Origin of the sequence: Oliverpabstia intestinalis (genome assembly GCF_009696065.1) — a bacterium.
Lineage (GTDB): Bacteria > Bacillota > Clostridia > Lachnospirales > Lachnospiraceae > Oliverpabstia > Oliverpabstia intestinalis.
Genome location: NZ_VUMS01000024.1, coordinates 1 through 40730, shown reverse-complemented (window position 1 = coordinate 40730; position 40730 = coordinate 1). Strand labels below are relative to the sequence as shown.

Genomic DNA, 40730 nt, shown 5'->3' with positions numbered 1-40730 from the left:
CACCTGGGAAAAACATATCTAATTTCAACGAATCATTCATTATCATATACCGCCTTTATTTGATACCAACATTTTATCACAGAAATAATTTCATTGGAAGCAAAAAACGGGCAATTGCGGAAGAACCCAAGCTTGCCGGACAGGTGGCTCATTGGAGCACAGATTATTCAGATTCCGGAATAACAGTTAACCCAACCTCTTCCCTAACCTCCCGAATAAGAGCTTCTTTCTGATCTTCATCCTTGTGAATCCCTCCACCTGGAAATTTGTAATATTTTTCCTTCTCACTGTAAACAAGTGCAATTTTGTTATCATCTTTGAGAATAATTCCTCTTACAGATGGTCTGCTAAATACGCTATCGCAATTTTCATAATTTTGTAAATCTATTTCCAATAGTTGTCTCATCAATGCACCTCGCGTAAATTCCGATTTGACAGTCTCTTGAACAAGCCTACCATATGGGTTATTCTACCACATATTCACCCTTAATCCACTAGAAATATTCACTATTCATTTACCATACATCTGAACTATCTTCAACATCTACCCATGCCTGCATCCCACCCGCTAGCATATTCTATAGGATTGTCAATAGCAAGTGCATTTAAGAATGGTGAATGGTTTCGTGTAGCTGGCGAACTTACCCCGGATGACTACAGAGAAGCAAGACAGTTTATGTTAGATGCGTATCCATCACTGCAGGAGACTTTATTGTAAAAAAGGATGCACAGGCAGTTATTCCGAATGATGGGAAACAGACTCTGACCAAGGGCGCACGAGGTTCGGTGAACCTCGGTTTTGCGCTGACCGGAGCAGGAGCGGAAACCCTGGTGCCGTTAGGAATAGCAATATTCGTTGGAAATAAATTTTTCTGTAATCATTTGTGTGGACGTGGCCAGTTTTTTAGTAAGCTTGGTGGAGATTTAAAATGCTCAAGAAATAAACCAATCCTGCGATGGATGAGTTCAAAATGGTTCCGATATGGCTTTTTGATATTTTTCCTTACAATGTTTGGGAATATGGTATTTCAGACGTATTTAGTTTGTGCCGGAGCATCCCCCTTGCGTGAAGCCATCAAACTATTCCGGACCTTCCGCGTTCCATAGGGATGGACATACATTGCAGGAACAGTAGCTGATTCATAAAAGGCATATGTCAAAAATATTATTGACATATGCCTTTTATAGGACTATTATATAAGAAAAGCGAGAAAGGAGCAGCTTATGCCGAGACCAGTAAAATGCAGAAAAGTCTGTCATTTCCCTCAAATTTTAGAATTTCTTCCGGCAGATGATACTGAGAAAAACACACCCATTATTCTGACAGTAGATGAGTACGAGACAATTCGTCTTTTGGACAAAAAAGGTTACAGTCAGGAGCAGTGTGCAGCATCTATGCAGATCGCAAGAACAACGGTTCAACGAATTTACGAGATTGCCAGGAAGAAAATAGCAGATGCACTCATTGATGGACATCCACTTAGAATCGAGGGTGGAGATTTCAGAATTTGTGACGGTCAGAGCAGCAACTGTAGCTTTGGAGGCTGTTACAAACAGGAAATTTACAAAAAATATGCAGCAGAAAAAGGAGAAGGTATCATGAGAATAGCAGTAACATATGAAAATGGACAGATTTTCCAGCACTTTGGACACACAGAGACATTTAAGATTTACGATGTAGAGGAAGGAAAAGTAGTACATTCAGAAGTAGTAGATACCAATGGAAGCGGACATGGCGCATTGGAAGGAGTTCTTAATGCATTGAACGCAGATGTTTTGATCTGTGGTGGAATCGGAGGCGGTGCACAGACAGCGTTAGCGGCAGCCGGTATTGAGCTTTTCGGAGGAGTTTCCGGAGATGCGGATAAAGCAGTAAAAGCTTTTATCAATGAAACACTGGATTATAATCCGGATGTTAAGTGTTCTCACCATGAGCATAACCACGGGGAAGGACATACATGTGGCGAGCATGGATGTGGAAGCCATAGCTGTCATTAAGAAGAATGAGCTTCCGTCGGAAGCGTAAGCCTCTAATAACAGCCTTTGCGTGTCATGGAACGCAGTCCACACCGGAGTCATCTGAGATTTTCGCAAAAAGTAATTATGCTCAGAAAATATAATTAGTGTGAATATGAAGAACAGTCTGACTTTATAGAAATATTTTCCAGAAAGTCAGACTGTTCTTCCGTTACTGTTTACTGATAATATCCCGCAAGGCGTTTTTCGCGAGCGAAGGTCACAGAAAACCCAGACATACCACGCAAATTTATGCGATTAGCATAAATTCTGTGATATAATACAAAAATATAATGTTTTCACAGTATAAAACAGAGGAGTGGACAAGCATGCAAAAAATACTGATCGTAGAAGATGATACCAATATCAATAATTTGCTTCAGGAGGCATTATCCAAAGAAGGCTATTCCTGTGAACAGGCTTTTTCAGGAACCGAAGCAAAACTGCTCTTAAATATGCAGGAGCATGGTTATGAACTGGTGTTGCTGGATCTGATGCTGCCCGGAATCTCAGGAGAAGCGGTTCTGGAGGAAATACGAAAAAAGGGAAATCTTCCGGTTATTGTTCTGACTGCAAAAGACAGTCTGGATGAAAAGGTAGAGGTTTTGACCAGCGGAGCTGATGATTATATAACAAAACCATTTGAAATCAGAGAAGTGCTGGCAAGAGTTCAGGTGCAGCTTCGCCATAAGGAAGAAAAAGAAGCAGGAAGAGAGCATAATCTTTCATTTAAAAATATGATATTAAACAGAGATACATTTCAGGTCAGAATTGATGGTAGGATACTTTCGAAGATCACAAAACAGGAGTTCGCAATTTTAGAATTACTGCTCAGAAATCCAAAACAGGTTTTTAGCAAAGAGGATATTTTCGAATATGCCTGGGATGAGCCTTATATGGGTGAGACGAAGACCTTGGATGTGCATATCAGCAATATCCGCAAGAAAATCAAACAAGTGACTTCAGACGAGTACATCGAGACAGTATGGGGAATCGGTTATCGTCTTCATGCATAATCTTTACTCTTTTTTTAATGTTTATTTGCGTTTGATTAGGATTCCTCTTTTATTATAAATGCAGATAAGAAAAGGAGATGAAAAAATTGAGTGAGATGTTATTGGAAACAAGAGGATTGACGAAGCAGTATGGTCACCATAAGGCTGTGGACAGTGTCAGTATGCATATTAAAAAGGGCGCTATTTATGGATTTATAGGACGGAATGGAGCGGGGAAGACAACCTGCCTGAAGATGATCAGTGGACTTTCCAAACCGACCAGTGGAGAAATCGAAATCTTTGGATACAAAGGAAAGGATTTGCAAAAAGTCCGCTCACGGGTGGGATGTCTGATTGAAGCGCCCGGGTTGTATGGAAATATGACCGCATATGAAAATCTGAATATCAAATGCAAGCTGTTGGGAATAAAGAAAGCAGATTATGTGGAAGAGATATTGAAAACAGTAGGTCTGGAGCAGGTGGGAAGAAAAAAGACAAAACACTTTTCACTTGGAATGAAACAGCGTCTGGGAATCGGCCTTGCCTTAGTTGGAGAACCGGACTTATTAGTTCTTGATGAGCCAATCAATGGGCTGGATCCACAGGGGATTGCAGAGGTTCGCGATACGATTCAGAGGCTTCAGAAAGAGAGAAATATGACGATTTGTATTTCCAGTCATATTCTGGAAGAATTATCGAAGATTGCTACTGATTATGGAATCATTCACAATGGAAGCTTATTGCAGGAACTTACAAGAGATGAATTAATGAGAAAATGTAGTGAACGGATGGAATTGACACTGGATGATCCGAAGCGGGCGATTCCGGTTTTGGATGCCATGGGATTTACGAGTTATCAGGTAACAGATAAAGAGCATATTCACATTTTTGAACGTCTGAGTGAAAGTGCATCATTGAATATGGAGCTTGCGAAGGCCGGAATTCCGGTAAAAGGGATTTCTATAACCAGTGAAGAACTGGAAGCTTATTTCCTGAATCTGACAGGAGGTGCCAGCCATGCTTAATATGATAAAAATGGATTTGTACCGGATGTTTCGGACAAAGAGTATGTATATAGTCTGGATCGTGCTGGCTGTGGCAGTATTGTTTACAACCTTTCTGTGTAAAACAGATTATGATTCATTGAACAAAGAGGATGCTGCGCAGCAGGAGCAGTTTACTGAGCCAACAGCAGAGAATATTAATGTGGGAATGATGGTGACATTGCCTACAGAACCTGGAGAAAAAGTTACAGTATACGACATTTTTTATGCAAATTCTCAGGGAAAATTTTACGCATTGTTTTTGGTGATTTTTGCTGTTCTGTTTTCAACAGCAGATATAGGAAGTGGTTATATAAAAAATATTGGCGGTCAGGTTCAAAAAAGAGGAGCTTTGATCTTCTCCAGATCCATTGCCCTGGCAGTTTTTATGGCACTGACAATGACAGGGGCATTTATACTGCAGGCAGTGGCGAACTATATTGTTTTCGGAGACTTGGAGTGGGGCGATCCAAAGGCCGCCTGCTCTTATTTCCTGACTGAGCTGGTACTTCATTATGCGCTCGTATTGATCTGTATGGCGATTGCGATTGTTTTGAAAAATAATGTGATCAGCATGGTTATTTCCATTTGTCTGACAATGAACGTAATGAGTATTGTATACGGATTAGTAAACAGCGCAGTTCGGAAAATGGGAATTCATAATTTCCAGATGTATAAGTATACGATCACTGGGAAAATATCACTTCTTCCTATGAATCCAGGTGGAAATGATTGTTTTTTGGCACTTGGCGTGGCATGTGTATTCATTATTATAATGATATCTGTAAGCAGTGTTGTTTTTCAAAAGAGGGATATTTAACAGATGTATATCATAATTGGGATACTGGCAGGAATTATTATTTTACAATCAATTATTATGTGGAAATATCAGCGGCAGGTGAAAGACATCTGCCGCCAGTTGGCGTTCCTTATGAAACATGACAGTAATATGTTGATTCATCGTGAGTTTGGTCTGGGAGGAATCGGAATGCTTTCAGACAGGCTGAATGACCTTCTGGAATTGCGTAGGAAAGAGAAACAGTACTATCAGGAGAAAGAAACTCTGATTGCTGATACTTATACGAATCTTTCTCATGATATCCGGACACCACTGACATCTCTGGACGGGTATTTCCAGCTTATGGAAGCATGTGAAAATGTCGAAGAGCAGAGACGTTATCTGAATATTATTCATGAAAGAATACACAGTCTGAATGAAATGCTGGAAGAACTTTTCATGTTCACAAAGTTAAAAAATGAATCCTATCGTCTGGAACTGACATCCTGTTGTATCAACCGGATTCTGAAAGAAACTGTTTTTTCGTATTATGATGAGTGGGTGAGAAGAGAGATCCAGCCGGACATTCAGATTACGGAAGAACAGTTGTATATAGATGGAAATAAACAGGGGCTGAGCCGGATTATTCAGAATGTAATAAAAAATGGTCTGGATCATGGAGAAAAGAAAATACGCATTGTGTTAAAACGAGAGCAGAACCAGGCGGTATTGCGAATCAGTAATCAGGTGATAGCTTCAGAAAAGATTGATATAGAACATGTATTTGATAGATTTTACAAAGCGGATGCAGCAAGAAGTAAAACATCTACCGGACTGGGGTTATCTATTGCAAGAGAATTTGTCAGACGTATGAATGGAGAGATTGGTGCAAAGATAGAGGAAAATGAGTTTATCGTTGAGATGAGTTTTAACTTGTGAAAACTAAGGAATCACGGTGTGCAGAATGGTGTGCTCAATGATATGAGAGGACGGATAATCGGGTTGCATAAAAAAGATTTTCTTTAAAGGAGCTATCAGAAACAAAAAACGTTGTATTTCTTGAATTCACTGGGATTCAAGAGATGCAACGTTTTTTTGTTTCAAAATATAGTATTCTTTTAGTTGCCCGGAATGGAATGATTTTCAGCACATGCTGTGTCGGCTGCGGCGTGCAGGAGAAGTGAAAGAAATTCCGGCGGATCTGAGACTTACAAAGGTAAGAGATCTATTCATTTCCCGGAATCATAGTTTACATATCTGATAGGACACCTATCGCAAAGCATACTTCAGAATGGAGGAAGCATTGATGGTTTGTTCCAGATGGGAGCAGTAAAGCTCAATTTGTTGTTTATGGTTGTCAGTATTGTTCTGGGAATTCTCTTAATTAAAAAGAAAACAACAACAATGGCTTATATTCTGGCTATAATAGAATTGGTATATGTACTTCTGGCAATTACATCAGGTGGATCAGTAGGCATTGGTGCTATATCCTTTTTACTCTCTTTAGTTGGTGCGATCCGGATCGATAAAAAATGGAAACTTTATCAGGAAATCTCTGTTGGAAACAATCAGGGAAATTCTGCTGGAAACAGCACAGACGGAAGAACGCAGAATAATGCATATGCGCAATATCATACATCCCAGGCTGCTAATAACGAAACTTACTGGCAGAAGAAGCCGGAAGAGGATCATGGTTTTGTTTCGGCCGGCGCATCGAAAAATTTGAAAGAAGCACTGAATATTTATAAAAAAGAGAAAAGCTGGTCTGCAGAAAATGATATGATAGAGGCTTTGAAGATCAGTAAAGTATGGGTTCCCTATATCAGCGAGAAGAACCAGATGGATATTCTGAAAAATGGAGAAAGATATTATCTTCCTGTGTTTACAAGTGCAGCGGAAATGAAAGAGTATGGGAAGAAATTTTATCAAAGAGAAGTATACATTTCTGATGCGATTAATATGGCAAAAGAATCACGATATGTATTAACTGGTCTGGTTATCAATGCGTTTACTGATTCTGTTATATTGAACTGGGATCAGCTCGGCACAGGAATTCCTAACGCCGATGATGGGGAAGAAAAAACCATGTATAAGAGATAGCAATTCTGACGTAATAAGCTGCGTTGAATTTTATAGCTGTTGATGTATAATAAGAATATAGAGACAAAAATGCTGAAAGCCTGTATTTTATGTGGGCTTTCAGCATTTCTTTTATCAGATGATTAGGGTTTGAATCTAAAACATATATGGAGCTGAAAACATATATCCTTGAGCCAGGAAAAAAAATTTAACATATCGCCAGATTCTATGGGAAAATTATCTTCCGAAATATAAATGGAGTTTTTATGACTATTATTTTATAATATGAAAAATAGAAATGCATTTTAAAAGAAGCTCAGCTGAGTATGTTTGATATGTGACGGCGGGATTACAGGAGCTACTTTTTGAAATGATAAAATAGGTTGGAAAATGAATAAATTCTTGGATTGAAAAGGAGATGAGGGATGGAAGTGTATACATTTGAACAATAATTGAAGGAACCATATGCGTTGGATTTTCACCAAATGCAGCGGATTCACGGAGAATTGTCAAAGGAGATTGGAGAGGATCCGGAAGCTGTGGAATTGTATGAAGAACTGATCGATGCAGCAACCAGATATGCGGCGGTTCGTGCAAAGTGGCTTCGGATGTCGAAAGAAGAAAAAATAGATACGGATTCCTTAAGAACTTCACATCATGATTCCGTGATTATCCATTTGAATATGCTTGCAAGATATCTTAAAATGCAGGGGAAAAAGGCGGTATGGAGAGAACAGCTTGGTGATGTTGAGGAAAATGGCTACATACGAAAAGGGATCGGTGACTTTGCGTGTTATCTTGTGTTCGTAAATAGTATTTGCGCGAGATAATGAAAATGAACCATGGAAAGATAGGAGTATCCAATAGGTTTCATGTGATACCGGGATATTTTTTCGCCCCACTGTCTTCGACCAATCGGCTGGTATACTGGGAATGCTTTTGTGAGATTCCTGTCGTTGTACGGTATGTGATCCTGGCGATATCAGGAACAGGTGTATTATGATATATCCAGGTATTGCGGCTCTTTTCAATGCTGTTACTTCTGGTGAGAAAAGCAGAGAAAGATGGGATCTGGAAATTCGGGGAGAAAACGCCGGTTGTGACGGTTTATCGGTTTGAAATTTATGGATTTTAAGTTCTGAACATTAGGCCTCAGATGCCTGATGTTCAGGACTTTTTTGTCCGAAAATATATAAAAACAGAATAAAAATCGCTTTGAATTTGTCAGTTTTTTGCTATATGATAGTATTATCAGAAAAATACGAAGAAATAAGGGGAGAGAAAAGAAAAATGACACAAAAGCAAAATACGTTAACAAAAACAGGCATTGTCGCGCTTCTTGCGTGTGTATGTTGTATCTTATGGGGAAGCGCGATTCCGGTGATTAAAACGGGGTATCGGCTGATGGAGGTGGATGCGGCGGATACGGCGAGTCAGATTGTATTTGCCGGGGTTCGGTTTACGCTGGCAGGACTGCTGGTTCTGATTTTTGCTTCGATCAGAGAGAAAAAAGTTCTGATTCCGGATCGGACGATTCTGAAATACGCGGTTCCGGTGTGTCTGGCACAGACGGTGGGACAGTATTTCTTCTTTTACATCGGTGTTGCCCACACTTCCGGCGTAAAAGGGGGCATTATCACCGGACTTGGCAACTTTATTGCGATCCTGATGGCCTGTCTGATCGTTCGAAACGAACGGATGACCGGAAGAAAAATGGCGGGCTGCGTGCTTGGATTTGCCGGTGTGGTTGTGATCAATCTGATGGGAAAGTCCCTGGATATGGGATTCACGCTTACCGGTGAAGGATTTATCCTGATCTCGCAGGTCGCTTATGGAATCTCCACGATCCTGATTAATATCTATTCGAAAAAAGTATCCCCGGTGGTGCTCAGCGGAACACAGTTTACCATGGGAGGCGTCGTTCTGACACTGATCGGCATCGGAATGGGCGGACACCTTGGAAATATTACCGCAGTAGGTGTCGTGATCATCTTCTATCTGGCAATGGTTTCGGCAGTTGCTTACACGCTGTGGTCGGTACTGCTTGCCTGGAACGATGTCTCAAAAGTGGCGATTTTCGGATTTGTCAATCCATTATGCAGTGTGATCCTGTCAGCATTGATCCTTGGTGAGGTGAAACAGGCATTTAATACCGGTAGCTTAGTGGCACTGCTTCTGGTGTGTGCCGGGATTTATATTGTTAACTGCAAAGCAAAACAAAAGAATTAAAAATATTTTGGAAAAATCAGAAAAATATAAAACCAAATAGCCGATTCATGCATCTATAAAATATAAAGTATACAGAATCGATATGTGTATAAAGCAAAACAGATTAGCAGATTACTAAATAAAACAATTCTATTCATATAAAAAACTCCGAAAAAAGGAAAGACATAATAATATGGAAGACAATCAGATTACAGATAACGATAAAGAAGATGATAAACAAGACCGCATAGAACTGGTTCAGAGAGCTGTGGAAGGCGATAAAGAAGCATTTACAAACTTATATATGCTTACATATTCAGAAGTATATCATATCGTAAAAGTATTTATACATAATGAAGATACCGCACAGGATATTGTACAGGAAACCTACTATAAAAGCCTGCGAAAGATCAAACAGCTGAAAGAACCGGATAAGTTTCCGGTGTGGATCAAAAAGATAGCGGTTAATACGGCAAAAGCACATTTGCGGAAAGTGGACTGGGTTTTATTCTCGGAGGCAGACGGTGAAGGGGGAAAAAGCATCGCCGAACTGCAGGACGAAAGACTGGAACATATACCGGAGATTGTAGTGGATCAGGCAGAGACGAAAAAAATGATAGACCAGATTCTGGGAGAACTGGATGAAAAGCAGAGAATGGTTGTGGGAATGTTTTACTATGAGCAGATGTCGGTCAACGAGATCGCAGAAGCTTTAAACTGCAGCGTAAATACTGTAAAGAGCCGTCTGAATTATGCGAGAAAAAAGATCGGAAAAGAGATCGCCGAACTGGAGAAAAAGGGAGTTATCCTGCGGACAGCTGCACCGATTCCGATTCTCATGTATCTGTTTCAGAAACTTCGGGGAGTTCAGGAACAGATACCGAAGGCGAAGTTCCTGGTGAAAGCGGGGATAGAAAAAGCAATTGTCACAGGAATTGCAGCAGCAGCGATCTGCATGGGAATCGGGATAGGTGCTGCGAAAATTCCGGACAGGCATCAGCAGGTGCAGGAGGCATACGAGGAGCCTGTTTACGAATACCATGTTTTTTGTAATACCTGCGGAGCAGATGTAACGACAAATGCACAGGAACACGAAGCGATACACAATGCCGGATTCAGCAGCAGGAAGATCCAGACCGGAAGTATTCACCATGATGCGGTGACGCAGCAGGTGTGGGTGGATGAACCTGCATACGATGAAGTGATGACGAGAGGGTATGTCTGCTCGGTATGTGGTGCAGCCAAATAGTGAGGAAGAAGTAGATATGAAAAAGAAAAGACGAAAAAAAATAATATGCATGGCGGTATTGGCACTTATGATCGTGCTGCTGCCTGTCATGTCACAGGCGGGAACGTGGAAAAAGAACAGTACCGGCTGGTGGTGGCAGGAAGATAATGGAAGCTGGCCGGCGAATCAGTGGAAATACATTCACGGAACCTGGTATGCATTTGACGGGAATGGCTATATGCGAACCGGATGGTACTGGGATGGACGTTCCTGGTATTATCTGACCGGAAGCGGAGCGATGGCGGAAGGCTGGGCATCCGTCGGAGGAACCTGGTACTATCTACAGCCGGGAAGCGGAGCGATGCTGACTGGATGGGTAAAAGATGGAACTACCTGGTATTATATGAACAGCAGTGGAGCGATGTTGACCGGCTGGCAGCTGATCAATGGTTCCTGGTACTATCTGTATGGAAATGGAAAGATGGCAGAAAATACCTGGATTGGTTCATGTTATGTCAATCCATCCGGTGCATGGATACCGGATGCTGTTCAGAGTCAGTGGATCCGTTCCGGTGACCGTTGGTGGTATCGACACAGCGATGGAAGCTATACGGTAAATGGTTGGGAGACCATTAATCAGAAAAAATATCATTTTGACAAAAACGGCTGGATGCAGACCGGCTGGCAGAAAATCAACGAAAGCTGGTACTATCTGGGACCGGTAGGCGACGGAGCAATGAGAAAAAATCAGTGGGTGGATGACAGTTATCTCGGTTCCGATGGAAAGATGATGACTGCCTGCTGGGTGGATGATTATTATGTAGGAATATCCGGAAAAATAACAAAAAATCAGTGGGTGCAGGACTATTATGCAGGAGCGGACGGAAAAAAACTGAAAAATCAGTGGATCGATGATTCTTATGTCGGCGGGGATGGGAAAAAAGTAACCAGCCAGTGGATCGGAGAGTCCTATGTCGACGAGGATGGAGTGCTTGTTCGAAATCAGTGGGTCGGAGATTCCTTTGTCGGAAAAAACGGAACGAAATTGAAAAACACCTGGATTGATGACCGTTATCTGGATTCGGATGGAAACTGGGACAGAACGAAACCGGTACGGGTTCCGCTGGAAACGATTCGTTTGCAGACAACAGGTCAGCCATTGAAGCCGGGAGAAGAAGAGGAGATAGACTGGCAGTATTATCCGGAAAATACGACAGATGATCTGACTGCAAAGTGGACATCTTCGGATGAATCGATTGCAACAGTCAAGGATGGGAAAGTTACGGCGCATAAAGCGGGAGTAGTAAAAATCGCATTGAAAGTTTCCGACGTTTCACGGTCGGTGGAAATGCTTGTGTTACCGGAAGATGCTTCATCCATATCGGTAGAAATCAAGTATCCCACATCGGATGCTGATTATCTCAAATATGGGGAAGCAGCAGAAGTATCTGTCCATATGCAGCCGGGAAATTATGATATTACCAATCTTATCAGAATGTCTGTCGATGATGAAAATATCCTTATGCTCAATTCTCCGGTAGGTATTCTGTGGGCAACGGATATAGGAGAGACCACGCTTCATATAACGATACGGGATATCGAGTTAAGTCGGAAGATAACGGTAGTATCGGCAGATAAAGACCTAGAAGAGCTTTATTTTGATCAGACAACGTTATATATGGAAAAGAACGAGACAACACACCTTCGGTTAACATCAAAACCTGTGGAGTATGCAAATTATCAGTATGCTAACGGTTATGGAATAAGATGGGGAAGCAGCGATGAAAGTGTGGTGACAGCGGATCGTTTTGGCATTGTCGCACAAAAACCGGGAAGAGCAACCGTATATGCAGAGATTCTTGGTAAACGGGCAGAATGTGAAGTGATCGTAACCGGTGAGGAAGATGTCGTGGAATACTCTTATGACACAGAATATGCCAAATATCTTTTTGATGAAGTCAACAAAATGAGAACAGCAAATGGGGTAGAACCATTTGTGTGGAATGAAGAAGATGCGGTCTATGCTTCTAAGGTCAAAGTGGGAATGCATGTGCAACCTGATTTTGACATTTACGGAATTATAGGTGTAGATGAAAATGAGGAAACACAGGATGTTCAGCTGGTGTACGGAGATGATAAGGACTTTACGAAAGAAGCAGCCTTGGATGCTCTGATACAAAATTCATCCTGTATGATACAACTGATGAAAAAGACCGATCAGCCACTGACAGCAGGCTGTGCGGTTCTGGTGTTGAAGGTAGATGGAAAAATAGAAAAACGCGGACTTATATTTACAATCGGACCATCAGAAAGTGAACTAGCAAACTATTCTCAGCAGGAAAGAGAAGAATATTGGGCAAACTGGATGGAGATTTCCGTTGATGATATGAAAAAATATCTGCATTAACCGTTTATAAACCAAGAGGATTTATAATAAATACTTCGAAGGAGAAAGAATATGAAGAACAAAACAATCAAAAAAGCCTTGGCGATCGGGATGTCTGTGCTGATGCTCGCGTCAACATTTACGCCGGTCAGCGTACAGGCAGCCGGTGGCTGGAAACAGAACAAAACCGGCTGGTGGTGGGAGGAGGATAACGGAAGTTATCCGACCAACAGCTGGAAAAATATCGGCGGAACCTGGTACTATTTTGACGGAAACGGTTATATGGTAACCGGATGGTTAAAACTTTCCAGTGGTTGGTATTATCTGACGGAAAGCGGAGCAATGGCCACCGGCTGGGTGCAGGTAGGAAGCACCTGGTATTACATGAATGAAAGTGGAGTCATGCAGGCAGATACCTGGATCGGTGACAATTATGTGGATGGAAGCGGAGCCTGGATCCCCGGAAAAGCAAAAACGCAGACCGGCTGGGTGAAAAGCGGGAATCGTTGGTGGTACAGCCATGCCGATGGAAGCTATACAACCAATGACTGGGAAGTGATCAACGGAAGCTGGTATTACTTCGATGGATCCGGCTGGATGGTGACGGGCTGGTTAAAACGCCCGAGTGGTTGGTATTATCTGACGGGAAGCGGAGCAATGGCCACCGGCTGGGTGCAGGTAGGAAGCACCTGGTATTACATGAATGAAAGTGGAGTCATGCAGGCAAATACCTGGATCGGTGACAATTATGTAGGCGGAAGCGGAGCCTGGATTCCCGGAAAAGTGAAAACACAGGCCGGCTGGGTGAAGAGCGGAAACCGCTGGTGGTACAGACATGCGGATGGCGGTTATACGATGAACGGCTGGGAAATGATCAACGGAACCTGGTACTACTTCGACGGATCCGGCTGGATGGTCACCGGTTGGAAACAGGTGAACGGAAGCTGGTATTACATGGATGCATCCGGGGCAATGGTAAAAAATGCCTGGGCAGGTGATTATTATCTGGGAGCTGACGGAGCCATGGCAACGAATACCTGGATCGGACAGTATTATGTAGATGGTAGCGGAAAATGGGTACCGAATAAACAAAGAGAACCTGAAAAACAGGAAATTGCTCTGAAGTCTATCAACCTGAGCCAGACGAGTGCATCGTTATGGACCGGAGAAGAATTAACTCTTCAGGTTACTTGTAACCCGTCCGACACAACAGTAGACAAAAGTGTAACCTGGAGCAGCTCCGATGAATCTGTTGCAACGGTAGAGAATGGAAAAGTAAAAGGTATTGGAAAAGGAACAGCCACGATTACAGCGGAAGTTGCCGGAAAAAAAGCAACTTGTGAGGTGGATGTAGTAGTTCCGTTTAATATTGTAAGCATGCCTTATGAAGAGCTTGGTTATCTGCCGTTTGGAACATATAATGCTGAGTATTTCAACGGTGGTTTTTCAATACTTCCAGAAGATTATGATTTGGTAAAAGGGGAAGATTGGAGTATATCGGATGAAACAATAGCAAAATTAGAGGTATTCAGAGATGATTATAATGGAGACTATGCACAGCTTACCGGACTCAAAGAAGGAACAGTTACGCTTACAGCAACCTACAAAGGAAAAAGTGTTTCCATGGATATTATCACAAAAAAGGTTGCAGATCTTGAATCATTGAGTTATCCTCAGGAAACGTATACTGCAAAAGTAGGAGAAAAACTTAATTTATATCCAGAGATTAATCCAACCAATACGTATTTACCTGTAGAACTTGAGTTTGAATCCAGTAATCCAGAAGTGGCGACAATAGATAGATCAGGTATCGTAAGAGCAAAAAAAGAAGGCTATACAACTATAACGGCTTCAAAAGATCGTATGAAAACAATTAGTACTTCCTGTACTGTAAAAGTAGAAGGAACATCAGATAATACCGAATTGGAAATAATTAGGTATGAAGGAAATGAAAATGAATATTATCCGTTGGGTGTGAAAATAAAATTGCCGATAGCTGTATACCCGGCAACTTATCAGTATGAGCAAAGTGATCTCAAACTGACAATACTTGAGCAGGGTACAAGATATTATGGTGGAGAAGCCCGGATTGAAGATGGAGAAATTATAGGAACTTCGGAGGGAGCTGTATATGTGGAGGCATCTTTGGGAGACTGTGAACCAATAAGATTTCAGGTTATTTTCAGTGAATACGCATCTGCTAGATAGAAAAAATGAAAATATTTGAATTGAAGAGGCAAATTTAAGTAAAGCAAAGACCTTGGCAGTCTGGAAATCCAGAAACGTCAAGGTCTTTTGTATTTGTAGGTAACTTGTAATATAGTAATGAAGAAAAGCGGGAGTTTTTCAGTCATAAATTTTTAAAAAAAATTTATCAAAAATAAAACCTCACCCCCATTTTATGTATCTATATAAGTGAGAATGCAACAGAAAACTTGAAACTGTAATGTTTTAAGAGCCAAAAGAAAAGACATAACAGAAAGAATGCAAGGAGGGCGAGTGTATGCATTACAAAAGATTACAAAAATACGGAAAGAAACTGGCTGTTGCAGTCCTGACCAGTGCGGTGCTTCTGGCTTCGGGAGCGACTGTTTATGCGGAGGATACCGGGGAGTATATGGCTCAGGAAAATATACAGGAGACAGAAGGTACTGAAAGTACAGTGGATGCGGAAACATCTGCAGAATCCGCTGACAAGGAGGATTTGAAGCCGGATCAGGAGGAAGAAAAAGAAGAAGCTGCCGAAGTGGAAACACAGGAAGAGGGCAAAACGCAGGATGTTTCAGAAGAACAGCCGGAATCCGAAGTACAGATAAAGGAGGAAAAACAGCCGGCATCGGAAAGTGCAGCAGTTCCTGAACTGAATGAGGAAGCACAGCAGCCCGCTGTACAGTCCCAGGAAGCTCAGATTGCGGTTCAGACGCAGACGGTGGAAGCACCACATCCGGGATGGAATCAGAGTGGCGGACAAACCTACCATCTGGATGAAAACATGAATCGGTTGACAGGCTGGCGATTGTTGGGAAATGTCTGGTATTATTTTGATGATCAGGGAGTTATGGCTACCGGCTGGCGATGGATCGGTGGAAAATGGTATTATATGAATTCCGCCGGGGCAATGCAAAGCGGCTGGTTTCAGGATGGACAGACCTGGTATTATGCCAATGGAAGTGGCGTGATGCAGACGGGCTGGCTGAACCGTGGAGGAACCTGGTATTACCTGACGGGAAGCGGAGCGATGGCAGAAGGATGGGGAAATATCGGTGGTACCTGGTATTATTTTCAGCCGGGAAACGGAGCGATGCAGGTCGGCTGGGTGAAAGACGGAAACATCTGGTATTACATGAATGGAAGCGGAGCGATGCAACGAGGTTGGCTGAACCGTGGAGGAACCTGGTATTATCTGACCGGAAGCGGAGCTATGGTGGAAGGCTGGGCGTATATCGGCAGTTCCTGGTACTATATGGTGCCGGGGAATGGAGCCATGGTCGGAGCCGGATGGCATCTGATCGATAATTCCTGGTATTATATGAACGGAAGTGGTGCCATGTGCAGCAACCGATGGATTGGAAATTATTATGTCGGTGGAAGCGGAGCGATGCTGACAAATACATGGGTTGGCTCATATTGGGTAGGAGCTGACGGGAACTGGATCCCGAATTATGACCCGGATCAGAATGCAAGATGGGTACAGGACGGAAACACCTGGTATTACCAGAGAACAGATGGAAGCAGAATCACTAATAGTTGGAAAAAGATTAACGGCACCTGGTATTATTTCGCCGGAAGCGGAGCCATGCTCACCGGATGGAACGTTGTGGGTGGCTCCTGGTACTTCTTTAACGGAAGTGGAGCGATGCAGACAGGCTGGGGTCAGGTTGACGGTTCCTGGTACTATTTTGGCGGTGACGGAGCCATGAAAACCGGTTGGATCAATGATGGAAAGAGAAATTATTATCTGAAACCAAATGGTGTATGGAAGAATATTCTTATCGGAGTTATCGGTAACAATGAGGCAGGAGCGGCAACTACGGCGGCAAAAGTCAGAGAAATGGGTGTTGATGCCGTGATCGTCACAGGAGGCTATGATCCTTCACAGTATGATGGAATCATTATTCCGGGAGGTGGAGATCTGGATCCATCACGATATGGACAGGCAAATACAGGAAGCAGCAATATCGACAATGCACTGGATGACAGACAGATCGATGCAGTGAAAAGAAGTGCCGAAGCCGGAAAACCGGTTCTTGGCATCTGTAAAGGTATACAGCTGGTGAATGTCGCTTTTGGTGGAACACTGAATCAGAATATTGGAGGTCACATGGGTGTATGGCATTCGGCACATGTGGTTGCCGGTGGATGGCTCTCAGGAGTATATTCCGGTTCTGTGAGTGTCCTCAGCTATCATCATCAGTCCATCCGTGATCTGGCACCTGGTTTCCAGGTAGATATGCGGGCAGGAGATGGAACAGTTGAGGCTATTTCAAACAGTGCAAAACGTGTCTACGGTGTACAGTTCCATCCGGAACAGATGAACAATGATGCGGGAAATCGTTGCATGAAACAGTTTGTGGCGATTTGTACAAACTAATGGGAAAATGAAATAGATCAGAGAAAAAACAGGCAGGAGAGATCCGGAAAAATGGATTTCTTCTGCCTGTTTCGTTTATGCGAGCAATGAGTCAAAGTTCGTGCTGGCACGAGAACTTGACGACTGCCGCGATAACTTGAGAAATTCGCATAGCATGTTTCTCATAATAATGTTGCATAGTAGCAATCGTTTATAATGATTACCGTTCCCAGCGTCCCGAAGCCCCGCATGGAAGCACCAGTCCGGTATCACGAACCGGTAAACCGATCTCCTGAGAGTCCACATGACCGTTAAATGGTTTCAACTCGGTAGCAATCATATAAGTCAGTACTGCCGGAGCAAGTCCTGTTGTGTAGGAGTTTACCAGGAAGAATAACGGATCATCGCTGAGTAGTTTTGCACACAGCTTGATCAGCGGATGGATCGCTTCCTCGATCTTCCAGATTTCTCCTTTGGGTCCACGACCGTAAGACGGCGGATCCATGATGATCGCATCGTAGTGATTGCCACGGCGAATCTCACGTTCTACAAATTTTACACAGTCATCTACGATCCAGCGGATAGGGGCATCTTTCAGACCGGAAGAAACTGCGTTTTCCTTCGCCCAGGTGACCATTCCCTTAGAAGCATCCACATGAGTAACACTGGCACCTGCAGCTGCAGCGGCAAGGGTGGCACCACCGGTGTAGGCGAAGAGGTTCAGCACCTTGATCGGGCGTCCGGCTTTGCGGATCTTGTCACCGAACCAGTCCCAGTTGGTTGCCTGTTCAGGGAAAAGACCGGTGTGTTTGAAACTGAAAGGTTTTAAATTGAAGGTAAGGTCTTTGTACTGAATGGTCCACTGTTCCGGCAGGTTGAAGAATTCCCATTCACCGCCGCCCTTTTTGCTGCGGTGGTAGTGGCCATTCATCTTTTTCCAGCCCGGATTCTTCTTCGGGGTATCCCAGATAACCTGTGGGTCCGGACGAACCAGCAGATAGTCGCCCCAACGTTCCAGTTTTTCTCCTTTGGAGGTGTCAAGCACCTGATAATCTTTCCATTGATCTGCAATCCACATGATAAAATATCCTTTCTTTCTATATAAATGTATGTTTGGCTAACAGTATTTTCCGGAAATTGGGAAAAAGACTGTATATGTTCTATGAGTAAAGTCAGAATGTCCAAGGGACATACTTATCTATAGAATACCATAAACCGGAAAGACAATACAACAGCTATTTGAAAATGCAAGTTTTATGAAGAAAAGTTGCATAAACTGCCTTGAAAAATAAAATACATCCGTATAATTTGCCGAAAATGCAAGTGTTTCTTGACATATGGTCACTTTCCCGATACAATATTTTCTAGTAGCGTTGTGTAGCGTGAAAGTGAAACGACTGCACAATGAACCATGATGGAAGCAAAAGCACAGGAGGAGATCTATGAAACCGTATAGTCAGTTAAGCAAAGAAGAATTAACCGCTCTGAAGAAAGAACTGGAGAAGCAGTTTGAGGATGTAAAAGGTAAGGGCCTGAAACTGGATATGTCTCGTGGTAAACCGGCAAAAGCTCAGTTGGATCTGAGTAACGGCATGATGGACATTCTGAACAGTGAAACCGATCTGGTAAGCTCTGACGGAGTAGACTGCAGAAACTATGGGATTCTGGATGGTATCAGTGATGCGAGAAAACTGCTGGCTGATATGAGCGAAGTGCCGGAGAGAAACATCCTGATTTATGGCAATTCCAGCCTGAATGTTATGTTTGATACCGTAGCACGTGCCATGACACACGGCTTTCTGGGAAGCACTCCATGGTGTAAATTAGATAAAGTAAAATTCCTCTGTCCGGTACCCGGATATGACCGTCACTTTGGTATTACCGAATTCTTTGGAATCGAGATGATCAATGTGCCATTACTGCCGACCGGTCCGGATATGGATATGGTGGAGAAACTGGTAGCAGAGGATCCGGCGATCAAAGGTATCTGGTGTGTACCGAAATACGCAAACCCAACCGGTATCTCGTACTCTGATGAGACTGTAAAAAGATTTGCACACCTGAAACCGGCAGCAGAAGATTTCCGTATTTTCTGGGATAATGCATATTCCATCCATCATCTGTATGATGACAAGAGAGACGTGATCCTGGAGCTGTTAAATGAATGCGTCAAAGCAGGAAATCCGAATATGGTTCTGAAATTTATTTCTACATCCAAAGTATCTTTCCCGGGATCCGGTATCGCAGCACTGGCAGCATCCGAAGCAAACCTGGAAGATGCGAAAAAATACATGCGTGTGCAGACTATCGGTCACGATAAACTGAATCAGCTGCGTCATGTAAGATTCTTTAAAGATATGCAGGGAATGTATGCACATATGAGAAAACATGCGGATATCCTGCGTCCGAAGTTTGAAAAAGTATGGGAGGTTCTGGACAGAGAACTGGGTGGTCTTGAGATCGGTACCTGGACAAAACCTCTGGGTGGATATTTCATTTCCTTTGATTCTATGGAAGGATGTGCAAAAGCTATCGTTGCGAAAGCAAAAGAAGCAGGTCTGGTACTGACAGGTGCAGGTGCAACCTATCCATACGGAAAAGATCCGAAAGACAGTAACATTCGTATCGCTCCGTCTTTCCCGACAGTAGAAGAACTGGCGGTTGCCGTTGAAATCTTTGTACTGAGCGTAAAATTAGTAAGTATCGATAAGCTTCTTGAAGCATAAAACACAGGAAAACTAAGGCTGTTTACCGGAGAAAAATTTTCCGGTAAATGGTCTTTTTCTTTTGCTCTTTTTTAAGAAAATGGCTTTACCCATCATAGGTTCGGTGTTAGAATAATGTGGAACAGACAGACGCGAGGGGGATATGCGGAGGTCTGTGAAGTAAATGAAGGGATGATGCAGGAATACCGGCAGATTTTTAAAAGAGAAGGAAAAGTAAAATGCGCCGGAAGGTCTGCATGTTCGGAAGAAAGTAAGGGATTATAGTTATGGCAAAAAAGAAAAAAAAGAATGCGAAGAAACTGGTTCTTGGCGTACTGGTTGCCTATGTAGCGATTATGGCTCTTGGATATATGGGGGTGTCCTATTATTTCTCCAGCCATTTTCTGAAAGGAACTACGATCAGTGGTATCGACTGCAGCAGCAAGACAGCCACGCAGGTGAAAAAGAAGATTCAGAAACAGCTTGGGCAGTATAAACTGCGGATCGCGGAACTGGATGGAAAGACAGAGACAATTCAGGCAACCCAGATCGATCTTACTTACGTGGATGATAATAAAGTAGATGAACTGTTAAAAGAACAGGAACAGTGGAAATGGATCACAGCATTCTCATCAAAAAAGACATACGAACTGGCAGTAACGACCACCTATGATGAGAAAAAACTGAAGGAAGCTCTGGATGATATGAGCTGTTTTCAGGAAGAAAATGTGGTCGCACCCAAGGATGCCTGTTTGAAGGAGCAAAATGGCGAGTATGTGATCGTTCCGGAGGAAGAAGGAAATACACTGGATCGCACAAAGGTGGAAAAGGCAGTAAAGGATGCAATCGAAAGCGGAAAGACAGAAATTAATTTGGAAGAACTTGGCTGCTATGAAAAACCATCGGTATGGAAGGATGATCCTGATCTGATTTCCGAGAGGGATGCGAAAAATCAGCTTTTGAAAGTCGATATTACGTATGACTTCGGAGATCGGAGTGAGACGGTAGATGGTTCCGTAGTAAAAGACTGGTTGATCCGGGACAGTGATGGAAACTGGACGGTGGATGAAAGCAAAGCGGCTGATTATGTACAGCAGCTTGCTTATAAATATGATACATTTGGTCTGACCCATGAATTTACCACACATGCAGGAAAGAAGATCACTTTGAAGGGCGGCGATTATGGATGGGTCATCAAGAAAAAAGAAACCACCGCAGCCCTTGTGGAATACATAAAAGAAGGAAAAACCGGAACGGTAGAGCCGGTTTATCTGTATGAAGGAAAGAGCCGGGATACCAACGATATCGGTGGCACCTACGTAGAGATCAGTATCCAGGATCAGGAAATGTGGTGTTACAAGGATGGTGCGGTCGTGGTGGATACGCCCGTAGTAACGGGTAATGTGTCAAAAGGATATGATACACCGTCAGGAAGTGTCTGGGCAATTGATGCGAAAAAACATGATGCAGTCTTAAAAGGCGAAGGTTATACACAGCCTGTGACCTACTGGATGCCGTTTAATGGTAATGTGGGAATTCATGATGCGGATACCTGGCGTTCCGAATACGGTGGTGAGATCTACAAAACCAGCGGTTCCCACGGATGTGTGAACACACCTACAGCAAACGCGGAGAAAATCTTTAATACGGTAGAGATTGGAACACCGGTAATCGTGCATTAAAAAGAAGAAAGCAGTGGCTGAAACAGAAACTGCGAAAATAATTTTGGAAAGAAAGAGTAGGAGAAGAAAAATGAAAATTGTAGTATTGGCAGCTGGAACCAGCACGGAACGTGAGGTTTCTATTGTATCGGGAACAGAAGTGTGTAAGGCACTTCGTTCCAGGGGACATCAGGCGATTCTTGTGGATGTATTTTTCGGCAAGGAAGGTGCAGATCCTGCCACTGCTTTTGACGGAGATTATGATGTAGATGTAGAAGCTGCATATATCAGCAGTTTTAATGCACAGGTAAAAGATGCGGTGGCAAGCGGAAGAGAATTCTTCGGTCCGGGTGTGATTGAGCTGTGTAAGGCAGCGGATGTGGTCTTTATGGCACTTCACGGAGCGAACGGTGAAGATGGAAGAGTACAGGCCTACTTCGATCTGTGCGGTATCCCGTATACCGGAACCGGTTATCTGAGCAGTGCGATGGCGATGGACAAAGGAATCACAAAAAAAATCTTTCGGACTTCCGGTGTTCCGACACCACGCGGTGTGGAACTGAAAAAGGGGAAAGACAGCATGAATCTGGCTGACTATAATATGGAACTTCCGGTTGTGGTTAAGACCTGCTGTGGAGGCTCAAGCGTTGGAGTGTATATCACAAAGACACCGGAAGAATACGAAGAGGCACTGAAAGGTGCATTTTCCTACGAGGATGAAGTGGTAGTAGAGGAGTATATCGAGGGAAGAGAATTTTCTGTTGGTGTGGTAGACGGTAAAGCCTATCCGATCATCGAGATCGCCCCGGTAGAAGGATTTTACGATTATAAGAATAAATATTCCGCAGGCGCGACCATCGACACCTGTCCTGCAGTTCTGACCGAGGAGCAGACCAGGCAGATGCAGACATATGCAGAAGCAGGATGCAAGGCACTGGCAGTTGAGGGATATGCAAGACTGGATTTCCTGATGAAAGAGGATGGTTCCATGTACTGCCTCGAAGCAAATACACTTCCGGGTATGACTCCGACCAGTCTGCTTCCGCAGGAGGCGGCAGTTCTGGGCATTGATTATGCTCAGCTGTGTGAAAAGCTGATTGAAATTTCTATGAGAAAATATCAGAAGTAAATGATGGTTTGCAAAAAGAAAAGTAACTGTAAGGACATGAAACAGTTACGGAAAAAGAGGAAATTGTAATGATGAAGAATCTTACACTGGGACATATCGCGGCTGCCTGCCACGGTACCTATTACGGCTCGGAAGAAAAAAAGAGTCAGTGCATTGAAGCAGTAACAACAGACAGTCGGAAAGTAGAAAGGGGTTGCCTGTTTGTTCCGATTGTGGGTGCAAGGGCAGATGGTCATAAATTTATTGATCAGGTAATGAAACAGGGGGCGTTGGCTACTCTGAGCGAACGCCCGTTAGGAGAAGTGGATTTCCCTTATATTCAGGTTGAGTCTTCGTTGCAGGCAGTAAAAGATCTGGCAGCATATTATCTGGAACAGTTGCAGATTCCGGTTGTAGGTATCACCGGAAGTGTGGGAAAGACCAGCACGAAAGAGATGATTGCAGCAGTACTGGAACAGAAATTTCAGGTACTGAAAACTCTGGGTAATTTTAATAACGAACTGGGACTTCCACTGACGGTGTTCCGACTTCGCGAGGAAGATGAAATTGCAGTTCTGGAGATGGGAATCAGCGATTTTGGTGAGATGCATCGTCTGGCGTCTATTGCACAGCCAAATACCTGTGTGATCACCAACATTGGTACCTGTCATCTGGAAAATCTGGGAGATCGTGATGGTGTACTGAAAGCTAAGACAGAGGTATTTGACCATCTGAAACCGGATGCTACAGTGATCTTAAACGGAGATGACGATAAACTGGTCACTGTAAAAGAAGTACAGGGAAGGAGACCGATATATTTCGGACTGAATGAGGGATTTCCGATATATGCTGACGAGATCGAGAGCAAAGGACTGAAGGGGATTGCCTGTCGGATTCATACGCCGAAGGGAACATTTTCTGTGGTTGTACCGATTCCGGGACATCATATGGTTTACAATGCACTTGCGGGAACAGCGGTCGGACTGGCATACGGTATGGAACTTTCTGAGATTCAGAAAGGAATTGAAAGTCTGCAGTCATTAAGTGGTCGGTTCCATATTATTGAGAACGAAAAGTACACGATCGTGGATGACTGTTACAACGCAAACCCGATGTCCATGAAGGCTTCTCTTGGTATCCTGAAAGATGCGATGGGAAGAAAAGTGGCCATTCTGGGAGACATGGGAGAACTGGGAGAGAATGAAAAAGAGCTGCACAGGGAAGTCGGAACTTTCGCGGGAAATTGTGGCATTGATCTTCTGATCTGTGTGGGAACCCTGGCAAAAGAAATTGCCGAAGCGGCAAAGGAAAGCAGCATACAGGCGGAAAAACAGCTGGAAGCCGTATCCTTCGATACACTGGAAGAACTTCTGATGCATCTGGGAGAACAGGTGAAACAGGGAGATACGATTCTTGTGAAAGCATCTCATTTTATGAATTTTGGAAAAATAGTGGAAGCATTACAAAAATAAAATATAGTATGCAACAAAAAAGAACGGGTCACCGGTATTAAACCAGTGGCTCGTTCTTTTTCAGTGTTTCGAGAATCAGTGTTCTCGTATACTCACCGATATGTTTTTGGTCCTCTTTGGAAAGTTCAGATGGACGGAATGGTTTGCAGTATTCCAGAACTACATGGTTTTTTCGAATCTTCGGAAATTGTTTTTCAAAGATCGATACGGTGTTGTTCATAGCAATCGGGACAATCAGACAGTCAGTTTTAGTTGCCAGACGAAAGCTTCCTTCATGGAATTCCAGAAGTTCCAGATCGCTTTCATTCCTGTTTCTGGTGCCTTCCGGGAAGATGCAGACAGAGATACCGGACTTGATCAGCTCGATCCCAGACAGGATGGTTTTCAGTCCTTTTTTTATATCTTTCCGGTCAAGGAAGAGACAGTGGAGATAATGCATCCAGTTTGAAAGCAGAGGTATCTTCTCCATCTCAGCTTTGGCAATATAGCCGGTCAGTCGCGGGCAGCGGGTGTAGGTGAGAAGAATATCAAAAAAACTTCGGTGGTTGCCTATATACAGAACGGCTGCATCCGTCGGAACCAGTTCTTCGCCAATAACAGTAACTTCTACACCGGTCAGCCACAGGATAAAACGGAAAACTGACTGGATCAGATGCAGAGAGCTGATATCCTTTTTGTAGGGGTTGAATTTACCGATGATCCATTCAACAATAAGGATAGGAATTGAGAGGATCAGAAACCCGATAACAGTAATGCATACTAAAAGAAATCTTATCATATGTGCCTCCATATACATGAATTCTCAGATGGATGTTTCGCGTATGAAGATACGAAACATCACTGCAGTACACTTATTATATAGGAATTTATGGAAAAAATCCACATAAAATAATAAGGATCAATCGTGGGGGGATGCGGATGAACAGGAGTATGGTATTGTTGCTTCTGATTGTTGTGCTGGCAGGAAGTATCTGGGGATGTGGAAGGATGCGGCAGAAGAAGGAAAAAGAACATGGAGTAGAATATACGGTGTTGGGGGAAGACCAGATACCTGACGAGATCCGGAAAGTAGTGGATGTAAAAAAGCAGGAAGAATTTCAGATGACCTATCAGGAAGAGGATATGCTGTATCTGTTACAGGGGTATGGGATTCAGAGCAGTGGAGGGTACAGTATCCGTGTGGAAAAAGTCAGCGAAAATGATACGGAACTTCATGTAAAGACAAAACTGATCGGTCCGAAGGGGAAAGATGGAGGAACGGAGGGGATATCTTGTCCGTATCTTGTGATCAAAGTGGAAAACCGTCACAAAAAAGTAGTGTTTGATTAGGAGGGAGTATATGGAACTGCGAAAAAAAAATTTGCATATGATGCAAAAGAAAAGCGAAGCTCAGAATCAGATTACTTTTGATGAGGATTATAATGTACCGGATCAAAAAGCGGATATCGGTCAGATCATCCAGAAGAAAGGCGAGGTGGAGATTGAACAGGTCCAGGTGAGCGAAGGAAAAGCTGTGATTCAGGGACAGTTGATTTTCCGGCTTTTGTATGTGGCAGACAATCCGGGAAAAACAGTTTCCAGTCTGGAAGGAAAGCTTCCGATCGAAGAAACATTGCATCTGGATAAGGTACAAAGCGGGGACAAAGTTTGCTTAAAGTGGGAGATTGAAGATCTGACGATTCATCTGATTAATTCCAGAAAGCTGAATGTGAAGGCAATCGTGGAATTCCTGGCAGTTGTGGATGAGGAAAAGCAGATATCGATACCGGTGGAACTGAAAGGAGAAGAAGAGATTTCCGCAAAGAAAAAGACGATCAGGGTTCTGACACTTGGTGTACATAAAAAAGACACCCTGCGAAAGAAAGAGGAAATTACGATTGCTTCGAACAAGCCGAATATTCACCAGATTCTGTGGAAGGATATTCAGGTACGGGGGCTTGAGATGCGGGCCCAGGAAGGAAAGGTGACAGCGAGGGGGGAATTGTCAGTATTTGTGCTGTATGTGTCCGATGATGAGGCCAATCCGCTGCAGTGGCTGGAACAGACTATGACATTTTCCGGTGAGCTTTCCTGTACAGGATGTACGATAGATATGATTCCATATATTGATACCACGATGTTGCAGTCCAGTCTGGAGATCAAACCGGATGCGGACGGAGAGGAACGGGTATTTCTTGTGGATGTGGTGTTGGAACTGGATATCAGGCTTTATCAGGAAGAAACAGAAACGATACTTCTGGATATCTATACGCCGAAACTGGAATGTATTCCGCGGTGCGAAACGCAGATGCTGGAACAGCTGGTAGTAAGAAATGCTGCCAAATGTCGTGTCAGTGACCGGATATCTGTGGAAGAAGCCCAGGGAAAGATTCTTCAGATCTGTCATGGAGAGGGCAGCGTGAAGGTGGATAGTGTGCACCGGGCAGAGCATGGGATTCAGGTGGAAGGAATTGTACAGGTAAGGATTCTTTACAGTATCAGTGACGATGAGATGCCGTTTTATTCGATGGAAACTGTGATACCTTTCTCTCAGATGATCGAGGGAGAAGAGGTCAATGGACAATATGGTTATCAGCTGCAGGCTGATTTGGAACAGCTGTCGATGATGATGTTAGACAGCAGTGAGATTGAGGTGAAGGTGGTACTGAATCTGAATGCCTTGCTGGTAATGCAGTGGGAGGAAGACCTCATACAGGAGATCCAGACGCGGGAGCCGGATCAGAAAAAACTGGAAGAACTGCCTGGAATCGTATGCTATGTGGTACAGCCCAGGGATACTCTGTGGGATATTGCAAAAATGTTTTATACTACAATGGAGGCTATCCGGAAATTGAATGATCTTGGAGAAGGGGAAGTCAAACCGCGCCAGACACTTCTGGTGGTGAAAAACAGCGGGTGTAACTGAGAAAAAAACTCCAAAAGTGCTGCTTGAATTTTTGAAGAAAACAGTGTAATATATTTTTACATGAATATTGTATACAAAGTACATAGTTGCACGACTTGTGATCTGCTTATCTGATGTTACGGAATAACATCGGAAAACAGAAAGAAAAAGACAGGTGCAGAAGAAAAGGAGCAGAAAGGATGCATTTACAGGCTTTTGCGAAGATCAACCTTGGGTTGGATGTGTTAGGAAAACGGGAAGACGGATACCATGAGGTCCGCATGATCATGCAGACAATCCGTATGTATGATCAGCTGGATATGCGAAAGAGTGTGGAGCCGGGGATTCATCTGACAACCAATAAAAAATATATCCCGGTGGATGAAAATAACCTGGTATGGCGGGCGGCGAAACTGATGATGGATACCTGTGGAATCATAGAAGGTGTAAGTATCCATCTGCATAAAGTGATTCCGGTGGCAGCAGGTATGGCAGGGGGAAGTTCTGATGCGGCAGCGACGCTGGTAGGCATGAATCGCCTGTTTCACTGTGGACTATCCAAAGAAAAACTGATGGAACTTGGTGTGCAGATCGGTGCGGATGTTCCGTACTGTGTGCTTCGAGGAACTGCACTGGCAGAGGGAATTGGAGAAAAACTGACGGTACTTCCGCCGATGCCGGATTGCTGGATACTGATCGGAAAACCAGGGATCAGTGTATCTACAAAATATGTATATACAACACTTGATCTGAATACGGATACGGTACATCCGGATATCGACGGGATGAAAAAGGCACTGGAAGACGGAAATCTGTATGGCATTACGGAACGGATGGGAAATGTCTTGCAGGATGTGACGATTCCCGCCTACCCGGAAGTGGAAAGAATCAAGGAACAGATGAAGACCTTGGGAGCGGTGAATGCGATGATGAGCGGAAGCGGTCCTACGGTATTTGGAATTTTTGACAATGAAGAAAAAGCACAGGAGGCGTGTCAGAAGCTGTGGGAGAGCGGATCATGCCAGCAGGTATTTCTGACGGTACCATTTAACAACTATGGAGGAAAAACAATCGATGGCGAGTGATTTGCACCTGGAGATGAATGAATATCTGCCACTGCGGGATGTGGTTTTTAATACGCTTCGTCAGGCAATTCTCCGAGGCGAACTGAAGCCCGGAGAACGTCTGATGGAAATCGCACTTTCTCAGCGACTGGGGGTCAGCCGTACGCCTGTACGGGAGGCTATCCGAATGCTGGAACAGGAAGGTCTGGTGATCATGATTCCCAGAAAAGGTGCACAGGTGGCTGAGATTTCCGAGAAGGATCTGAAAGATGTGCTGGAAGTCCGTCTGGGGCTGGAAGAACTGGCGGTACGGATCGCGTGCCAGAGGATCACAGAAGAAGAACTGGAAGAACTGGAACAGGCTGTGAAGGAATTCGAGGAAGCAATGAAAGAAGACAATCTTGGGGTGCTTGCGGCAGCGGATGTAAAGGTACATGAAGTGATCTATGGAAGTACCCATAACAAGCGACTGGTACAGATCATCAGCAATATCCGGGAACAGATGTATCGCTATCGTGTGGAATATCTGAAAGATGTGGAGAGCCGTAAGACCCTGGTGGAAGAACACTATGCTGTATACAGGGCACTCAAAGCCAGAAATCAGCAGCAGGCAGTGAAAGATATCTGCATTCATATTGTCAATCAGCAGAATGCGATTCTGCGAAGCCTGGAGCAGATGAATAAAGAAGAACAGGAAAAGTAACTATTCAGTAGCCACTGTCCCGCGAGGTGTTTTGACATGAATATGTCAAAATCCCGAGACATACAAGCCAAAATGCCATCACCGAAGGTGATTTTTTATGCATTTTGGCTGGTAACTGTGAAGGTACTTAACAGTTACCAGGAAAAGTAAAATAAGGAAACAGAGAAGCAGAAAGATGGGAAGATCATTAGAGTCTTCCTGTTTTTCTGTTTTTTTTTGCTTATTTTACATGTTCGGGTTTTACGGGTATAGAACCGGAAGAACCGGGGAGAATAAGGAGAGTGAAAGAAAGGAAGGAAAAGGATGACAGATGGAACACCGGTAACAAAAAATCTGGAAGAAAACGAGGTCTGGTTTCGAAGCCGCTGCGAAGGGTGTTCGGATATTAAACTCCAGCCCATGAGACTCGGGAAAGACGGCAGCGTCTCTGCGCTTGCCATCTATGTGGAAAATACCGTACCGAATCTGATCCTGGAAGAATCGGTGCTTGGACGGATGTTTATCGACATGGCGGGGAAAGATCCGAAAGAAGTGTATCAGGCAGTGGAAGCAAACAGCCTGGGGCTTTCGGAAGCACAGCCACTGCAGACCCGGGAAGAAGGGATGAATGCAATGCTGGCAGGGAATCTGCTTCTTCTGGTAGAGGGATATGATAAAGGGCTGAAAATCGGAAGTAAGGGATATCCCGCACGCTCTGTAGATAATACAGATACAGAAAAGGTGCTGAGGGGATCAAACGAAGGATTTACCGAGTCGGTAAAAACCAATACAGCACTGATCCGAAAAAGAATCCGGAGTACAGATATGAAAGTAGAAGAGCTGACCGCAGGTGTCCGGTCAAATACAAGGCTGGTACTGGTATATATGAAAGAGCTGGTATATCCGGAAGTGCTGGAACAGATCCGGCGGGGCATTGATCAATTTGTAATTGATGGGGTTCTTGACAGTGGAATCATTGAGCAGCTGACAGAGGAGGACTGGGTGTCACCGTTTCCACAGTTTCAGACTACCGAACGACCGGATCTTGCTGCGATGGAAGTACTGGATGGAAGAGTTGTTCTGTTGTGTGACAATTCACCGGTAGCATTGTTGCTCCCCAGTGTATTTCAGGATTTTATGAATGTGACGGAGGATCGTTATAACCGGTTTGAGATTGCCTCTTTTGAACGGGTAATCCGATATGCGGCGATGATCTTTTCTTTTTTGTTATCCGGAACATATCTGGCAGTGATTGGGTTCCATACGATGATCCTGCCGACCAATCTGATTCTGTCCTTTGCAGAGTCCCGGCAGGGGGTTCCATTTCCAAGTCTTCTGGAAGTATTGTTTATGGAACTGGCATTTGAACTGATCCGTGAGGCGGGGATTCGGATGCCTGGAGCTTTAAGTGGAACGATTGGTATTGTAGGAGGGCTGATCATCGGTGATGCGGCGGTGAGTGCCAATCTGGTGAGTCCGATGGCGGTGGTGATCGTGGCGTTAAGTGCATTGAGTTCTTTTGCTATACCGAATGAAGAATGTACTTCGGCATTCCGGCTGATCAAATATGGTTTTATTCTGCTTGGAGGACTGTTGGGCATGTATGGAATCGTACTGGGGCTGTATCTGCTTCTGGGACATCTGGCCCGGCTGACCAGTTTTAAGATTCCATATCTGATGCCATTTATCGGAAAAGATATTGCCGGATATCAGGACGAACGAGATCTTCTGGTGCGGGCACCGATGAGGAAAATGCGGTATCGTCCGATCTATACGCGAAGATCCCAGAGAGTTCGCTTAAGGGAAAAATAGAAAAATGAGGAGTGACGGAGGCAATGTTTGCAGAGAATAATAGAATCTCATGGTCGCAGATGCACTGTCAGTGCTTGCTTGCGGCACTGGGCATGGGATTGATATGGGGAATTCCGGAATTTACCGGAAGAGAAGGAGCAGTCGGAATCCTGATCGGCGGCATACTTCTCGTCCTGTGGAGCGGAATCCTTCGAAGGCAGATGACAGTATTCCGGGATCCGATCAGGTATCTGGGAAAAGTTCCCGCCTGGCTGATAGCTGGAATCTGGGAGAGCTATCTGGTGCTTACCGGTGGATGGCTGGTGGGAAAAGTCGGGCATCTGGCAGGAGAATATCTGGTTTCCGGAGTGCCTGAGACATTACTTTCCCTTATTTTTGTTCTTGCGGCACTGGGAGGATCCCATCATGTACAGGCACGGGGGCGGCTGGCGCAAATCTCATGGGGGGTTGCAGCATGGCTGGGAGGGATCTTGCTGTTGCTGGCTGCAGTTCAAAACAGTCCCTCTCTGGAGATGGTGTGGGGCGATCAACATCTGGAAACAACAGGGTTTGACTGGAAACGGAGTGTGAAAAGCATCGGAAAATATGTGGCATACGGATCTGGCATCGGTCTGATGACCTGGCTGACGGTACAGGTTCGTGACAGCAAAGAAAAAAGAAAAAAAGAAGGACTTGCGCCGGCCATTGGTCAGTTATCCCTCTGGTTTCTGACGGGAGCGGTGCTTCTCACTGTCAATTTTGGAACAGATGCAACAACTATGAATACCTGTCCGATTCTGGAAGTGATGGCGGGCGTGGAGCTCCCCGGTGGCTTTTTAAGACGGGTAGATTTGATTTTTTTAAGCATACTATTGTTTTCGCTGGTCTTTTTGCTGGGCAGTATCTTCTTTTACAGCAGCTATGTGGCAGACAGGATTCATATTTCTATTGGCCGTCTTCCGTCAGCGATTCTTTGTTTTTTACTGGGAACAACAGCACAGGAGCAGTGGAACTGGAGTCGTCAGTACCCGAAGATGTTAAGCCGGGTCTATCTGCCCGTATGTTTGATGATGACGGTCTGTGCAGCATGGGCGAGGAGAAAATCTTATGGAAAAAGATAAAGAAAGGCAGAGCATCCGGACTGGAGTGAAACTTCTGTTTTGCCTGCTTGTATCCGGATTTGTTTTTCTTATTGCCTGTCAGGCGGTGGAACCGGAAAAACGGGCGTATCCGCAGGTGATCGGCATCGACTGGCAGAAAGAAGAACAAAGGTATACAGTGTGGATGCATATGGCATCTCTTGCCGAAGACACCGGGCAGAGGAAACAAAGCGCAGAGACGCAGCCGGGAAACGAACTGTATTTTACCGGTTCGGATGGGGCGCAGATCCATACTGCTTATGAAGCGACCAGGGAACAGTATCTGGATATCGGACATGTAAAAGCAGTAATTTTTGGTACCTCTCTCCGGGAAAACAGGGAGAGATTAAGAGAAGTGCTTACGGGAATGGAGTCGGAGAGCAGCCTAGGAAACAGTCTCTGTATTTTCACAACAGACAGTCTTTCGGAACTGTCGCAGGCTGTGGAAGAGCAGGGGATCTCACTGGGAGATTTTCTTACCGGGTTGTATGAAAATCGTACCGATTCATCGGCACAGGCACCGGTGAGACTTGCGGATCTTTACCGCTCCTGTCATACAGATACCGCCCTGCCTCAGATACCAGGTATTACAGTAAAAGATCGGGTATTGATGGTAGAGAAAAAATAGCACCGGGAGACATAAATGTTTGCAGAAAACAGTTATCCTGTATATGAAGCAGAAACTTGTAGTATATCCATTGTGAAAATCTCTGGGAGATAGTATAATCAATTGTGAAAGTATAACAAAAATGAGAAAAAATTAAAAAAAATATAGATAAAATGCCCATGGAACTAAATTAGATGATTCGGACCATGGCAATGTTTGGGAAAAAACGGGAAGATAAGAGGAAGAAAAATGAGAGAACAACGCAGTCAGGAATTGTGGCAGCAGATTGGAGAAGTATGGCATTTGAGCCTGCCAGCTATTCTGACACAAATTACAACAATAGCCATGCAATATATAGATTCTGCGATGGTAGGAACACTGGGAGCAAATGCTTCTGCTGCGATCGGTCTGGTAGCAACAACTACCTGGTTGTTAGGCGGAATTACTTATGCGATAGCAGCGGGATTTTCCGTACAGGTCGCACATTATATTGGAGGGAAAAAAGAGAAAGAAGCCAGACAGGTGGTATGCCATGGTCTGCTGGTTGCACTTCTGGTATCAGGAATTTTGTGTCTGATCGGACTTTCCATCAGCGGAAGACTGCCGGTGTGGCTGGGCGGTAATCCGGAGATCCGGAAAGATGCATCGGCGTATTTTATGGTCTATGCGCTGATGGTACCGTTTTCACAGATCAATTCCCTGAATTCGTCTTTCCTGCAGTGCAGCGGAGATATGGTGACACCAAGTATCCTGAATGCAATCATGTGTGTGTTGGATGTGATTTTCAATGCACTTCTGATACCAAGATTCGGAGTTATGGGTGCCGGGATGGGAACAGCGCTTGCCTGTGCATGCGTCAGCCTGACCATGACGGCGCGGTGCTGTATCCACAATGAAAAACTGCATCTCAGGAGAACGGAAGGGTTTCACTATGATCCGGAGATATTAAAGAGAGCATTCCGGATCGGAACGCCGGTGGCAGTGCAGGAAATAGCCATAAACAGTGCGATGGTGGCAGCCACAATGATCATCGCCCCATTGGGCGCTGTTTCTATTGCGGCAAATTCTTTTGCAGTGACAGCGGAGAGTCTGTGCTATATGCCGGGATATGGTATTGGGTCGGCGGCAACAACACTGGTTGGGAGAAGCGTGGGTGCAGGTGAGACGAAACAGGCAAAAAGGTATGCGAATATCTGTACAGCGATGGGTGCATGCTTCATGGCTGCAACCGGAGCGATCATGATGCTGATCTGTCCGATTGTATTCCGGGTATTGACACCGGATCCATCCGTACGGACGATGGCGGCACAGGTACTTCGTATCGAACTTCTGGCGGAACCATTGTTTGGAGCATCTATCGTGGCAGCAGGAGCACTTCGTGGCGCAGGTGATACTTTTGTTCCAAGCCTTATGAATCTTGGAAGTATCTGGATCGTCCGGCTGGGTCTGGCAATGATTCTTGTAAAAAGTCTGGGGCTTCACGGTATGTGGATCGCTATGGCGGTGGAACTTTGTGTTCGTGGCTGTCTGATGTTATATCGGCAGAGAACCTCAAAATATTATGATCTCTATAAAAAGGAAACTGCCACAGAAAATGTGTAAAGAGATAAAAGAAGCCATATCATCCTGTGAAAGATGATATGGCTTCTTTTTACAGAGGACAACGTTCAGGAATCCGTGAATACAGGGAAATCTGATATCGTTGCACAAACAGTTTTGCTTAGATATTCAGCATATCACTGAAGACTTTCAGTGCACCGTCGGTATCATGAGCCAGAACACGTTTTGCAAGAATTTTACCAAGCTGTACGCCTTCCTGGTCAAAGCTGTTCAGATTCCATACAAAGCCCTGGAACATGATTTTGTTTTCAAAGTGAGCTAACAGGGCACCTAAAGATGCCGGTGTCAGTTTGTCTCCTACAATGATGCTGGAAGGACGTTTTCCTTTGAAATTTTTGTTCAGATTTTCGTCTTCTTTACCGCAGGCAAATGCCACGATCTGGGCAGCTACGTTTGCACACAGCTTCTGCTGGCTGGTGCTGCTTTCGATATCCACATCTACACCCAGCTGGCTGTTTTTGAAGCCGATGAACTGCAGTGGAACGATGTCAGTTCCCTGATGCAGTAACTGGTAGAAAGAGTGCTGTCCGTTGGTTCCCGGTTCTCCGAAGATGACCGGTCCGGTTACATAATCTACCGGTTCACCGAAACGGTTGACAGATTTTCCGTTGGATTCCATGTCACACTGCTGCAGGTGTGCCGGGAAACGGCTCAGTGCCTGAGAGTATGGCAGAACTGCTGTGGAAGGATATCCCTGTACATTTCTTTCATATACGCCGATCAGAGCATCCAGCATATCCGGGTTTTTCAACAGATCACGGTTGGTAGCCAGTTTGTCTTCGGCTGCTGCACCATCCAGAAGTTCTGCGAAAACTTCCGGTCCGAAAGCCAGAGAAAGGATCGCTCCACCTACACCGGATACGGAAGAGTAACGTCCTCCGATATAGTCATCCATGAAGATCGCAGTCAGATATTCATCACTCTTAGCCAGTGGAGAAGTCTCACTGGTAACTGCCAGCATGTGCTTGGAAGGATTCAGACCTGCTTTTGTCAGCGCATCCTTTACGAATGCTTCATTGGTCAGGGTCTCCAGAGTTGTACCTGATTTGGATACTACGATAAACAGTGCGTGTGCCAGATCTACAGATGCCAGAACAGCAGCTGCATCATCCGGGTCTACATTGCTGATGAATTTTGCTTCCATTTTGAAGGTATTGTTGGCTTTTGCCCAGTTTTCCAGCGCGATATATAAAGCGCGGGGACCCAGGTCACTTCCGCCGATACCGATCTGTACAACGGTTGTGAATTTCTCGCCGGCTTCGTTTACGATTTCACCGGCATGTACTTTATTAGCAAAATCAGCAGCTTTTTTCTGCTGTGCCACATAGAAGTCACGTTTGTCAACGCCGTCAACAACGACAGGATTACCCAGCTGTGTACGTGCCAGGTGATGCAGAACCATACGTTTTTCGCCGGTGTTGATTACAGCGCCGTTGTACAGCTCCTCAAATTTATCAATTAACTGTGCTTCGTCTGCCAGTTCAGCCAGAGCTGTCAGGACAGTTTCATCTACTTCTTTTGCTGCGTAATTGTACTGTAAACCTGCAGCCATTGGAGTGCTGTAGTTCTTTACACGTTCGCCACCCTGTTCTCCGGACATTGCAGTGGCAATATCCACATGATTTTTCAGTCCGGAAAGCTTATCATAAGATGAGAGGGTGTCCAGATTTTTCCATGTTGCCATAATATATTCCTCCTTATCAATAGGTGTATAATCACTATCACCATTAGTCATTATACTGAAAAAAAACAGCGATTTCAATGGATTGATGTATTTAATTCAAAAATGTCGAATTTGCAAAAAGTCAGTGGTTATTTTGCATAATTATAAAAGAAAGAGATATTGATTTTGTAGGGAAAATAGTTCAGAATATAAAGAAAAGAAACAGATCATCTGGCGTAGGTAGGGGAGAACACACTATGAAAAATAATAAATATGAGATCGATATGTGCAATGGGTCGATCATGGATAAACTGATATCTTTTGCGTTGCCGCTGATGCTTTCCGGTATTCTGCAGCTGATGTTCAATGCTGTGGATATCGTGGTAGTGGGAAGGTTCAGCGGCAGCCAGTCACTGGCGGCCGTAGGATCTACAACAGCACTCATCAATGTTTTTACCAACCTGTTTATCGGAATTTCTCTGGGAACCAATGTACTGGCGGCCAGGTTCTACGGAGCAGGAAAAACAAAAGAAATGTCAGAAACGGTTCATACGTCTATTGCACTGGCACTGATCAGCGGTGTGGCAATGGCAGTGATCGGACTGATCTTTTCCCGCTGGTCTCTGGAAGTGATGGGAACGCCGGAGGATGTGATTGCCCAGGCAACATTATACATGCAGATCTATTTTCTGGGTATGCCATTTTTCATGGTGTATAACTATGGTGCTGCCATTTTGCGGGCGGTAGGAGATACGAAGCGCCCGCTATTCTATCTGATTATTTCGGGTGTGATCAATGCTGTGTTAAATATGATTCTGGTCATTTTCTTTCATATGGCGGTGGAAGGTGTTGCCATTGCAACGGTCATTTCGCAGCTGATTTCATGTATTCTGGTACTGCGGTGTCTGTATCGGTCAGAGGGAAGCTATCAGTTGCGATTCTCAAAACTAACCATGAAAAAAGCTTATCTGATGCAGATCTTTCAGGTAGGTGTTCCGGCGGGTATCCAGAGTACGGTTATTAACTTCTCCAATGCCCTGCTGCAGTCCTCAGTCAATTCCTTCGGTTCGGTAGCTATGGCAGGGTACACGGCAGCCAACAATATCCTCGGATTCCTCTACGTATCCATCAATGCCGTAACACAGGCATGCATGAGTTTTACCAGTCAGAACTACGGTGTGGGAAAATACAAACGAATGGACAAAGTTCTGATCGATTGCCTGATTCTTTCGGTGATCGTAGGAGGTGTTCTCGGCTGCGGAGCCTATTTCGGCGGCTCCCCGATCCTCTCCATCTACACAGAGGATCCCGAAGTTATCAAAGCAGGCCTTGAGATCCTGTCTATTACAACCGTCCCCTACTTCCTCTGCGGAATCATGGATCTTTTTCCGGGAGCCCTGAGGGGCATGGGATCATCCACCGTCCCCATGATCCTGTCCGTCATAGGAACTGTAGGCACAAGAATTCTGTGGATCTTTGGAATATTCCCATCCCACAGAAGTCTCTACATCCTTTTTATTTCCTATCCGGGTTCCTGGATCATTACTATCATCATGCAGGTGATCTGTTATTACTTTGTGAGAAAAAAGACTTACGGGACAGGCAGCTGAAAAAACGGCATAACACCAGAAGGGATATAGAAGATAAAAAGAAAATAGAAAGAGAAACCACGAAAGACATACCATAAGAAAAATAAAAGACAGCTCAGCGCTGTATTCTAAATGAAGCTGAACTGTCTTTTGCACTCGTCGATCCGGTTCATCTGTGCAGTGAAATCATTTATGTAGCGACAATAGCATTTTATAATTCCCGGGACAGGATTTCTTCTTTCCGTTCCAATAACGAATCATCCCTCAAAAGCGCTTCCTCAACCGTTTCAAACCCAATCCGATCAATCATAACCGCAAACCTTTCTCCTGCGAGTCCTCTCTCACGGAACAGTAAAATCGCCTTCTCAATCACATCCATTGCCTCATCCTTAGTAGTAAACACCTTACTCAGTGCACGACCATGAGAAATCTTCTTCCCCCAGCGTCCGCCAACAAAAATTTTAAACCCATACGTTCCGTCTGTAATCGAATCGAATCTGCAGTTTCCCACACATCGACCACAGTGAATACAGACATTGTCATCAATATGTAATTTCTTATCCGATACTTTGGCAGCTCCCATCGGGCAAACTGCCTCAACACTACATTTTTTACATCCTTTACAAAGCTCTGCTTTAAAATGAGGAATTCGTTGCCCAATAATACCCAGATCATTCAGATTCGGTTTTACACAGTTATTTGGACAACCGCCTACTGCAATTTTAAACTTATGAGGCAGCTTCACATCATGATACCCCTCATAAAAACGTTTATGAATCTCCTCTGAAATCGCAAACGAATCAAGAAGTCCATACTGACAGGTGGTTCCTTTACAGGAAACTACGGGACGAACTTTAGCGCCCGTACCACCGATAGCCATACCGGCATTCTCGACAAACTCCTGAAACTCTTCCAGTTTTTCATAAGGAATACCCTGTACTTCAACTGTCTGTCTCGTGGTAAAAGTCAGAATTCCGTTTCCAAACGTTTCTGCAGCGTCTGCCATCGCCCGGTGCTGGGCAGCGGTAACTTTTCCATTTACTGTTAAAATACGGGCAGAAAAATTATCTGTCCCCTTATTATTCAAAAAACCAAGCCCTTTCAGTCTTTTTTCTTCCTCTTTTGAAAGTGTTAATGATGACATATTCTGAGTTCTCCTTTTTATAGAAATGTGGCAACTACTCAGTAGGTAGCATTCCGCGAGGCGTTTTGGCATGTTTATTGCCAAAATCCCGAGACATACAAGTCAAAGTGCCATCACCGAAGGTGATTAGAAATGCATTTCGACTCGTAACTGTGAGGCTACTGAACAGTTACGAAATATGTAAATACAGCAAGATATTAATTCAGTACAGCACGGCCGGTCTTTGCAAAACGTACGATCATTTCACGTGTCAGGCTGAAGTCTTCGTCTTCAATGATGATATCTTTCCTGTCCATCCAGAGTCCGGTGGAAAGTTCGTTGCGGTCAAGAGTGATGGAAGGATCACCGTCCAACTCTGCGTAATAGCCGATCAGGAGATCCGACGCCATTCCCCAGGGTTGGGTTTTGTAATACCGCAGATTTTTCACTCTTACTCCTACTTCTTCATAAACCTCCCGCATTACTGTTTCCTCGGCAGTCTCCCCGATTTCAGTAAAACCGGCAATCAGCGCATAATTAGGATTATTCCGTCCGGCATATTTTGTCAGCAGAATTCTTTCCCCGTCGATTACTCCGACAATAATAGCCGGACAGATTTTCGGATAAATGGTATTTCCACATTGTGGGCAGGAGAGCATCCGTTCTTTATGGGAAGGATCCGGAACAACAGGAGTTCCGCAACGTCCGCAAAAACGATTGTTCCGATACCAGTCATACAGATGAAAAGCCGTCATTGCAGCAAAAATATGATGCTTGGGCTCTCGACCGCGGATTTCCTGAAGAGAGTGGAAAGTATAAGTTTCCGGAAAGTCCAGATCCGCATCCATCACAAGAAAACAGGAGGTTTGATCCAGAGCAAACAGCCAGATCAGAGAAGTAGTGGTGGGAAACTGTGAAGAAACATTTTCCCATAGTGGAAACCGGCAGGTATTTGCTGAGAGATCTGCCAAAAGTTTTCGGTCACGGAAAGCAAAAATCAGATCTCCGTTCTGCGGAGATCTCGGAGTAAATTCATTATAAAGATGATGTGGGGTAATATCCTGAATCATAAAAATCCTTTCTGAATCTGTAAAAGTATCTGTAAAAAGACGGTATATTAGGTACATGACTATATTCTGATACACGGACGAAAACATACCTTATTACTTCACCAGGGGATAAAATCTGTTGTTTAAATTGAGTATACATAACTTGAAAGGAAAATGCAACATGAACTTGCAGTGAGTTGTGGGGTGGGTTATACTAGAGCGTGTTTGAAAAATCATTCCCGCAATCTGCACGCCCCAGTTTGGGCATATTTTGCTCGAATTCAGTTGCCGTAGCCCGCTACGGCGCCTTCATCCGGACAAAATCTCCCACAAATTGTGACGCACATCTTGCAGAAAGCCTTTTTCAAACACGCTCTAGAGTTAGTGATGAATGACGGAAATAAAAAAGCAGTATTATGTGAAAATGACTGTAAAGGAGATAAGTATAATGGGAAGAAGCAATATGTGTAATATTCATACAGCAAAGAAAACAGAACGAACGCAGGAAGAAATCACCATTTCCGGAAATCCGGCAAAACCACAGGGTGAGGATGGAGCGACAATGCTGAAACGAATGAATGAGAGTCATTCACCGGTGACATGTTGGGCGCTGGAGCACTGGCAGATTGCACCGGAAGAGGAGCTTCTGGACATTGGCTGCGGTGGTGGTGCTACGTTAAAACGGATGGGTGAGAAGATAACGACAGGCCATCTGACGGGCATAGATTATTCACCGGTGTCTGTGAAAACCTCGCTGAAAACGAATCGACAGGATGTGGAAAGCGGAAAGATGAAAGTTCTGGAAGGCTCCGTGGAAGCGCTGCCTTTTGCAGACGATGGATTTGACAAGATCATCACGGTAGAAAGCTTTTATTTCTGGCCGGATCCACAGGAAAACCTGAAAGAAGTACGGCGGGTACTGAAAGAGGGTGGTACGTTCCTGTTGGTGGCAGATACCTATAACAAAGATGGTCTGGATCCGAAGACACTGGAAAATATTTGCCGTTTTCACCTATTTACCCCGACCGCTGAAGAATTCAGGAAACTGTTTGAAAAAGCAGGTTTCACGGACATTCAGATCCACGTAAAAGAGGGTACGGACTGGATCTGTGTAGAAGGAAAAAAGTGATAAAATGTAACTATTGATGTTGTATAAATAAAGTTGACACCTTATTCTCAAAGAATTCATGTATAATAAAGAGAATAAGGAGGAACTCTCAATGTCACGTACCCAACGTAAATACGACCACGAATATAAGGTCCAGGCTGT

General features: G+C 44.2%; 35 protein-coding genes. 27 read left to right on the top strand and 8 right to left on the bottom strand.

All coding sequences use genetic code 11. From position 1 onward, the window contains the following. Positions 1–163 precede the first annotated feature (163 nt). Positions 164–406 (bottom strand): NUDIX hydrolase, encoded by a 243-nt coding sequence (locus tag FYJ57_RS11865; protein WP_154432801.1) that lies wholly within the window; start codon positions 404–406, stop codon positions 164–166. Positions 407–1224: 818 nt separating this feature from the next. Here FYJ57_RS11865 and FYJ57_RS11855 point away from each other — a divergent pair. The 12 genes from FYJ57_RS11855 to FYJ57_RS11800 all read left to right on the top strand — a co-directional run bounded on the left by FYJ57_RS11855 (position 1225) and on the right by FYJ57_RS11800 (position 17324). Further along, a complete protein-coding gene (locus tag FYJ57_RS11855; protein ID WP_154432800.1) occupies positions 1225–1998 on the top strand; it encodes a DUF134 domain-containing protein in 774 nt (257 codons plus the stop codon). A 347-nt stretch (positions 1999–2345) separates the two neighbouring features. Beyond that, the gene (locus tag FYJ57_RS11850; protein WP_205839968.1) at positions 2346–3032 is read left to right on the top strand and encodes a response regulator transcription factor; all 687 of its coding nucleotides are present in this window, start codon (positions 2346–2348) and stop codon (positions 3030–3032) included. A 77-nt stretch (positions 3033–3109) separates the two neighbouring features. After that, on the top strand, positions 3110–4036 hold the full coding sequence (locus FYJ57_RS11845) for an ABC transporter ATP-binding protein (protein WP_154432798.1): 927 nt from the start codon (positions 3110–3112) through the stop codon (positions 4034–4036). Continuing rightward, entirely contained in the window at positions 4029–4874 is an 846-nt protein-coding gene (locus tag FYJ57_RS11840; RefSeq protein WP_154432797.1) for a DUF2705 family protein, read from the top strand. The genes FYJ57_RS11845 and FYJ57_RS11840 overlap by 8 nt, the downstream gene beginning before the upstream one ends. Before the next feature lie 3 nt (positions 4875–4877). Further along, a complete protein-coding gene (locus tag FYJ57_RS11835; RefSeq protein WP_154432796.1) occupies positions 4878–5771 on the top strand; it encodes a sensor histidine kinase in 894 nt (297 codons plus the stop codon). A gap of 381 nt (positions 5772–6152) precedes the next feature. Beyond that, complete coding sequence (locus FYJ57_RS11830; RefSeq protein WP_235904572.1) at positions 6153–6932, top strand: SseB family protein; 780 nt, start codon at positions 6153–6155, stop codon at positions 6930–6932. 449 nt (positions 6933–7381) lie between these two features. Beyond that, a complete protein-coding gene (locus tag FYJ57_RS11825) occupies positions 7382–7741 on the top strand; it encodes a hypothetical protein (protein ID WP_235904571.1) in 360 nt (119 codons plus the stop codon). 460 nt (positions 7742–8201) lie between these two features. Next, complete coding sequence (locus tag FYJ57_RS11820; protein ID WP_154432794.1) at positions 8202–9140, top strand: DMT family transporter; 939 nt, start codon at positions 8202–8204, stop codon at positions 9138–9140. 172 nt (positions 9141–9312) lie between these two features. After that, complete coding sequence (locus tag FYJ57_RS11815; protein WP_154432793.1) at positions 9313–10368, top strand: RNA polymerase sigma factor; 1056 nt, start codon at positions 9313–9315, stop codon at positions 10366–10368. Between the two features lie 16 nt (positions 10369–10384). Next, a complete protein-coding gene (locus FYJ57_RS11810; RefSeq protein ID WP_205839967.1) occupies positions 10385–12754 on the top strand; it encodes an Ig-like domain-containing protein in 2370 nt (789 codons plus the stop codon). 51 nt (positions 12755–12805) lie between these two features. Beyond that, positions 12806–14941, top strand: a complete 2136-nt coding sequence (locus FYJ57_RS11805) for an Ig-like domain-containing protein (RefSeq protein ID WP_154432791.1) — start codon at positions 12806–12808, stop codon at positions 14939–14941. A gap of 295 nt (positions 14942–15236) precedes the next feature. Beyond that, complete coding sequence (locus FYJ57_RS11800; protein WP_154432790.1) at positions 15237–17324, top strand: gamma-glutamyl-gamma-aminobutyrate hydrolase family protein; 2088 nt, start codon at positions 15237–15239, stop codon at positions 17322–17324. A 199-nt stretch (positions 17325–17523) separates the two neighbouring features. On the opposite strand, the gene FYJ57_RS11795 is transcribed toward FYJ57_RS11800, so the two are convergent. Further along, positions 17524–18381 (bottom strand): class I SAM-dependent methyltransferase, encoded by an 858-nt coding sequence (locus tag FYJ57_RS11795; RefSeq protein WP_106492871.1) that lies wholly within the window; start codon positions 18379–18381, stop codon positions 17524–17526. Between the two features lie 364 nt (positions 18382–18745). Between FYJ57_RS11795 and FYJ57_RS11790 the strand changes: the two genes are divergently transcribed. From FYJ57_RS11790 to FYJ57_RS11775, 4 genes are all read left to right on the top strand, one after another. Next, the gene (locus FYJ57_RS11790) at positions 18746–20029 is read left to right on the top strand and encodes an aspartate aminotransferase type Ic (RefSeq protein WP_022171878.1); all 1284 of its coding nucleotides are present in this window, start codon (positions 18746–18748) and stop codon (positions 20027–20029) included. Positions 20030–20295: 266 nt separating this feature from the next. After that, the gene (locus FYJ57_RS11785; RefSeq protein ID WP_154432789.1) at positions 20296–21690 is read left to right on the top strand and encodes a L,D-transpeptidase family protein; all 1395 of its coding nucleotides are present in this window, start codon (positions 20296–20298) and stop codon (positions 21688–21690) included. 70 nt (positions 21691–21760) lie between these two features. Then, a complete protein-coding gene (locus FYJ57_RS11780) occupies positions 21761–22798 on the top strand; it encodes a D-alanine--D-alanine ligase family protein (protein WP_154432788.1) in 1038 nt (345 codons plus the stop codon). 71 nt (positions 22799–22869) lie between these two features. Beyond that, positions 22870–24249 carry a UDP-N-acetylmuramoyl-tripeptide--D-alanyl-D-alanine ligase gene (locus FYJ57_RS11775; RefSeq protein WP_154432802.1) on the top strand — a complete coding sequence of 460 codons (1380 nt, stop codon included), beginning with the start codon at positions 22870–22872 and terminating at the stop codon, positions 24247–24249. Positions 24250–24286: 37 nt separating this feature from the next. Here the strand turns inward: FYJ57_RS11775 and FYJ57_RS11770 are convergent, their stop codons facing one another. Next, positions 24287–25027 (bottom strand): lysophospholipid acyltransferase family protein, encoded by a 741-nt coding sequence (locus FYJ57_RS11770; protein WP_154432787.1) that lies wholly within the window; start codon positions 25025–25027, stop codon positions 24287–24289. Positions 25028–25167: 140 nt separating this feature from the next. Here FYJ57_RS11770 and FYJ57_RS11765 point away from each other — a divergent pair, with 140 nt between their 5' ends. The 8 genes from FYJ57_RS11765 to FYJ57_RS11730 all read left to right on the top strand — a co-directional run bounded on the left by FYJ57_RS11765 (position 25168) and on the right by FYJ57_RS11730 (position 34018). After that, positions 25168–25578, top strand: a complete 411-nt coding sequence (locus FYJ57_RS11765; RefSeq protein WP_158557479.1) for a protease complex subunit PrcB family protein — start codon at positions 25168–25170, stop codon at positions 25576–25578. A gap of 10 nt (positions 25579–25588) precedes the next feature. After that, complete coding sequence (locus FYJ57_RS11760; protein ID WP_154432786.1) at positions 25589–27154, top strand: DUF3794 and LysM peptidoglycan-binding domain-containing protein; 1566 nt, start codon at positions 25589–25591, stop codon at positions 27152–27154. Positions 27155–27333: 179 nt separating this feature from the next. After that, positions 27334–28218, top strand: a complete 885-nt coding sequence (gene ispE, locus FYJ57_RS11755; protein ID WP_154432785.1) for a 4-(cytidine 5'-diphospho)-2-C-methyl-D-erythritol kinase — start codon at positions 27334–27336, stop codon at positions 28216–28218. After that, on the top strand, positions 28208–28900 hold the full coding sequence (locus FYJ57_RS11750; RefSeq protein ID WP_022171870.1) for a GntR family transcriptional regulator: 693 nt from the start codon (positions 28208–28210) through the stop codon (positions 28898–28900). The genes ispE and FYJ57_RS11750 overlap by 11 nt, the downstream gene beginning before the upstream one ends. Before the next feature lie 303 nt (positions 28901–29203). Then, positions 29204–30691: a spore germination protein gene (locus FYJ57_RS11745; RefSeq protein ID WP_022171869.1), complete on the top strand. Its 1488-nt coding sequence runs from the start codon at positions 29204–29206 to the stop codon at positions 30689–30691. Positions 30692–30714: 23 nt separating this feature from the next. Further along, positions 30715–31791 carry a hypothetical protein gene (locus FYJ57_RS11740; RefSeq protein ID WP_154432784.1) on the top strand — a complete coding sequence of 359 codons (1077 nt, stop codon included), beginning with the start codon at positions 30715–30717 and terminating at the stop codon, positions 31789–31791. Further along, positions 31778–32437: a Ger(x)C family spore germination protein gene (locus tag FYJ57_RS11735; RefSeq protein WP_154432783.1), complete on the top strand. Its 660-nt coding sequence runs from the start codon at positions 31778–31780 to the stop codon at positions 32435–32437. Before FYJ57_RS11740 ends, FYJ57_RS11735 begins: the two co-directional genes overlap by 14 nt. Before the next feature lie 228 nt (positions 32438–32665). Next, a complete protein-coding gene (locus FYJ57_RS11730; RefSeq protein WP_154432782.1) occupies positions 32666–34018 on the top strand; it encodes an MATE family efflux transporter in 1353 nt (450 codons plus the stop codon). A 118-nt stretch (positions 34019–34136) separates the two neighbouring features. Here FYJ57_RS11730 and FYJ57_RS11725 read toward each other — a convergent pair whose 3' ends face one another. Next, positions 34137–35720 carry a glucose-6-phosphate isomerase gene (locus FYJ57_RS11725; protein ID WP_117525426.1) on the bottom strand — a complete coding sequence of 528 codons (1584 nt, stop codon included), beginning with the start codon at positions 35718–35720 and terminating at the stop codon, positions 34137–34139. Between the two features lie 236 nt (positions 35721–35956). On the opposite strand from FYJ57_RS11725, the gene FYJ57_RS11720 reads away from it, so the two are divergent. Next, positions 35957–37309 carry an MATE family efflux transporter gene (locus FYJ57_RS11720; protein ID WP_154432781.1) on the top strand — a complete coding sequence of 451 codons (1353 nt, stop codon included), beginning with the start codon at positions 35957–35959 and terminating at the stop codon, positions 37307–37309. A gap of 190 nt (positions 37310–37499) precedes the next feature. On the opposite strand, the gene FYJ57_RS11715 is transcribed toward FYJ57_RS11720, so the two are convergent. The 4 genes from FYJ57_RS11715 to FYJ57_RS16345 form a co-directional block, all read right to left on the bottom strand. Then, positions 37500–38432, bottom strand: coding sequence for a ferredoxin-like domain-containing protein (locus tag FYJ57_RS11715; RefSeq protein ID WP_154432780.1), 933 nt, complete (start codon positions 38430–38432; stop codon positions 37500–37502). Positions 38433–38629: 197 nt separating this feature from the next. Beyond that, positions 38630–39481 carry an NAD(+) diphosphatase gene (gene nudC / locus FYJ57_RS11710; protein ID WP_118618829.1) on the bottom strand — a complete coding sequence of 284 codons (852 nt, stop codon included), beginning with the start codon at positions 39479–39481 and terminating at the stop codon, positions 38630–38632. A gap of 93 nt (positions 39482–39574) precedes the next feature. Then, on the bottom strand, positions 39575–39712 hold the full coding sequence (locus FYJ57_RS16350; RefSeq protein ID WP_328597482.1) for a hypothetical protein: 138 nt from the start codon (positions 39710–39712) through the stop codon (positions 39575–39577). Between the two features lie 29 nt (positions 39713–39741). Beyond that, positions 39742–39795, bottom strand: a complete 54-nt coding sequence (locus FYJ57_RS16345; protein WP_306557327.1) for a DUF6783 domain-containing protein — start codon at positions 39793–39795, stop codon at positions 39742–39744. Between FYJ57_RS16345 and FYJ57_RS16340 the strand changes: the two genes are divergently transcribed. Next, a complete protein-coding gene (locus tag FYJ57_RS16340; protein ID WP_328597483.1) occupies positions 39772–39855 on the top strand; it encodes a DUF6783 domain-containing protein in 84 nt (27 codons plus the stop codon). The genes FYJ57_RS16345 and FYJ57_RS16340 overlap by 24 nt on opposite strands. A 53-nt stretch (positions 39856–39908) precedes the next feature. Beyond that, on the top strand, positions 39909–40589 hold the full coding sequence (locus tag FYJ57_RS11705) for a class I SAM-dependent methyltransferase (protein WP_235904570.1): 681 nt from the start codon (positions 39909–39911) through the stop codon (positions 40587–40589). The last annotated feature ends 141 nt before the right edge of the window (positions 40590–40730 follow it).

What these genes read in the sequence shown, in the direction of transcription:
- ispE (WP_154432785.1), top strand. Translation starts at nt 27,334, where the DNA reads ATGCATTTACAGGCTTTTGCGAAGATCAACCTTGGGTTGGATGTGTTA.
- FYJ57_RS11790 (WP_022171878.1), top strand. Translation starts at nt 18,746, where the DNA reads ATGAAACCGTATAGTCAGTTAAGCAAAGAAGAATTAACCGCTCTGAAG.
- FYJ57_RS11820 (WP_154432794.1), top strand. Translation starts at nt 8,202, where the DNA reads ATGACACAAAAGCAAAATACGTTAACAAAAACAGGCATTGTCGCGCTT.
- FYJ57_RS11730 (WP_154432782.1), top strand. Translation starts at nt 32,666, where the DNA reads ATGAGAGAACAACGCAGTCAGGAATTGTGGCAGCAGATTGGAGAAGTA.
- FYJ57_RS11815 (WP_154432793.1), top strand. Translation starts at nt 9,313, where the DNA reads ATGGAAGACAATCAGATTACAGATAACGATAAAGAAGATGATAAACAA.
- FYJ57_RS11750 (WP_022171870.1), top strand. Translation starts at nt 28,208, where the DNA reads ATGGCGAGTGATTTGCACCTGGAGATGAATGAATATCTGCCACTGCGG.
- FYJ57_RS11735 (WP_154432783.1), top strand. Translation starts at nt 31,778, where the DNA reads ATGGAAAAAGATAAAGAAAGGCAGAGCATCCGGACTGGAGTGAAACTT.
- FYJ57_RS11765 (WP_158557479.1), top strand. Translation starts at nt 25,168, where the DNA reads ATGAACAGGAGTATGGTATTGTTGCTTCTGATTGTTGTGCTGGCAGGA.
- FYJ57_RS11865 (WP_154432801.1), bottom strand. Translation starts at nt 406, where the DNA reads ATGAGACAACTATTGGAAATAGATTTACAAAATTATGAAAATTGCGAT.
- FYJ57_RS11840 (WP_154432797.1), top strand. Translation starts at nt 4,029, where the DNA reads ATGCTTAATATGATAAAAATGGATTTGTACCGGATGTTTCGGACAAAG.
- FYJ57_RS11780 (WP_154432788.1), top strand. Translation starts at nt 21,761, where the DNA reads ATGAAAATTGTAGTATTGGCAGCTGGAACCAGCACGGAACGTGAGGTT.
- FYJ57_RS11835 (WP_154432796.1), top strand. Translation starts at nt 4,878, where the DNA reads ATGTATATCATAATTGGGATACTGGCAGGAATTATTATTTTACAATCA.
- FYJ57_RS11740 (WP_154432784.1), top strand. Translation starts at nt 30,715, where the DNA reads ATGTTTGCAGAGAATAATAGAATCTCATGGTCGCAGATGCACTGTCAG.
- FYJ57_RS11800 (WP_154432790.1), top strand. Translation starts at nt 15,237, where the DNA reads ATGCATTACAAAAGATTACAAAAATACGGAAAGAAACTGGCTGTTGCA.
- FYJ57_RS11845 (WP_154432798.1), top strand. Translation starts at nt 3,110, where the DNA reads ATGAAAAAATTGAGTGAGATGTTATTGGAAACAAGAGGATTGACGAAG.
- FYJ57_RS11850 (WP_205839968.1), top strand. Translation starts at nt 2,346, where the DNA reads ATGCAAAAAATACTGATCGTAGAAGATGATACCAATATCAATAATTTG.
- FYJ57_RS11760 (WP_154432786.1), top strand. Translation starts at nt 25,589, where the DNA reads ATGGAACTGCGAAAAAAAAATTTGCATATGATGCAAAAGAAAAGCGAA.
- FYJ57_RS11805 (WP_154432791.1), top strand. Translation starts at nt 12,806, where the DNA reads ATGAAGAACAAAACAATCAAAAAAGCCTTGGCGATCGGGATGTCTGTG.
- FYJ57_RS11775 (WP_154432802.1), top strand. Translation starts at nt 22,870, where the DNA reads ATGAAGAATCTTACACTGGGACATATCGCGGCTGCCTGCCACGGTACC.
- FYJ57_RS11720 (WP_154432781.1), top strand. Translation starts at nt 35,957, where the DNA reads ATGAAAAATAATAAATATGAGATCGATATGTGCAATGGGTCGATCATG.
- FYJ57_RS11855 (WP_154432800.1), top strand. Translation starts at nt 1,225, where the DNA reads ATGCCGAGACCAGTAAAATGCAGAAAAGTCTGTCATTTCCCTCAAATT.
- nudC (WP_118618829.1), bottom strand. Translation starts at nt 39,481, where the DNA reads ATGATTCAGGATATTACCCCACATCATCTTTATAATGAATTTACTCCG.
- FYJ57_RS11745 (WP_022171869.1), top strand. Translation starts at nt 29,204, where the DNA reads ATGACAGATGGAACACCGGTAACAAAAAATCTGGAAGAAAACGAGGTC.
- FYJ57_RS11795 (WP_106492871.1), bottom strand. Translation starts at nt 18,381, where the DNA reads ATGTGGATTGCAGATCAATGGAAAGATTATCAGGTGCTTGACACCTCC.
- FYJ57_RS11705 (WP_235904570.1), top strand. Translation starts at nt 39,909, where the DNA reads ATGGGAAGAAGCAATATGTGTAATATTCATACAGCAAAGAAAACAGAA.
- FYJ57_RS11715 (WP_154432780.1), bottom strand. Translation starts at nt 38,432, where the DNA reads ATGTCATCATTAACACTTTCAAAAGAGGAAGAAAAAAGACTGAAAGGG.
- FYJ57_RS11785 (WP_154432789.1), top strand. Translation starts at nt 20,296, where the DNA reads ATGGCAAAAAAGAAAAAAAAGAATGCGAAGAAACTGGTTCTTGGCGTA.
- FYJ57_RS11810 (WP_205839967.1), top strand. Translation starts at nt 10,385, where the DNA reads ATGAAAAAGAAAAGACGAAAAAAAATAATATGCATGGCGGTATTGGCA.
- FYJ57_RS11830 (WP_235904572.1), top strand. Translation starts at nt 6,153, where the DNA reads ATGGGAGCAGTAAAGCTCAATTTGTTGTTTATGGTTGTCAGTATTGTT.
- FYJ57_RS11770 (WP_154432787.1), bottom strand. Translation starts at nt 25,027, where the DNA reads ATGATAAGATTTCTTTTAGTATGCATTACTGTTATCGGGTTTCTGATC.
- FYJ57_RS11725 (WP_117525426.1), bottom strand. Translation starts at nt 35,720, where the DNA reads ATGGCAACATGGAAAAATCTGGACACCCTCTCATCTTATGATAAGCTT.